Consider the following 53,363-nt stretch of genomic DNA (forward strand, 5'->3'; position numbering starts at 1 on the left):
CGCTGAGCTGGCGGTCAAATCGGCGGGCTTGCGCCCCGGCATGGGCAAGATCCAGGCGCGCGGCACGGGCCTGATCCACGAGGCGCTGCGCGCGCTGACCGGCGCCAGCACCGAAGCGGAGGTGCGCGCGCTGCGCCACAAGCTGGGCGTGCGGCCGGTGTTCAAGCGGATCGACACCTGCGCCGCCGAATTCGCCGCCAAGACGCCGTATATGTACTCGACCTACGAGGCGCCGAGCTTTGGCGCGCCCGAGGATGAAAGCGAGCCGAGCGACCGCAAGAAGATCGTCATTCTGGGCGGCGGGCCGAACCGGATCGGGCAGGGGATCGAGTTCGACTATTGCTGCGTCCACGCCTGCTACGCGCTGAGCGAGAAGCACGGCGGTCCCTCCGCGAAGGATGGGGGCGGCTTCGAGACCATCATGGTCAACTGCAACCCCGAGACCGTCTCTACCGACTACGACACGAGCGACCGTCTTTACTTTGAGCCCTTGACGCTTGAAGATGTGCTGGAAATCGTCGACAAGGAAAAGCCTTTGGGCGTGATTGTTCAATATGGCGGTCAGACGCCTTTGAAGCTGGCGCTGGATCTGGAGAAAAACGGCGTTCCCATCATCGGCACCTCGCCCGACATGATTGACGCAGCGGAAGACCGTGAGCGTTTCCAGAAGCTGTTGCATGAGTTGAAACTTCGTCAGCCACCCAATGCGACTGCGCGGACCGAACCTGAAGCGCTGGAAAAAGCGGCAGCCCTCGGTTATCCCTTGGTGGTGCGCCCCAGCTACGTGCTAGGCGGCCGAGCCATGGAGATCGTGCACGAACAGCGCGACCTTGAGCGCTACATGCGTGAAGCGGTCAAGGTCAGCCATGATTCACCGGTGCTGCTGGACCGCTTTCTCAATGACGCGATCGAATGCGACGTCGACTGCATCCGTGATTCCTCGGGAGTTACCTTCATCGGTGGTGTCATGGAGCACATTGAGCAAGCGGGCGTGCACAGTGGTGACTCTGCCTGTTCGCTGCCGCCGTACTCTTTGGGAGCGGAAACAGTGACGGAGATCAAGCGCCAGACAGCGGCCATGGCCAAAGCGCTAAACGTGGTGGGACTGATGAACGTGCAGTTTGCCATTCAGCACGTGGATGGCAAGGACGTCATCTATGTGCTGGAGGTTAATCCGCGCGCGTCCCGCACCGTGCCATTTGTGAGCAAGGCTACGGGTATCCAGCTGGCCAAAGTTGCGGCGCGCTGCATGGTGGGCCAGACCCTGGCCTCTCAAGGCGTCACGCAAGAAGTCACGCCTCCGTATTTCAGTGTCAAGGAAGCCGTGTTTCCTTTCGTCAAATTCCCGGGCGTGGACACGATTCTCGGCCCCGAGATGAAATCCACTGGTGAGGTGATGGGTGTCGGCAAAACCTTTGGCGAAGCGTTCGTCAAGTCGCAACTGGGTGCAGGCACCAAGCTGCCAACGTCAGGCAAGGTATTCCTGACCGTCAAGAACAATGACAAATTGCGGGCGGTTGAAGTGGCTCGCGCCTTGATAGCGCTCAAGTTTGAGCTGGTCGCCACCAAGGGCACTGCTGCGGCCATCACGGGCGCGGGCATTGCCTGCGGCGTGGTCAACAAGGTCACCGAGGGCCGGCCTCACGTTGTGGACATGATCAAGAACAATGAGATTGCGCTTGTCATCAACACGGTTGAAGAGCGCCGCAACGCGATCGCAGATTCTCGCCAGATACGCACCTCGGCGTTACTAGCCCGGGTTACTACGTTCACCACCATCGCAGGGGCAGAAGCAGCAGTGGAGGGGATGAAATACCTCGACAACCTGAGCGTTTACTCGATTCAGGAGCTGCACGCCCAGCTGGCCTGAATCCGGACAAGTACCGGGTTGATGGTTGAGCATTTGCATTAAACTTGAACCAGCATAAATACGCCGCCGCCAGGTGACTGGTGGCGGTTTCGCTTTTGGAGCACAGAAACCATGGCAACACTTCCCATTACCAAAAAGGGCGCAGAAAAGCTCAAGGCTGAACTGCACCAGCTCAAGACTGTTGATCGCCCCTGGGTCATCAATTCGATCTCCGAGGCGCGTGCTCAGGGCGACCTTAGCGAGAACGCGGAGTACGACGCCGCCAAAGATCGTCAGGGTTTTATTGAGGGACGTATCCAGGAGATTGAAGGCAAGCTTTCGGCTGCGCAAATTATTGATCCGACCGAGGTGGATGCCGGTGGCAAGGTGGTGTTTGGCTCGACCATTGAACTTGAAGACGAGGACACCGGTGACAAGGTGACTTATCAGATCGTGGGCGAGGACGAGGCCGACATCAAGCTGGGCAGGGTCAACATCAGTTCACCGATTGCGCGCGCGCTGATAGGTAAATCCGAAGGTGACACGGCCGAGGTGCAGGCTCCGGGCGGGATCAAGCGCTACGAAATCATTGCGGTGATGTATATCTAAATCTGCTGCATGAAGCCACGTCTGAGCCTTCTGCTGGCCGCCCTGTGGTGGGGCAGCCTGACAAGTCTGGGATTTCTGGTTGTGCCACTTCTGTTCACTCATATGAGTGGCCCTGCGGCGGCTGGCGCAATCGCCGCCAAACTGTTTACTGGCCAAACCTGGTTGAGCGTGGGCTGCACCATGCTTCTGCTGATGGCTTTGAATCAAAAAGAGTCATCCGCCACTTCTTTACAAGCGCAGACTGCTATCAAATTCATAGTGGCTGGACTTTTTCTCGCCGTGTTGGTGGAGTTTGGCGTTGCGGCGCGCATTGTCAATGCGCGCGCTGAGGGAGGCAATCTCAAACTTTGGCACGGCATCGGCAGTGCCATGTACTTGCTTCAGTGGGTGTGCGCCGGGATGGCCTTGTGGCGTCTGTCTGGCGATACGCGCACACCCTGATTCTGTTGCGAACCTGCAGGCGGGTGACGGGTTGCTGACGGGACATACCCGCTGCGGGAATCCCCCCTTATCGCATTTCCTCTGACATCCTAAGCTAGGGATACTCAGGAGAACATGCATGTCGATTCGCATCAAATTTCAGCGGGTTTCTTCCGCCAGGCCCACCATCAAATCCCTTTTAGCCGCGGCCCTCTTTACAGGCGCAACGGCGGTATGGGCGCAGGGCGCGGCAGTCCCCGCGAGCAACCCGCTCAGGATTGGCGTGATTGGCCCCTTGACGGGGGCATCTGCCGATTTCGGAGTGCCGATGTTTAACGGGGTTCAACAGGCCGTCGACGAAATCAACGCCGTGGGCGGGTATCTGGGTCGCAAGATCGAGCTTGTAAAAAAGGACGACCAGGCCAATCCCGACGTGGGGCTGAAGATGTCGCAGGAGCTCGTCGCAGAGAAGGTTTCGGCCACGATTGGCTTTTGTAACACCGGCGTGGCCGCAAAGTCGCTTGATGTGTTTCAGGGCAATCAAATGCCCCTCATCATTCCCTGCGCAACCGGGTCCCCGCTCACGGCTAAGTTTCCGGGGCCCGACAGTTATGTTTTTCGCACCTCGGCCAAGGACGCCATTCAGGCGCCATTCGTGGTGGAGGATATCGTCAAGCGCGGCTGGAACAAGGTGGCTGTTTTCGCAGACACCACCGGATACGGTGACGCCGGGCTCAAGGACGTCGAAAGCGCCCTGACTGCCAAGAAGCTGCAGCCCGTTTACGTTACTCGCTTCAAGCTGGGCGTGACCGATCTGACGGAGGAATTAAAAGCCGCGCGGGCCGCGGGTGCCAATGTTGTATTCAGCTACACCGTGGGCCCTGAAAACGCAGTCATTGCACGCGGCCGGCAGGCCCTCGGCTGGAAAGTGCCGCAGGTCGGCGCCTGGCCTTTGTCGTTCCCGTCATTTGTTGAGGGCGGCAAAGAGGCGGCAGACGGCGCGCTGATGGCGCAGACATTCATTGCCGAGCCCAGCAACGAGCGCAGGGCTTCATTTCTGACCGGTTACGCTCGTAAATTCAATGTGAAAAAAATTCCGGTACCAATGGCTGCAGCGCAGGGCTATGACGCCATGTACATCCTGGTGTATGCGCTGCTGGGCATCCGTGACGGCAACCTCAGCGGACCAGCCATCAAGAGCGCTTTAGAAAATAAAAACCGGACTTACTACGGCGTTGTGGCAACTTACGATCAACCCTTCAGCAAACAAGACAAAGACGCCATCTCCGCCAACATGCTGGTGATGGGGCAGGTCAAGAATGGCGCTGTGACCTTTGCCTATCCGGAAGACGCCAAACGCAACCTGTTCGTGCAGCGTAAACAGTAGAGGGGCAACGGCGGGCTCGCTCGGGATTGGTGGCGGGCCGGGACTTCGAGCCTGTTCCGCTCCCTTGGGCCGTCATACGATCCTGCTCATAAAACATGTAAGCCGGATCGCGATGGCGGAGAGGAGCGTCTCAGTCAGTGCTCGTCAAAGCACTTCACTCGCAAAATCCGCCAACCGCGACCGCTCACCACGCGCCAGCGTGATGTGTCCGCCGTGTGGCCAGCCTTTGAAGCGGTCTACCGCGTAGGTCATGCCGGATGAGCCTTCGGTGAGGTAGGGTGTGTCGATCTGTGCAAGGTTGCCCATGCAGATGATCTTGGTGCCGGGGCCGGCGCGGGTGATCAGTGTTTTCATCTGTTTGGGCGTCAGGTTTTGCGCTTCGTCGATGATCACGTATTTGTTGAGGAAGGTGCGGCCGCGCATGAAGTTCATGCTTTTGACTTTGATGCGTGAGCGGATCAGCTCGTTGGTGGCGGCACGCCCCCACTCGCCGGAGCCGCTGTCGTTTTTGCCCAGCACTTCGAGGTTGTCGTCGAGTGCGCCCATCCAGGGGCCCATTTTTTCTTCTTCGGTGCCTGGCAAGAAGCCGATGTCTTCGCCTACGCTCACTGTCGCGCGGGTCATGATGATCTCGGTGTAGCGCCGGTCGTCCAGCACCTGGGTCAAACCGCTGGCCAATGCCATCAGTGTTTTGCCGGTACCTGCCGTGCCGGCCAGGGTGACAAAGTCGACCTCTGGATCCATGAGCAGATTCATCGCGAAATTTTGTTCGCGGTTGCGGGTGGTGATGCCCCACACCGCGTTTTTGAGATGGTTGTAGTCCTTCAGGGTTTTGAGGACTGCAGTTTTGGCGCGGATTTCTGTCACGCGTGCATACAGCGGTGGTTCGCCCGGTGCTTCAAAAAAGACAAACTGGTTGATCAGCAGGCTGCCGACAATGGGGCCGGTGATGCGGTAAAAGGTGGCGCTGCCTTGTTGCCAGCTTTCGATGGTTTTACTCTGGCGGGTCCAGAAGTCAAGCGGCAGGGCGAGCGAGCCGGAATAGAGCAGGTCGCCGTCTTCAAGTGTTTTGTCGTTTTGGTAGTCGTCAGTGGCCAGGCCCAGGGCACGCGCTTTGACGCGCATGTTGATGTCTTTGGACACCAGTACAACCTCACGCGGTGCATGCTCTTTGCGAAGTGCCTCAACCACGCCAAGGATCTGATTGTCTGCCTTGCCCTGTGGCAAGCTCATGGGCAGCGAATAATCGAGTACCTGGGTTTGGAAGAAGAGGCAGCCACCAGCCTCACGGTGACCCGTGGTGTCAAGCTTCAGGCCTTTTGCGATGTCCGTGGTGCCGGCCAGGGCGTCCAGTGTGCGGCTGGTCTGGCGGGCATTGCGCGCCACTTCGGTCATGCCCTTTTTGTGACCGTCCAGCTCTTCAAGCACGATCATCGGCAAAAATATGTCGTGTTCTTCAAAGCGGAAAAGACACATCGGGTCGTGCATCAACACATTGGTGTCCAGCACAAACAGCTTGGTCGGCCCGGTGTGTTTTGGCTTTTTGGGTTTGGGTGCTGCCTGTGGACGGGCAGTCTCCGAAACGCTACGCTTTTGATAGCTGTCCGCGTCCGATTTGCCTGGGCGGGAGGTCTCTTTGTCTACATAAGCCGAAGGGGCTTCTGTCTCGCCGCCGGTGCGGGTGTCAAACAGTTCCAGCGCGGGTGGGGTGCGGGCCTGCTCGGCTTGTTCCGTCTTTCGAGCAGCTTTGGAGTGCGATCGGGCCGGCGCATCGAAAGCGTCGGTGGAGAGCAAAGCAGCGCGTTTGGTCGGGGCGGGTGGCAGGGGCATAGTGCGTGGGGCTCACTTTGTAGAGGTTCAAAAAGCGAAAAAGCCGCCTGGAGGCCAGGGCGGCTTTTTCGGTGGGCGCAGTCGCTAGGGTCAACAGCATGAAGTCACTATACACGACTCCCATGAAGGCAAACCTGCTGCTAAAGAAGCTTTTTACACAGCCTTTTTCTGGGCTTTAACAGCCTTGAGTACGTCATCAACGTGGCCCGGAACTTTCAGGCCGCGCCACTCTTCCTTCAGGGTGCCGTCTGCGCCCACCAGGAAGGTGCTGCGCTCAATGCCCTTGACCTTTTTGCCGTACATGATCTTGTTTTTGACAACACCAAACATGTGGCACATTTTTTCTTCGGTATCGGCAATCAGCTCAAAAGGCAGCTCGAGCTTGGCCTTGAACTCGTCGTGGGACTTCATGTTGTCGCGCGAGACACCGAACACGGTGGCGCCGGCTTTGACAAAGTCTTTGTAGCGGTCGCGAAACTGCATGGCTTCTGTGGTGCAACCGGGGGTGTTGTCCTTGGGGTAGAAGTACAGAACGACGACGTGGCCAAGATGGGTTTGGTTGGAAACCTTGACGCCGCTGGTGGCGTTGGCTTCAAATTCGGGGAGAGGTTTGTTAACGACGACTGCCATACTGCTTGGACCCTGACGATAGTAGTTGTAATTAGCCGTTGGCTCTGGCGATGACATTCATGGGGTTTAAAACCCGAACGTCGTACCAAATGCAACCTTCGATTTTACCCTGAAAGCGTCACCCCGTCATTGGCGAGTCAGGTCCTCGTGCTCAATCAGCAGGGCGGCCATAACCTTTCTTCCCTCTCCGGCCAGGATGTTGTAGGTGCGGCAGGCGGCCAGTGTGTCCATGGTTTCGACGCCGATGCGTTGGGCCATCAAACTGCGCAGAAAAGCGGGCGGCGGGAAGCGCAGGCGCGCACCGCTGCCAAAAATCACCAATTCGGGTTTGGCCTCTGCCAGGCGGGCAAAGTGCTCCTCGGTAAGGTCCTCAAAACGCGGGCATTGCCAAGGGAATTTCTCGCCGCGGGAGCCAATCACGATGCTGTGAGAGATTTTTTCGGCCACGCCCTGACTTCCCAGACCTATCCAGCCCGGTCCATAGCCAAGAATGGATTGAACGTCAAAGTGGTCAGGCTGAAGTTTCATGCGGTGTCGGGGAGGGGAAAGGCGGCCGGCGGCCCGTGAAATCACGGGTTTATGTGGTCAAATTATAGATTCCGCTCAGGTTTTACGAGGTAAGCCGCGCTTACTTCTGGTTGCAAGTTCGTTGGTCAGCATCTGCTGCCCGGGGCTCTTGCCTAAATTTTTCAAAGTTTTATGAAACCTATTACCAAATCTGCGAAGTTGGCCAATGTGCTTTACGACATCCGTGGGCCGATCATGGATGCCGCCAAGCAGATGGAAGAAGAAGGGCAAAAGCTCATCAAGCTCAACCTTGGCAACCTGGCGGTGTTCGGTTTTGACGCGCCTGAGGAAGTGCAGCAGGACATGATCCGCAACCTGCCGAATTCGGCAGGTTATTCGGACAGCAAAGGCATTTTTGCCGCGCGCAAGGCGGTGATGCACGAGACCCAGAAGCAGGGCGTCAGGGGCGTCACTCTGGACGACATCTACCTGGGCAACGGCGCCAGCGAGCTGATCTCGATGGCCACCAACGCGCTACTGGACAACGGTGACGAGCTTCTGCTCCCGGCGCCTGACTACCCTTTATGGACGGCCAGCACCAGCCTGTCGGGCGGTACGCCGGTGCACTATTTGTGTGACGAAGAAAACGGCTGGATGCCGAACCTGGCCGATATTCGCGCACGGATCACGCCTAAAACCAAGGCCATCGTTGTCATCAACCCCAACAACCCGACCGGGGTACTGTATTCAGATGAGTTGCTGCTCGGCATCATTGCGATCGCGCGCGAGCATGGGCTGGTGATTCTGGCTGACGAGGTGTATGACAAGGTGCTGTATGACGGCGTTAAACACACCGCGCTTGCGAGCTTGTCGACCGATGTATTGACGCTGACCTTCAATTCGCTGTCCAAAAGTTATCGCTCATGCGGTTATCGCGCAGGCTGGCTGGTCGTGTCTGGGCCCAAGAAGCAGGCGCAAGACTACATCGAGGGCCTCAACATGCTGGCCAACATGAAGCTCTGCTCCAACGTGCCGGGCCAGTGGGCGATTCAGACCGCGTTAGGCGGTTACCAGAGCATTAATGACCTTACCTGTGAAGGCGGCCGCCTGCGCCGCCAGCGCGATCTGGCTTATGAGCTGATCACGGCCATCCCCGGTGTGAGCTGCGTCAAGCCTAGCGCTGCGCTGTACATGTTTCCCAAGCTGGACCCCGAGGTCTACCCCATCACCGACGACCGGCAGTTTTTCCTGGAGCTGCTCAAAGAAACCAAGGTGATGCTGGTGCAGGGCACGGGCTTTAACTGGGCCGCACCTGACCACTTTCGCATTGTGTTTTTGCCGCATGAGGAAGACTTGCGCGAAGCCATTGGCCGCATCGCAAAATTTTTGGAAACCCGAAGAAACCCGCTGAAAGAAGTAAGAAGAGCATGACATCGACGAATCTGAAACCCATCAAGGTAGGTCTTCTGGGTATAGGCACAGTGGGTAGCGGCACTTTCAAAGTGCTGGAGCGCAATCAGGAAGAAATTCGCCGCCGTGCTGGACGGGGTATCGAAATTTCCATGGTGGCAGCGCGCAATGTGGAGCGTGCCCGCAGCATTGCCGGTGCAGGCGTGACGGTGGTTGGTGACCCGTTTGCCGTGGTCAACGACCCCGACGTGGAAATTGTTGTTGAGGTCATGGGCGGAACAACCGTGGCCAAAGATCTGGTCATGCAGGCCATTGCCAATGGCAAACATGTGGTCACCGCTAACAAGGCGCTGCTGGCAACCTATGGCAACGAGGTCTTTGCCGCGGCGCAGGACAAGGGCGTAATGGTTGCCTTTGAGGGTGCGGTTGCCGTGAGCATCCCCATCATCAAGGCGCTGCGCGAAGGCCTTTCGGCCAACCGTATTGAATGGGTCGCCGGGATCATCAACGGCACTACCAACTTTATCCTGAGCGAAATGCGCGACAAAGGTCTGGACTTTGGCGTGGTGCTCAAGGAAGCGCAGCGGCTCGGTTACGCCGAGGCGGATCCGACGTTTGATATTGAAGGCGTAGACGCCGCTCACAAGGCCACTATTTTGTCGGCCATCGCCTTTGGCATACCCGTGCAGTTTGACAAGGCGTATGTCGAAGGTATTGTTCAGTTGGCAGCGGCTGACATCAGCTACGCCTTCCAGCTGGGCTACCGCATCAAGTTGCTGGGTATTACCAAGCGCACCCAAAACGGCATTGAGCTCCGCGTGCACCCGACCTTGATTCCCATCAAGCGCTTGCTGGCCAATGTTGAAGGGTCCATGAACGGCATCATGGTGAAAAGCGATGCGGCAGGGATCACGATGTATTACGGCGCCGGTGCTGGTTCAGAGCAAACTGCATCAGCCGTCATTGCCGACCTGGTTGACGTGACGCGCCTGCACACCGCCGATGCTGCGCAGCGTGTGCCGCACTTGGCCTTTCAACCCGACGCCATGAGCGACATGCCGGTGTTGCCCATGAGTGAGGTGGTCACCAGTTACTACCTTCGGCTCAATGTGGCTGATCAGGCAGGCGTGCTGGCCAAGGTCACGGGCATTTTGGCTGAGGCTGGCATCAGCATTGATGCGATGTTGCAGCGCGAAGCTGATGAAGTGGGCGGCGAGGGTTCCACCCACACCGACCTCATCATCCTGACGCACGACTGCGTGGAGGCCAAGATGAATGCGGCCATTGCGCAGATGCAGGCGCTACCCACCGTGCTGTCGCCGATCACACGCATACGCAAGGAAGAACTCGCCTGATGAATCGCCCCCACGTTCACTTCGTTCTCTGCCCCCCGAGGGGGCGTTCGTTTTCCTTCGGGCGGCCGGGCGGACACTCATGAAATATGTTTCCACCCGCGGCCACACCGACCGCAAGCACTTCTGCGAAATCCTCCTCGAAGGCCTGGCGCCCGATGGCGGCCTGTATTTGCCCGAGGTTTATCCGCAGGTGGATGCCGCCACGCTGGAAAGCTGGCGCGGTCTGCCCTACGCGGCGCTGGCGTTTGAAATCCTTTCGCTGTACATCGACGATATCCCGGCAGCGGATTTGAAAGCGATCTGCGAGAAGACCTACACCGAGGACGTTTTTGGCAGCAAGGAAATTGTTCCGCTGCGCATGCTGGAAGACGGCGTTTACCTTGAGGCCCTTTCCAACGGCCCAACGCTGGCCTTCAAGGACATGGCCATGCAACTGCTGGGCAATCTGTTCGAATACGAACTGGTGCGCCGTGGTGAAGAGCTCAACATCCTGGGCGCAACCAGTGGCGACACCGGCAGCGCAGCCGAGTACGCCATGCGCGGGAAAAAGGGTGTACGGGTTTTTATGACCTCGCCGCAAGGCCGCATGAGCCCGTTTCAGCAGGCGCAGATGTTCAGCCTGCAAGACGCCAATATCCACAACATTGCGATTGAGGGCGTGTTTGACGATTGCCAGGACATCGTGAAAGCCGTGTCCAACGACTTGGCTTTCAAGCGCAAGTACAAGATCGGTACGGTCAACTCCATCAATTGGGCTCGGCTTGTCGCCCAGGTTGTCTATTACTTCGCAGGCTACCTACAAGCGACCCAGGCTTCGACAGGCGCAGCCCTAACCGAGGTTCAAAAAGTCAGCTTCACCGTGCCCTCGGGCAACTTCGGCAACGTTTGCGCTGGCCATGTGGCGCGCATGATGGGCTTGCCGATTGACAAGCTGGTGGTGGCCACCAACGAGAACGATGTGCTGGATGAATTTTTCCGCATGGGCGTGTACCGCGTGCGGGGCAGTGCTGACACCCACGAAACCTCCAGCCCGTCGATGGATATTTCCAAGGCGTCCAACTTCGAGCGCTTTGTGTTTGATCTGGTTGGCCGCGATGCAAGCCGCCTGGCCGACCTGTTTGGGACACAGCTTGCCGCGCAAGGCCGGTTTGATTTGAGCGGGGATGCCGCTTTTCAGGCTGCGGCCCAGCGCTACGGGTTTGTCAGCGGCAAGAGTACCCATGCCGACCGGCTGCAGACCATCCGCGATACCTTTGCCCGCTTCGGCATGATGATAGATACCCACACCGCCGACGGCCTGAAGGTCGCTCGCGCGCATCTGCAAAGTGGTGTGCCCATGTTGGTGCTGGAGACAGCCTTGCCAATCAAGTTTGCCGCGACCATCGAAGAGGCTCTGGGCTGCATGCCGCCCCGGCCGGCAAGATTTGAAGGCATTGAAAACCTGCCCAAGCGCGTCACGCTTTTGGCGGCCGATGCGGAACTGGTCAAAAGCTTTATCCGCAGCCGTGTGAGCTGAGTTGTGAGTTAAATCGGCATTCTGCCCTTTGTTCGCGGTAATAATTTGCTATGCAATTTATAGCGATTCAGGATCGGTGAAAAGAAACTTATGAACGTGGTTGCATTTGCCGGCTATTCCGGTTCGGGTAAGACGACTCTGGTAGAGAGCCTGATTGCGGCGCTCAAGCTGCGCGGTTTGCGGGTGTCGGTGGTCAAGCACGCGCACCACAGCTTTGACATTGATTACGCGGGCAAAGACACTTACAGGCACCGTGAGGCCGGGGCCTTTGAGGTGGTGGCCGCGTCAGACAAGCGGCTTGCGCTGATCCGTGAGTTCGAGCTTCCCACCTCACTGTCCGTGCACCATCTGATCGCAGAGCTGTATGACGGCGTGGACTGGGTGCTGGTAGAGGGCTTCAAGGACAGTGACCTGCTCAAGATCGAGGTGTGGCGTGCGCCTTCGGCCGAATACGCCGGCAAACCTGCCCGCTACCCGGACGATGATTTTGTAGTCGCCATTGCAACCGATGCGCCGGACCAGTTGCCGCAAGCCACCCTGCGCCCAGTGCTGGATTTGAACGACCCTGACGCTATGGCCACCTGGTTGATTGAAAATCAGGAGCGGTTTGTTTACCGCTCCGAGCACTATGCATGAACACCCCTCCGGCCATCGCTGCAACGTCTGTTGCCCGTCCCCCGCTTAAGTCGCTGGACGACGCGCTGGCGCAGTTGCTGGCTCATGCCGCACCACTGGCGGGCGCGCAAACTGTTTCAACTTTTGATGCCGATGGCCGTGTGCTTGCAGAGTCCGTGGTCTCTGCGCTTCAGGTACCGCCCGAAGACAACAGCTCCATGGACGGTTATGCCGTGCGGTCTGCCGATGTGATGCAAGCGTGCGCAGAGCTCCGCGTGTCGCAGCGCATCGCGGCCGGCGCCGCCGGTGTTGCGCTGGAGCCGGGCACCGTAGCGCGCATCTTCACCGGCGCGCCGATTCCGGCACACGCTGATGCGGTGGTGATGCAGGAAGACTGCGAAATCCTCGAAAACAAACCCGGCTTTGTGCACATTGCAGCGCAACCTCGGCTCGGTCAGTGGATCCGCCGCGCGGGAGAGGATGTAATGCGTGGCAGCATGGTGCTCTCAAAAGGAGAGCGCCTCACGCCCGCAGCGATTGGGCTGGCGGCCAGTATTGGCATGAATCAGTTGCTGGTGGCCCGCAAGCCGCGGGTCGCGCTGTTTTCGACGGGTGACGAGCTGGTCATGCCGGGCGACGTGCCTCCCGCCGAGATGCGGCCTGGCGCCATTTACAACTCCAACCGTTTCTTTTTGCGAGCCATACTGCTGCGCATGGGTTGCGAGGTCAATGACTTTGGCATCGTGCCCGACCAGCGTGAGGCTACGCTGGAGGCGCTGCGCAGTGCGAGTGCCTCCAGCGATCTGATTTTGACGAGCGGCGGGGTTTCCGTTGGTGAGGAAGACCACATCAAGCCCGCGGTGCAGCAGCTGGGGTCGCTTGATCTCTGGCAAATCGCCATCAAGCCCGGCAAACCATTTGCGTATGGCAAGGTTGGGCAGGCGCACTTCATCGGCCTGCCGGGCAACCCGGTTTCCAGTTTTGTCACTTTTCTGGTGCTGGTGCGGCCTTTTCTGCTCAAGCTGCAGGGTGCCACTGATGTGACGCCGCGCCCGGTGGCCATGACGGCGCATTTTGACTGGCCCCGGGCCGACAAGCGCCGCGAGTTTTTGCGGGTACGGCGTAATGGGTCGGGTGGACTCGACCTGTTTGCCAACCAGAGCTCTGGCGTGCTGACGTCCGCCGTCTGGGGCGATGGGATCGTGGACAACCCCGCTGGCAAATCCATTCAGCGTGGAGATGTTGTGCAGTTCATCCCGTTTTCGGAAGTGATATGAAAGTCACCATCAAATATTTTGCATCCGTCCGAGAGGCCATAGGGCAGGGCAGCGAGTCGCTGGACACTACGGCTGCCACGCTTGGCGCCCTGCGTGACGAGCTGCTCGCCCGGGGACCCGCCTACGCAAGCGGCCTGGCCCGAGGCAAGGCCGTTCGGCTGGCACTTGATCAGGTCATGCGTGATGAGTCCGCACCTTTGACAGAAGGCTGCGAAGTGGCGTTTTTCCCGCCGGTGACGGGTGGCTGATATGACCGCTCGCGTCAGCATCCAGACCGGGGATTTCAACCTCGCGGATGAAATCAGTGCGCTACGAAAAGGCGATACGCGAGTCGGTGCGGTTTGCAGTTTTGTTGGCACTGTCAGGGACCGCAATGATGGCTCCGCCGTCAGTTCGATGGAGCTTGAGCACTATCCCGGGATGACCGAAAAAGCCATCGAAGCGATGATTGACGAAGCGCACAAGCGCTTTGACATTTTTGCGGCGCGTGTGATTCACCGCGTGGGCCTGCTGCAACCGCTGGACCAGATTGTTCTGGTGGCCGTGACATCTGCGCACCGCGGCCAGAGTTTTCAGGCTTGCGAGTTTTTGATGGATTACCTCAAGACCCAGGCACCGTTCTGGAAAAAGGAGCAAACGCCGGAGGGCGCGCGCTGGGTTGATGCACGGGTCAGCGACGACGCGGCGTTGGCCAAATGGGGTATTCAAGGCTCCAACGCCTAGGCCCCCGGCGCTGTGCGCTCAATTCAGGTATTTGGGCTTGGACAGCTCTGCAGCCAGTTCTGCGGCCTCGGTGTCCGGTGCTGCTTCAACGGCAGGGTCCACGTGGGTCATGGGCACCTGCAGCCAATGTGATGTCATCAGACTCTGGTGCAGCAGATGGAGCAGGCCGTTGCTCAGCTGTGCATCCATCGTCACCTGAAAATTACGAGTTTCGGCCTTGCCAGGCAGCTTTTCAAGCAACTGCAGATGAAGCTGGCCGCTGTTCATCAGGGTAACCTTTACCTCGGTCAGCAGCAGCGGTTCGGGCGTTACTTTGGCGGTGGTTTGCGCCGCATGAGGAGGCGGCTCCTGGTAGGGAGTATCGAAGTCCCCAGTCCTTAGGGCGGCTTCTTTTTGAAACGCGGTCAGCATCTGGAACCGCTGGTCTTCCAGACTGGTGGCCAAGGCGTCTGGACTGGCGATTTTTCTCATTTGCTCATTCGCGGTCTGGTGCAGGGCCGGCAGCAGGGCCAGCGCCAGCCGCCGCGTTAGCCAGGCGCGCAACTCATCTCCGTCCTTGCTGTTGATGCGGATCATCAGACGGTCCTGTTCCTGGACATAGCTGACGGAGACCTGATGAATGTTCATGGTGCCATTTTAGTCCGCCGCCTGTTTCCCGAGTGCTTGATTTCTATCAATCCGTAACGGGGCCAGGCTGTGCATAAAGGGAGGTGCTAGACAAGGACTATTGAAAAGGCCACGCTCCGGCCCCAGATCTTCAGCAATTAAATTCACCAGGGGACGCCATGCGCCAGGACAAACTCACCACCAAATTTCAGGAAGCGCTGAGCGACGCACAGTCGCTCGCGCTTGGCAACGATCACGCCTACATCGAGCCTGTGCACGTGTTGGCAGCAATGCTCGCCCAGGAAGACGGTCCCAAGGCCTTGCTGCAGCGGGCCGGAGTGAATGTGACCGCCCTGCAAACCGCCACGGAAGCCGCCGTGAAAAAAATGCCAACTGTGCAGGGCCAGGAGCAGGTTCAGGGCAGTGGCGATTTGGGAAAGCTGCTGCAGGCTACAGAAAAAGAGGCGCTCAAGCGAGGTGACCAATTCATAGCGGCAGAGCTCTTTTTGCTGGCGGTTACCGACAGCAAGGGCGAAGCCGGGCGGCTAGCCAAAGAAGCCGGATTGACCCGCAAGGCGCTCGAGGCAGCAATCGAGACCGTCCGCGGTGGCCAGGGTGTAGACAGCGCCGATGCCGAGGGCCAGCGCGAAGCACTCAAGAAATACTGTCTGGACCTGACCGAGCGCGCCCGCATGGGCAAACTGGACCCGGTGATCGGCCGCGACGATGAAATCCGCCGCGCCATTCAGGTGCTGCAGCGCCGCACAAAGAACAACCCGGTGCTGATTGGCGAGCCTGGCGTTGGTAAAACCGCGATTGTGGAAGGCCTGGCCCAGCGCATCGTGGCTGGCGAGGTGCCGGACTCTCTCAAGGGCAAACGGGTGTTGTCTCTTGACATGGCGGCACTGCTGGCCGGTGCCAAATTCCGCGGCGAGTTTGAAGAGCGACTGAAGACCGTGCTCAAGGAGCTGGCCAAGGACGAAGGCCAGACCATCGTTTTTATCGACGAGCTGCACACCATGGTGGGCGCCGGCAAGGCCGAGGGAGCCATGGATGCGGGCAACATGCTCAAGCCCGCTCTGGCGCGCGGCGAGTTGCACTGCGTAGGCGCCACCACGCTGGACGAGTACCGCAAATACATCGAAAAAGACGCTGCCCTGGAACGCCGCTTCCAGAAGATTCTGGTGGGCGAGCCTTCGGTGGAGGCCACCATCGCCATCCTGCGCGGACTGAAAGAAAAGTACGAGTTGCACCACGGCGTGCAGATCACCGACCCGGCCATCGTGGCCGCGGCAGAACTCAGCCACCGCTACATCACCGACCGCTTTTTGCCCGACAAGGCGATTGACCTGATTGACGAGGCCGCCAGCAAGATCAGCATTGAGCGTGACTCCAAGCCCGAAGTGATGGACAAGCTGGACCGCAGGCTGATCCAGCTGCAGATCGAGCGTGAAGCCGTGCGCCGAGAGAAGGACGAGTCTTCGCAAAAACGGTTCGGTCTGATCGAAGAAGAAATTGGCCGGCTGCAAAAAGAAATCTCTGACCTTGACGAAATCTGGCAGGCTGAAAAAGCCCAGGCGCTTGGCTCCAAAGACGTGATGGAAGAGATTGACCGTATCCGCTTCCAGATTGAAGAGTTCACGCGCAAGGGCGACTTCAACAAAGTGGCGGAGCTGCAATACGGCAAGCTGCCCGACCTCGAAAAACGCCTCAAAGAAGCGCAGGACAGCGAGGCCGCACCGCACGCCAATGCCGCACCCAAGTTGCTGCGCACGCAAGTGGGCGCTGAAGAAATCGCCGAAGTGGTCGCCCGGTCCACCGGCATCCCGGTGAGCAAACTGATGCAAGGCGAGCGCGATAAATTGCTGCTGATGGAGGGCAAGCTGCACGAGCGTGTGGTCGGCCAGGCTGAAGCCATAGGCGCGGTGGCCAACGCCATACGCCGCTCGCGCTCGGGTTTGAGCGACCCAAATCGGCCGACCGGGAGCTTCCTGTTCCTTGGCCCCACCGGCGTGGGCAAGACTGAACTCTGCAAGGCGCTGGCTGGATTCCTGTTCGACAGCGAAGACCATTTGATCCGCGTTGACATGAGTGAATTCATGGAAAAGCACTCGGTCGCCCGCCTGATTGGCGCGCCGCCCGGCTACGTGGGTTACGAGGAGGGCGGCTACCTGACCGAAGCCGTGCGCCGCAAGCCGTATAGCGTGCTGCTGCTGGATGAAGTTGAGAAGGCGCATCCGGATGTGTTCAACGTGTTGCTGCAGGTGCTGGATGATGGCCGCCTGACCGACGGCCAGGGCCGTACCGTGGACTTCAAGAACACCGTGATCGTGATGACCAGCAACATCGGCTCACCCATCATCCAGACCATGGTCGGCCAGCCGTATGAAGACGTCAAGGAAGCGGTTGAAGGCGAGCTCAAAAACTACTTCCGCCCTGAGTTCCTGAACCGCATCGACGAAACCGTGGTGTTCCATTCGCTCGACGCGAAAAATATCGAGTCGATTGCGCGCATCCAGCTGCGCACGCTGATCGAGCGTCTGCAGAAGATGGACCTGAACATGGAAGTGTCGGAAGCGGCGATTGCCGAACTGGCCAAAGTCGGCTTCGACCCGGTCTTCGGCGCCCGGCCGCTCAAACGTGCGATCCAGCAGCGGATTGAAAACCCGCTGTCCAAGCTGCTGCTCGAAGGGCGCTTCCTGCCTAAAAGCACGATCCCGGTCGATGTGGACCCGGTACGCGAACCCGGCGTGTTCAAGTTCGACCGCGCCACGCCCTGAGCCTGGGCTTTGGAGGCGGCGCGGGTTGCTATTGAATCAATGAAAAGGTTCAGGCCGCCCGCAATGCGGCATGAGTACGCAGCCAGTCCGCAAACTCGTCTTCAGTCAGATCACCTGTCGCCACGGCGAGCATGGCAATGGTCGCTTCAGTTTGGGTGGCGTTCAGGCGATAGCCGTTGAGGTACAGGAACAAACCCGTCGCCAGAAATGCGGCGCGTTTTTTGCCATCCACAAAAGGGTGATTTTTGGTCAAACCGACTGCGTAGCTCGCCGCAAGGGCAGCAAAATCAGGAGGTGCAGACGGATCGGCATAAGCCAGCAGATTCAAGGGCCTGCCCAGTGCCGAGTCAAGCAGTCCTTCGTCACGCAATCCCGCGCCGCCGCCATGTTCGGCAAGACTTTCACCATGCAGGAGCAGCAGAGCCGACCTGCTGATCCACCGCCAGTTCATTTAGCCAACTGGTGAAAGGTGTCGCGGAAATCGCGCATGAAGGCCCGGCCAGCTTTGATTTCTTCTTCGAGCGACGGGTCATACGGTGTGAGTGTGTAGCCGTCCGGCGTCTCAGTGAGAAAGACACTTTCCCCTTTGCCGAGTTTCAAGCGCGCAAGCGCTTCTTTAGGCAGAACAACGCCGACGGAGTTACCAATTTGGGTGAGTTTGAGCATGTGCACGGCGGCCTCCTGTTATTACACACGTAATACTAAACGGGCCAATGCCTTGGTGTCAATCTTGCGCCGGCATCGGGGGCGTGGGCCACGCTGCCGACACGTAGCGCGTTTGATGTAGAGGCGTGCTATCGAACCAATAGCTGCTTGCCCCCGACCTCATTGGGCGGGAGCCCGATTTGACACGACACTCGTGGCGGGGGCAACCAGAAATCAGGCCCTGCAATTGCCGCGCGTCCAATAGGCTGGCGTTTACAAAACAAATGCCTATTTGTAAAACGCCTCAACCTTGCCTTTAAGCTTGATCATCAGCGGATGGCCCTTGCGGTCCAGCGCTTTGCCTGCCGGTACCTTGACCCAGCGCTCGCTGATGCAGTATTCCTCAACATCATTGCGCTCTTTGTCATTGAGGCGGATGCCGACTTCATGTTCAAACACGGCGGCAATGTGATGCGGGCTGCGCGGGTCTACAGACAGGCGGTCGGGGAGAGCAGGGCGGTCGGCAGCTTGGGTGGGTGGGGTAGGCTCAGTGGTTTCGGTCATGGCAATTTTGAAGTTAACGCGATTTGGTTGTCATTGTCTTTGATCGGCCGTAGCCTTATCCTGAAAGCCCGGCGAACACATTCTGCACATCGTCATTGGCATCAATGGCGGCGAGGAAGGCTTCCACTTCTTCCAGCTCGGCAGCGCTGAGACTGGCAGGATCGATCGGGTTTTTGGCTTTGTAGCCGAGCTTGGCTGACAAGACCGTGAAGCCCTGCGCGGGGAGTGCACGGCTGACCAGATCCAGATCCGCAGCGTCGGTCAGAAAGGTGGTGGTGCCTTTTTCTTCACCGGATTCAAAATCCTGCGCACCGGCTTCGATGGCTGCCAGTTCCGGGTCTGCCCCCGCCGCCGTGGGTTCGGCTTCAATCATGCCCACGTGGTCAAAGTCCCAGGCAACTGAACCGGAAGTACCCAGTTGTCCCTTGCGGAACAAGACCCGCATTTCGGGGGCGGTGCGGTTGACGTTGTCGGTCAGGCATTCGACCATGAGTGGCACTCTGTGCGGGGCAAAGCCTTCGTAAATGACATGTTCGAAGTGGACTGCTTCGCCCGTGAGTCCCGCCCCTTTTTTGATGGCGCGCTCCAGCGTCTCTTTGGGCATGGAAACCTTGCGGGCCTGCTCAACCACGAGCCGCAGGCGTGCATTGGAAGCGGGGTCGGCGCCGCTGCGCGCAGCGACCATGATTTCCTTGGCGAGTTTGCCAAAAACCTTGCCTTTGGCATTTGCCGCGAGCTCTTTTCCCTTTGCTTTCCACTGTGCGCCCATGCTTGAATGTCCTTGTGTTACGGCGCTTCATGGCGCCAGAGAGTGGTGGTGATTGTGCGTTATGCGCTTGCCACACTCCGACACCATTTTCGCCCGGTTTTGACGCTGGTTTTAGCCTTGTTTGATGCAAGAATGGCAGCCTGCAAGGGGAGTCGCATGGGCAAAAACATTGTCATTTTTTCCGACGGGACCGGGCAGGCCGGGGGCCTGCGCCCTGACCAGAAGCTGAGCAATATCTACAAGCTGTACCGCGCCTGCCGCAGCGGCCCCGACAGTCCCATAGACCCGGCAGCGCAAACAGCTTTTTACGATGCGGGGCTGGGCACAGAAGCAAACGAAGGGAGCATTCCCCTGCGTGCGGTGAAGTTGCTCAACAAGCTGGCCAGCTCTGCAACCGGCCGGGGCATTAGCACCAACATCACCGATTGCTACGAAGCGATCCTCAAACACTACGAACCCGGGGACCGGATTTTTCTTTTTGGTTTCAGCCGCGGGGCGTATACGGTTCGCTGCGTAGGCGGTGTGCTGAATCTGTGCGGTGTCCCTACGTCGGGACCGGGCGGCACGCTTTTGCCCCGCTACGGGCGCGGGTTACGCATCCTCGCCGAAGAGGCGGTCTCCAGTGTGTACGAGCATGGCGCAGGGCGCGACCGTCTTGCCTTTGAACCCGAGCGACTCGAAAAGGCGCGACGTTTTCGCGCCCGTTATGGTTCAGACCTTGGTGGGCAGGCCAACGCAGTCCCCTATTTCATTGGTGTGTTTGACACCGTGGCGGCGCTGGGTGCCCGGGGGGTCAGGCGGGTGCTGGAGCTGGTGCTGCTGTTCGGCGCGGTCCTCCTGCCTTGTGCGGCACTTGCGGGCATTTTTCAGCTTGTAGTGGGCTATGGCTTCTGGCCGCTGTTCGTTGCGCTGGCATCTGCGTTGGGCCTGTGGACTGCCGTGCGGGCATTTATGTTCAGCCTGAAAGTCATCAAGGACTATCCGTCACCTGGCCAATCCTGTTGGCATCTGGCCGGGTGGCGCTCCGGTTTTTACGACCGGATGCTGAGCCCGCGCGTGCGTGCGGCGCGTCATGCGCTGGCCATCGATGAAACCCGCAGCGACTTTGCGCGGGTGCAGTGGGGGCATAAGGGCGAAAAGCCTGAGCGGCCTGCGGGCGAGCCGGAGTGGCTGCAGCAGCTCTGGTTCGCCGGGGTTCACTCGGACATCGGCGGCAGCTACGCGGAGGATGAATCGCGGCTGTCGGACATCTCACTCGGGTGGATGGTCGGGGAAGCCGCCAGCATGCCGCACGAACTGCTGGTTGCGCGTGACAAATTGCACCTCTTTCCAGATCCGGGCGGCATGCAGCATTCAGAGGTGGCGCGCGGGTTGGAGAAATGGCCTCGATGGTGGCCGCAGGTTTTGCGGATCACCTGGAAGGAGAGGCCGCGCGCCGAGGCTCTGGGCGCGACGTGGCACCCCAGTGTCGAGGAGCGTTTCAAGCTCCCGGCCGTGACGCAATACGCTGAGAAAAAACCCTATCGACCCGAAACACTGCGCTGCGACCCGCGCGTGGCCGGTCTTTACTGATACGGTCGGCGAGTCACGGTTTTTTGGGAATCAGAAGGCCCTTGGCCACTGCTGGCCGCGCCACAAACGCCTTTACGACGCGCTGCACGTCCGGAAAATTGTTCATGCCAACCAGGTCACCCGCTTCATAAAACCCGACCAGGTTGCGCACCCAGGGGAAGGTGGCAATGTCGGCGATGGTGTAGTCATCCCCCATGATCCAGTTGCGGCCTTGCAAGCGTTTGTCCAGCACGCCCAGCAGGCGTTTTGTCTCGGCCACATAGCGGTCGAGCGGGCGCTTGTCCTCGTACTCTTTGCCGGCAAACTTGTGGAAGAAGCCAAGCTGGCCAAACATGGGGCCGATGCCGCCCATCTGGAACATCAGCCACTGAATGGTCTCGTAGCGGGCTGCGGCGTCTTTGGGCAGCAGCATTCCGGTTTTCTCAGCCAGATAAATCAGGATCGCACCCGACTCAAACAGCGGCAGTGGTTTACCGCCAGGGCCGTGGGGGTCCAGAATGGCCGGGATCTTGTTGTTGACGCTGAGCGAAATAAATTCGGGCGTTAGCTGGTCGTTGGTGGCGAAGTCCACAAGATGCGGCTCGTAGGGCAGGCCGGTCTCTTCCAGCATGATCGAGACCTTGACGCCGTTGGGCGTGGGCAGCGAGTAGAGCTGGATACGCTCAGGGTGTTGTGCAGGCCATTTCTGGGTGATCGGGAAGGTGGAAAGATCGGTCATGGTGTCGGATTGTGTTGGCAGGTCATGGCAGGTGGGGCGCGTCTTGTTCAAGCCCGGAGGTGGGGCAGGGTTATTGAGGACGCGTCGGCGCGGCGGCGTCCAGAGTGCCTCCGGGATAATGGATACACACACGGAGGAGCATTCGATGAACGCCGCGCCACAAAATCCGCAAGATCACCACACCATCACCACACTTGATCAACTCACGGCCCTGTTTGGAGAGGTGGGCGAGGCTTCCATCAGAAAAGAGGTGGCGTATGTGCATCCGCATTACCGTGCCTTGATTGAGGCGTCACCGTTTGCGGTGCTGGCAACTTCGGGTCCTGGCGGGCTGGACGCTTCCCCGCGTGGCGACCCGGCGGGGTTTGTGCATGTAGAAAACGAGACCACGTTACTGTTGCCTGAGCGCAGGGGCAACCATCGTGTGGACAGCCTGCGCAACCTTCTGGCCGACCCCCGGTTAGCCCTGCTGTTTCTCATTCCCGGTGTTGGCGAGACGTTGCGTGTAAACGGGCAGGCCACCATCAGCGTGGCGCCGGAGATGCTGGCCCGCTTTGTGATGCAAGGCCAGTTGCCAAAGTGTGTGCTGGTCATCAAGGTGGAGGCGGTGTACTTTCAATGTGCGCGGGCTATCCAGCGCTCAGGTCTGTGGCAAACGCCAGCGCCTGATGCGCGGGCCAGTTTGCCCAGCCCCGGTGCGATTCTCTCGGCCCTGACCGATGCTGCAATTGACGGCGAGACCTATGACCGCGAACTGCCAGCCCGCCAGCGCGCCACGCTGTATTGAGGGGCTGGTCGCTGCGTCAAATGGTTGCTATCAAATACATAGCAATTAGCGCCCGTTATACCTGGGCAAAAGGCCTTTTTTGCTTAAACCTGGCTGGTGGGAGCGTTCAAAAGCACTTTTCGGTGTCTAAAAGGCCGGGTTGATGTGCGACTCGAAGGCCGCCCCCAGGGCCAGCAATTCCCTGTCGCGTCCACGCCTGCCCACCAGCATCAGCCCGACCGCAGGCTTGGCGCCTCGTGGCAGTGGCAAGGTCAATGCGGGAAGATCAAAAAAGTTAAAGACTGACGGATTGCGCAGCAACAAGGCATTGGTGCGAAGAAAGGCGTCTTCAGCCTGCACCTCGTCCATGCGTGGCGCCAAAATCGGCACTGTCGGCAGGAGCAAGGCATCGAGATCAGCCATGCGAGCGTCCAGCGCGGGGAGCAAGGCGGCGCGCGCTTGCAGAATACCCACGTAAGCGGCTGCGTCCAGCGTTTGCCCTCGACGAATCCGTCCCAGCACCATCGGGTCGTATTCGCTGGCCCGTGTGTCCATCCAGTCACGGTGAATCCACGCAGCTTCCGCCGCTACCAGCGTGCCGCGCTCTTGCAGGCGGAAGGGCTCGCCCAGCAGATCGTCAAGCGCCTCATTGCTTACTTTTGCGCCAGCGTCGGCCAGGCCCGACAAAGCCTGCTCCACGGCGGCCAGCACCTCATCATGAGCCTGACTGAACAGCAGGCCGCGCGGGACGCCAAGGCGCAAACCTCGCAATGCTCGCGCTGGCAGGGCTTCGTCTGCGATGTCCGCCAAAACGCTGTCAGTGGCTGCGGCGTCCGCCACGCTGCTGCACAGCGGACCTATAGCGTCGAGCGTGAACGAAAGCGGAAAAGCGCCGCCGCGCGGTACGCGCGCCTGTGATGGCTTGAATCCGACCAGGCCATTAAGTGCTGACGGAATGCGTACCGAGCCGCCGGTGTCCGAACCGATGGCGATTTCGGCCATGCCGCGCGCCACCGACACGCCAGCGCCCGATGACGAGCCGCCCGGAATGCAAGCGCCGTCGAGTGCATTGCCGGGCGTTCCGTAGTGCGGGTTGAGACCCACGCCCGAGTACGCGAACTCGGTCATATTGGTTTTTCCAATGATCACCGCTCCGGCAGCGCGCAGCCTGCCGACCGCGTCTGCATCCCGCGCTGCAGGTGCTGCGCTTCGCAGCAGGGCTGACCCGGCGGTGGTGGCTTCACCCGCCACATCGAACAAATCCTTGATGGAGACGAGGCGCCCATCCAGCGGCCCCAGCCGCTGCCCGGCCTCGGCACGCCTGTCTGCCGCCAGCGCCGCAGCTTGGGCCACATCGCGGTACAGCCGTGTGAAAATGCGTGAGCCATCGTCGCCCGCCGCGGTGATTGTTGCCAACGCCGCTTCCAGGCGCTGTGATGAAGTTGCTGGTGTCTTGGTCATGCGCATGAATCTACCTCAACGCGGTGCGCGTGGCCGGCCCTGGCGCTGTTCTGGCGGATTTATAAAAAGTTTTGAATCCTTTGTCCCCATACCGGGCTCTTTGTCTGTACCAACAACCTGCAAGGAGTACCTGATGATCTACATGAAACGAAACCTTCCCGGCTGGGAGCGTGTGTTGCGACTGGGCGGGGGCATGACGCTGGCCTGCGCGACGCTGTTGCTTTTGCCGATGGGCTGGCTTTTCTGGGCAGGGCTGGCCACGGCGCTGTCTTTGGGCCTGACAGGGCTGGTCGGGTTTTGCCCTGCCTGCGCAATGGTAGGGCGCAAACCGGTTGGAGCTTCATAAACATGAAGGCCAATGCCGAGCTGGTTGATGCAGCCCGCACTGGTAGTGCAGAAGCTATCGCGCAATTGCTGGAGGTGTGCCAGCCTGACCTGAAACGGTTTGCACGCAAAACCTGCTCCAACGCGGAAGACGCCGAAGATGCGGTGCAACTGGCGCTGTGGAAGCTGTACCGGAAAATTGGTGCTCTGCGCACGGCTGCAACCTTTGCCGTGTGGATGTTCCGCATTGTTGAGCGCGAGTGTTTTCGCCTTTTTCGCGGTGGTCGGCGTTCGGCAATGGACGGCGACCATGACGTCGGGGCACTGGCTGCCTTGGCGGTACCCGTGGACTTGCGGCTGGACCTGAGCCGAGCCATTGGCGCTCTGCCAGCGGCCTACCGTGAGGTCTTGATTCTGCGTGATGTGGATGAACTCACCGCTCCGGAAGTGGCGCAGCAGCTGGGTGTGAGTGTGGAGGCCGTCAAGAGCCGGCTGCACCGGGCACGCGGGATGGTGCGCACCACGCTGATGGCCAGCGGGTACTGGGCCGACGGGCAATTGCCATCACATACCCCTTCATCTGGAGATCAACATGTTTTGTAGCACCTCTGTGACACAGCATTTGCTGCGCGGTATAGCTGGTGCGGCTCTGCTTGTCCTTGCTGTTGCCTTGTTCAGCACGCATGTTGTCTGGGCGCTGCTTGCCGCAGGTGGCGCGCTGGTTTTGCTGCGCGGCTGCCCGATGTGCTGGCTGGCGGGACTGTTTGAGACCGTGGCGAATCGGCGTGCGACGCGCACGGCCCGGCTCAGGGGTCCAGAGTGATGTGCGGATAGGAAGGCCTCACAGTGCCCGTTGAGTTTCCCTACGCACTGCTTGCCGATATGGTGCTGCTTCTGCACGTCGCGGTGGTGGTGTTCGTGGTGGGCGGGGCACTGCTGATCGTCGTGGGCAATCTTCGCAAGTGGGGCTGGGTGAATGCGCTGATCTTCAGGCTCGCGCACCTCGCCGCCATTGCTTATGTGGTGGCGCAGGCCTGGCTGGGCATCGTGTGCCCGCTGACCACTTTGGAAATGTGGCTGCGTGCGAAAGCCGGGGTGTCGGTGTATGGCACCGGGTTTATCGAGCACTGGATGAGCCGCCTGCTGTACTACGACGCGCCTTCCTGGGTGTTCACGCTGGTGTACTCGTTGTTTGGGCTGCTGGTTGTTGCGACCTGGGTGTTTTTTCCGCCCAGGTTCGAAGGGCAGCCCAAAGATTCTGTCGATGGGCGACGCTCCTGATTTAATAGCAAACGTTTGCCGTCGGACGCGCGAGTGGAAGCAGGCGTGCAATTCGGCTCAGGGCTTGCTCTTCTTCACCATAGTTCCGACGATACGTCGGGCTAAAGGCGCCACGACCATGACGACCGGAAATGCGATGAGCCACGATGGCATCCAGGCGTTCATCCAGAGGGATGCAAAGGCCTCGACGAGACCGGCGTTTCGGAGGGTTGAGATGCCAGAGACAACCAGCGACATCATTCCGGACAATAAAAGCGCGATAAGCGCGGGTGCAAATTTGGCGGGCAACATCATCTTTCCTTTTCTGAGTTAGAGATCGAGCGCTACTGGCGGAAAGTCCACATCCGTCTGCGCTACGCTGTTGGTGTAGTTGGTAAACAGGTTAATTGCGACGTTGGCGATTACCTCCAGGATCAGTTCATCGTCCACTCCGGCGTGGCGGAGGGCTTCCAGGCTGATGTCGGACAGCTCCCCCCTGCTTTTAACCAAATCAAGGGCCAGGCTGGCAAGCGCTCGCTCGAGCGCGTCTGTGGAGTTGCCGCCACGCGCCTTCAAAATAGCTGAATCATCCAATCCGATGCGCTTGGAGATCGCTGTATGAGCAGCCAGGCAATACCCGCATTGGTTGACTTGGGCAACAACCAATGCGATCACCTCGCGCTGTCGCGCAGTTAGACGGCCTTTGTTCAGTGCTTCGGAAAATGCGAGATACCCGTCCAGCGCAGCTGGAGCCCGCGCCAGGGTGGCTAACATATTTGGGACCATGCCTCGCTTGGCCTTGACGGCGTGAAGTTGGGTTGCCACGCTGTCGGTGGCTTGATCGGGAGTTAGTTTTTGAATTCGGGTCATCAGCTTCTTTCAATAGGTTAGGAGTCAAGTTTTTCGTGAAAGCCCGGGGCGCCGTGCTTCCAGTAAGCCGCCACGCGAAGCGCGCTGCGGGGGTGTTTGTGATGATCCAGAAAGATGGATCGCGCCGCCTTCATGGTCTGTGCTTCGCCGGCACACCAGATGTGGCCTTCTCCCGCCGGAAGCGTCAGGGCTCTAAGCAGGGCTAGCCATTCGTCGGTCGAACGCACCCACGTGACTTGCGCATTCGCCCGCGTTGCCAGAGGTCGCTCGTCGCTGGGGTGATCAATCTGTGCAAGAACAGTCACCCGGACGTCGTCAGGTAACTGTCGCATGCGTCGGGTAATTGCTGGGAGGGCCGAGGCATCCCCGGCGAGTACCTCCCAGGGAAAGTCTTTGGGAAGCACCATCGAGCCCCGAGGTCCGAGGATCATGACCTCTGAGCCTGGCAACGCGCGGCGGGCCCAGTTGCTTGCAGGGCCATTCTCGTGAAGGGCGAAGTCGATCGTGAGTTGTGCTCGCGATGAGTCGAAGTCGAGTGGAGTAAAGTCTCGCAACTCGGTTCGTCCTTCTGTTAAGGGCAAGGCGATTTTGACGTGATCATCGAACGACAAGGATTGAAAATCAGCGAGGTCGCGACCTTCGAAGATAATGCGGGCGAAGTTCTCGCTGAGCCGTTCTACGAGGCTAACCGTGACAACGCGGCGCCTGGGCCCAAAGCGAACGCGCTGCACGCGGTGCGGGGTTTCATACAAACACATTAGCGTTTCCTTTTCATTGACAATATCTACGATTATGGCCAAAACAGTTGACATTATCAATGATAGGGGTAATCAAAGGGCGGTTGACATACTTGAAGCGGTCCAGGCCGTTTCGCACCTCGTGCGTTCGCGCCAGCTGCAGGTCCTCAGAGGCGGGCCGGAGGAACTGACCCCGCTGGAGACCAGAGTGCTTTTCTATTTTTCTCACCATCCCGGTGGCACTTTGGGCGGACTGACAGAGCACTCCGGCCGGGACAAGGGCCAGTTGGGGCGACTAATTGGCGGACTTCGGGAGCGCGGCTGGCTTTCCGCCGAAACGGATGAAAACGACCGACGCGTGACCCGGTTCGACCTGACAGAACAAGCCTTGCGGCGGCAAAAATCGATGACGAGCCAGCGCTCTGAATTGTCGACTTCAGCGATCCGGGGCTTGACCGGCGCCGAGCGGCAGCAGCTTTTGACACTGCTTGAGCGTGTCCGGGAAAACCTCGAGGCTATTACTCCCGAAAACTAGTGAGAGAGTGTCCAGCCAAGGAGTCCACAACTCTGGGCTGCAAGCATCTGCTCGCAAAAAGTGCGGCCACGATTACGCGATCCGTGACAACAACAAGCCCCAAGCCAAGGATTGTGCGCCCGGCATGCACGTCTGCTGGCCTCGCTCATATGCCCATATAGAAATCAATCGCTCGGCGGAATTCATCAATCTTCCGGCTCAAGGTCCGGATGAGCAGATCACGTCATTCGGGACACAGCAGGACTACCGCGGCTTTCCGAAGAGCTGCACCCAGTAAATGCCCAGCGTGCTTTGGTTGTTTACAGAAAACGCGACACCCATCTCGGCAAACTCGGGGCGCATGATGTTGGCGCAGTGGCCCGGGCTTTTGAGCCAACTCTGCATGGCTGCGTCGGCCTGCATCTGACCCGCCGCAATGTTTTCTCCCACCATGCGCCACCGATAACCCGCGCGAGTCGCTCGCTGGGCGGCACCACTGCCGTCGCGACCTGTGTGGCTGAAATAGCTGTGCCTGGCCATGTCCTGAGCATGTGCCAGCGCCGCGCGCTGCAACTCTGCGTCAGCTCGCAGCGGGCCGGCTGCGGCAAAGTACTCCTTGCCGCAGCGACGCGGCGTGGCGCGGGCCATATTGACCAGTGCCAGCACATGCTCCTCCACGTCATCGGCTTGCCCGGCGCCGGGTGGCAAAAAGGGTGCGGCCACCACGATCCATGTTTGTGTTCCCTGCTGGTAAAAACCGGCATCGGAGAGATCGCCACGCATGAAAACATCGCAAAAATTGCCGACGGCTCCCCGCGCCTGGCCGGCCGCATCCTTATAGCCCTTGACCATGATTTGCGCCGCCTTGACGGCACGGTAATCAGAGGCCTTTAACGCGTCCTCAATGCTGCTGCCGTCCGCAATGCGTGCGGCCGCCTCGGAAAGACGGGCATTGTGATGCAGCACGGTGCGCGGGCCGGTCTGGCCATTGCAGCCTTGCTGGCGGGTGTTGTTCAGTGCGCGCAGCAGTGGCTGATGATCGGCGGCGCCCGCTTGTGCCAACACGAATGCTGAGTACGTCAATGAGGCCAGGGCGGCAAACGCCGCGATAGATGCAGCCAAAGCGCCAAGGCCTTTTGCCGGGAGAAATGACAATTGCATGGCGCCATGATAGCGGCGCAGTGCCGTCATGTGCATGGCTGGCACGGCCGGCGCAGCGCTGTGGCGTATGCCTCTCGGCTCAATACCTGCCGGGCTCATGGTGCTTTTCGATTCAGAAAGTAGCTGGGAGACTGACCCATTGCGGCCTTGAACATGGCGGAAAAAGCGCTGTCACTGGCATAGCCGCTTGCTGCCGCTACCTGGCTGACCGACTGTCCACGCGAGAGCAAGGGCAGGGCGTGGGCCAGCACAGCCTGCTGGCGCCACTGTTGATAGCTCAGGCCCAACTCATCGCGAAACAGCCGGGCCATCGTCCGTTCGCTCGCTCCCATGTCCGCCGCCCACTCGGCCAGTGTGCCGCGCTCTGATGGCGACAGCAGCACCGCCTCACACAGTGCGCGCAGGCGTTTGTCACCATGCTGCGGGTGCGGCATTGGCACACCCAGCGCCTGCGTATCGGCCTGGGTAATTTCCTCCAGAACCAGCTGGCTCAGCAGTTGTTCGCGAGCAGATGGCAAGGGCTTGCCAACCGGGGACTCCAGTGCGTGAATGCATTCGCGCAGCAGGGGTGAAACCACCATCACCCGGCAGCGCTGCCAGCCTTGCGGCGTTGTACTGGCATGCAGGTACAGCGTGCGAAACTCTGCCGCCTCCAGCACGGTGACATGGTGGCGCGCCCCCGGCGCAATCCAGACGGCACGGGAGGGTGGCACGATGTAGGTGATCTCATCACCCATTCCCGGGTTTTGCTCTGCAGTGACCTGCACCACACCGGTTGCGCAATACGCCAGTTGGGCCCACCCGTGGGCGTGCGGCTCGAAATGGGCATCCATCTGCATACTGCGCGCGCGCACCCGCACCGGACGTTTTCGGTTTGGCGTGAAAGCGTCGGTATCACCGATCGGGACCAGTTTAAGTTTGGTGTGTTTAGCCATGCGGGCGGGGGCAAATCAACTTGTCCTGAATTCACTAAAAGTTGGCTATCTGTCGCTTTTCGGCAGGTGCGGTCAATACTACGATAGCGCCATGAATTCTTCAAGCACGCTCCATGCTGGCACGCCAGTACCGCTAAAGGCTGACGCCGGCATCATCGGTCTGGTGGGCATCGCGCATCTGGCCAGCCACTTCAGCCAACTGTTGCTGGCGCCGCTGTTTCCCTGGCTCAAAGATGAGTTCAGCGTCAGCTACGCCGAGCTCGGGTTGCTGATGACCATCTTTTTTGTGGTGTCATGCGCCGTACAGGCGCTGTCTGGTTTTGTGGTTGACCGCATGGGGCCGCGTCCGGTTTTGTTTGCGGGTCTGGCGCTGCTGGGGGTAGCGGCTCTGGGTTACTCGGTAAGTACCAGTTACTGGATGCTTGCGTGTTTTTCCGCGCTTGCGGGCGTGGGCAACGGCGTGTTTCACCCGGTGGACTACACACTTCTCAATCGCAAGGTGAGTGCCCCTCGCCTTGGTCATGCGTACAGCGTACATGGCATCACTGGCAGCCTGGGCTGGGCGTTGGCACCGGCGATGGTTGTTTCGCTCACACTGGCTTTTTCGTGGCGCGTGGCCCTGGGTGCCGCTGGTGCGCTCGTGTTCGTGGTGCTGGCGATTTTGCTGGTTTACCGCGACAAGCTCAGCCTCAAGGCCATTCAGCCGGTGGCGGGCGCAGTGGTTGAAAGCTCGCTGACCTTCCTCAAAATTCCCGCTGTCTGGATGTGTTTTGCCTTCTTCTTCTGGTACGCCATTGTGCTCAGTGTGGTGCAGGCCTTTGCACCCGAGGCCGCGCGCCAGTTGCATGGCGTGCCGCTAGCGATGGCGGCCATGTGCCTCACGATTTACATGGTGTGCAGCGCAGGCGGCATGGTGCTGGGCGGCTTTCTGGCATCCGACCCGGCGCGTTGCGAACGGATCGTGGGGACAGGGTTTGGCATCGCCGCAGTGATGGCCTTGCTGCTTGCCCTGGGCAGTTATCCGGGCTGGATGGTGCTGGTGCTGTTTGGCGCCATGGGTTTTGCGTCCGGCATTGCCGGGCCTTCGCGCGATCTGCTGGTCAAAAAATCGACGCCCGAAAACGCGTCGGGCCGCGTGTATGGCGCTGTGTATGCAGGGCTGGATATCGGCCAGGCTGTGTCACCCCTGATTTTTGGCCTGATGATGGACCATGGGCAGTACCGCGGCGTGTTGCTCGGGCTGGCACTCATGCAGGGCGTGCTGATTGCCAGCGCATTCAATGTGCGGCGGGTGCGCAGAACGGCAACCGTACTTGCCGCCCCGGTCGCTTGAGCTGGCGCTGGACTAACGGGACGCCGCCTGCGATATGGTTCCAGCAGCGGGGGAAAGAAAGCGGCGGCCGTTCAGCAGCACCCCCACCGCCGTGCCGCGCACGGAGAGTTGGTAGCTGGCAAGGCACACCAGGGTGGTGGCAGTGATGTTGAGCGCCATCTTGGCTGCGACCGGCCAGTCCAGCCCATACAGCAGCGCGCCAAAACCCACTGTCAGCGGCATGTGAACCAGGTAAACCCAGTATGAGCTTTGTGCCAGGTAGGTCAGCAGCGCCTGTTGTTGCGGCAAGTAGCGCAGGAAGGCACCAATCAGCGCAAAACACCAGAGCCAGGTCGCGCAGTTGTAGACAAAGGCAATGGCCAGTGGCAAGACCGAGCCTGACTTCGGTAGCGGACCCAGTTGCTCAACCAGCGCACCGGTGGCAACGAAAAACAGCAAACCCAGGACCGCATACGCAAGGAAACGCCGCATGAACGCCCCAAGCAGTTCTTGCTGACGGGCATACAGGCAGTAGCCGAATACATAAAAAAGCCCGTTGTGCAGCCACTCTGTCAAGGGTGGGATAAACCTGCCGCTCGGGGTGACTACGCCGTTCCAGTAGAACGAGCCCACCAGCGCAAGGGGCAGGGCCAGGGCAGCAAAGCCCCACCAGGCGGTGCCCAAGCGATGGAACAGCGAGGCGACGACACGCGGCAGCGCTGGCGGAAGCCGGGCGATGACCGAGTGGACGCCTGCCGTCAGAACACTGAACCACAGCAGCATCCACAGGAACCACAGGTGCATGGTGCTGGTGCCGCTGGGCACGGTGGAGTGCTCGGGCATCAAGGTCGGGTCTAGCCCCCAGGTGCCACGCGCCATCCGATGCACAAACAGCAGGACAAACACCATCGTCAACAAGAAAACAGGCAGCCAGAAGATGGCAAACGGCAGGCCCAGCCGTTGCAGACGGTTTTTCAGCATGGCTCGCATACCGCGCTTTTGCACCAGCAGGGCGACAAAAAACCCGGCCAAAATGAAGAACGTCGGCATGCGAAAGGTGTGGATGAAGATCGTCAGCAGATCGGCCCAGGCTGCCGTTTTGTTGTCGCGCCAAGGCAAAATCGCCACGGTGGTCATGTGGATCGCGGCTACGTGCAGCACGATGCCGAGCCACATCATCAGCCCGCGCAAGTTGTCGAGCGCATGCAAGCGCCCATGGGATGTAAAAGTCATGGGCGAACTTTAGACCCTCACGTCACGTGAGGGTCAAGGCGTTCCGCAAAAAATCCGCCACTTCACGGTCAAGCACGGCCGCCGCCTGCAGCAGCGGCTCATGGGTATGGGCGGCGACCAGCTTGCTGCGAATGGCGTTGTCATGGTCGCACAGCCTGTCAACCAGGCCCCTCCATTGGTGGGCAAGTGCCTGCACCTGCGGGCTCTGGGCTGACGCGCCTTCCTCCAGCAGGCGCCGGCCTTTGGCGGTAATTTCCTGCCATTCCTCGTCAGACACCTTGCCCAGGCGTTTCATGTCCTCCGGACCCAAGTGCCTGTCCAGTGCGGCCAGGCGCAGTTGAATGGGCGTGCTGATGTATTCGATCATGTCCTGGCCGGGTCCCTCCTGCTGTTGGGCTACGGGCTCACGGTGGTACATGTGGCCCCAGCGCTCAAGCAGGTCGAAGTCGCCGTCCATCCAGTGCAGCATCAGGTTCATCCAGCGGTGCGCCAGCGGCTGAAGCTCCAGGCTGTCTGTCGGCACGCTTCGGTCCATGGCGCTGCGCACCGCAGCGAGCAGGGGCGGCCATTTGTCAGCGATTTGATCCCAGTTGCCAAAGATGGTTTTTTGCTCGGCGGGACTGAAGTATTTGCCGTAGGTGGTCATCAGCGCCAGCGTACCCAGCCAGTCGCCAATTTCTGGCTGGCTGCCAGACGACAGACGAGTCTCCAAAAGCTGCAGACTGGCGCGCAGCTCGGCAGCCTTGGCCACCTCCTGGTCCAGAACTTGTATTTGCCGCGTGATGATCGCCGGCAGGGCTGCGCCATCACCATCAATCATGTTGCCAATCTCGTTCAGGGGCAGGCCCAAGTGGCGCAAGGCCTGAATACCATGCAACCGCGCCACGTCGGTGCGGCTGTAAAGGCGATAACCCGCATCGGTGCGCGCCGAAGGCCGCAGCAGGCCAATGGTGTCGTAGTGGTGCAGGGTGCGCACGGTCAAGCCGGTTCGCGCGGCAAGCTCTCCTACTTTCAGCAACATCGAAATTTCCTGTCAGGGGGCGGCCCGCTGCACATGCGTGTGGCCACCCGGTCGCTTTGCCATGGGCAAGCTGCAAAATGAAGCTGAGTCTATACGTGCCCCGGTGCCGGGCAACGCAGGACTCTGCATTTTGGAGATCAAATATGCGCCTTGCCCATACCAATCGCACCTGAATAGCTATCAAATTTGTAGCGAAAGTGCATCCAGCCCGGAAGCGCGCTTTCACACTTTTTCAAGACCAGCTTCCACCCGCTGTTTGCCCTTGGGTTTAAGGTTTAGCGAAACGGCCTGCTGAGAAAGCGCGAGCCTTCCAGGCCAAAGCGCCAGGGTTGGTCCATCGCTTTTGAAATGCCTATGCGTGGCCCGCTGATGACTTTGACTTTTGCGGGGGCAGGCAGCAGCTTGAAGGGCGGCACACTGGTGGCCATGGCGTTGTGCGCAGAGCTAATGCCCAGCGCCTGAGCCACGCGGCCCGGCCCGGCGCACAGCAGGCGGATTTCCTCCAGTCCACGCCGCTCGCGCATCAGATCCATCCCTTCAAGGGGTTCGATGGCGCGAATCAGCACACCCGCGCCATGCCCTTCTTCCCGACACACCAGGTTCAGACACCAGTGGATGCCGTACGAGCGGTACACATAGGTGTGGGCTGGCGGGCCAAACATGGCTGCATTGCGCAAGGTGGGCCCCGAAAAGCTGTGGGAAGCCGGGTCTTCCCGGTCGTAGGCCTCGGTTTCAACAATGCGCCCGCCCACGCCGTGCACCAGCAGGGTGGCGCCTATCAATCGGCGGGTCACTTCGGGCGCCGATGCCAGAAAATCGAGCGAAGTTTTGGGCACGCCTTTGCTCACCCGGGTGGAACCGTCAGCGCTGGCCTGCGCCGCTTTTCGTTGATCAGCACAAACAGTCCGGAGCCAATCAGCAGCGCGATACCGAACCAGGCCAGCGCATTGGGAATTTCGCCCCAGACGCCGTAACCAAGCAGCAATGCAAACAGCAGCCCACTGTAGCGAAAGGGCGCAATCAGCGTCATCTCGCCCTGGCGCATGCTGTTGATGATGAGGTAGTAGCCGCCAGTGAGGAAAACGGAGGCCAGGGCAAGCAGGCCGAGCTCTGCAAGGCCGAAGGGCTTCCAGCCCTGTATCAGCGTTCCCGCACCGGACACCAGTGTGACTGCAACGGCAGTGGACAGTGTGATCAGGATCGACGGTATGCCCGCGTCGATGCGACGAGTCATGAGGTCGCGTGCAGCATGAAACAGCGTACCGAACAAGCAAACCAGTGCGTACGGGTTGAACCCGTCGGCCCGCGGCTGGATAACCATCAACACGCCTGCAAAACCGACCACCACGGCCAGCCAACGGGCACCGCGCACCCGCTCGGCCATGAAAAGCGCCGCAAACAGGGTCATGAACAAGGGGGCGGCCAGATTGATGGCTGTGGCATTGCCTATGGGCAGGTTGAACAGCGATCCCAGATACAGCATGGTGGCGATGGCATCCACCACGGCGCGGCCCGCAACCCAGCCCCGCGCGGCTTCACGCATGCGCGAGGTGACCCCCATTGCATGTGCCACCACCAGAACGAGCACGACCGACATCAGTCCACGGATAAAAATAAGCTGCGCGGCGGGCATGGACTGACTGACAAATTTGACCAGCGCGTCGTTGGTGACAAAAAAGGCCATGGCACCCACCATGCAAAGAATGCCGCGGCGGTTTGCGGCGGCCAAAACGCTCAGGGTCATGGTGAAAACTTCATTACAGCAGTCTACCCGTAGCAATGGAGGCGCTGCGCCGCTTTCCGTTCCCAACTGACCTTCTGAAATGCGAGTGGGCTTACACCGCGCTGCGGTGCCGGGCGATGCAAATTTCCAGCACTTCAGCAGCATCGCGCTGCCACCAGTTGCCGGCAGAAAAAATCTCGACCTCGCTGTAGCCCGCAAAGCCAGCGTTCTCAACCCAGCCGCGAATTTTGGGTATGTCAATCACGCCGTCACCCATCATGCCTCTATCGTTGAGCAGGTCGGTGGTGGGTGTCAGCCAATCGCAGACGTGGAAGGCCATAAGCCGCTTTTGCCCTGCGCGATTGATTTGCTGTTCAAGCTTGGGGTCCCACCAGACGTGGTAGACATCGACCGCCACACCCAGAGCGCCACTCTTTTCGGGGTCCAGTGCATCACACAGGTCCAATGCCTGCTCCATTGTGTTGATACAGGCCCGGTCTGCGGCATACATCGGGTGCAGTGGCTCTATGGCGAGAGGCATACGGTTGAGCTTGGCGTACTCCAGAAGCTCAGCAACGCCGTCATGCACCTGGCTACGGGAAAGCGCCAGGTCTTTGTGCGCGGCCTGGCCGGCCAGCGCGCCCGGAAGGCCGCCCACTACCAACACGAGGCAGGCGGCGTTGAGCTCGCAGGCCTCATTCACGGCGCGACGGTTGTCGTCGCGCGCCGCTTGCCGGCCTGCGGCGTTAACTGCGGGGAACATGCCGCCGCGGCAGTAGCCTGAGAGTTCTAGCCCATGCGTTTTCACCAGTTTCGAAATCACCGGAAGGCCGGCAGCGGCCACCTGGTCGCGCCAGGGCGAAATGGCCCGGATGCCGCGCTCGGCGCAAGTTTCGATGATGGTGGTCAGTGGCTGCTCAATGCCACGGCTTTTACGCACAGTTGCGGTGTTGATGGAGAGCCAGCGGTGGTCGGTGGAAAAGTCGCGCATTGGGTTCCTGATGTTTGTCATTCCGGGCTTGACCCGGAATCCATCGGGGCGCCGCCATGGATGCCGGATCAAGTCCGGCATGACAGGTTAGGGTTTAGCTTTCGACGCCATGGATGGATAGCAGCGTTTTCATACGCTGCACGGCGAGTTCCGGCTGCTCCAGTAGATTCGCGGCGTCGGCCAATCGGAAGAGTTCGGCAAAGTGCTGCAGCGAGCGAGTGCTTTGCTGGCCGCCGACCATGGTGAAGTGGCTTTGATGGCCATTGAGCCATGCCATGAACACCACGCCGGTTTTGTAGAAACGTGTGGGCGCGGCAAAGATGTGGCGCGACAGCGGTACGGTGGGGCCGAGGATGGCGTGGAACTTCTCGACATTGCCCTGGGCCAGTTCGCCCAGTGCGGCGCTGGCCGCAGGTGCGATCGCGTCGAAGATGCCCAGCAGCGCATCACTCTGGCCGTGGAACAGATCGCTGCCCTGGCCATCACCCGCGATCAGTTCGGCGTAGTTGAAATCGTCACCGGTGTACATGCGCACGCCTGCGGGCAAGCGTCTGCGCATCGCAATCTCTTTTTCTTTGTCGAGCAATGAAATTTTGATGCCGTCGACCTTGTCGGGGTGCGCATTGATGATTCCCAAGGCCGTGTCCATGGCTTTTTCGACGTTGCTGCTGCCCCAGTATCCAGCAAGCGCCGGGTCGAACATCTCGCCCAACCAGTGCAGCACCACGGGCTGTTTCGCCTGGCTCAAGATGCGGTCGTAAACACGTTCATAGTCGGCTGGCGACTTAGCTACGCGCGCCAGCGCGCGGCTGGCCATGACGATGAGTTTGCCGCCGAGTTTTTCAATCGCAGCCATTTGGTCTTCGTAGCCCGCAATCACCTCGTCAACCGTTTTGACTTCATCCAGCACCAGATGGTCAGTGCCGCACCCGGAAGCGACCAGCGCCCCGGGAAAGTCCCTGGCCGCGTCCAATGAACGTCGTATCAGCTCCAGCGAGGTGGGCCAGTCCAGGCCCATGCCGCGTTGCGCGGTGTCCATGGCCTCTGCCACGCCCAGCCCCAGTGACCACAGGTGACGGCGGTAGGCAATGGTGCTGTCCCAGTCGATGGCGCAACCCACCCAAGGATCGATCACGGCCAGCGGGTCGGCCACCACGTGCGCCGCCGAATAGGCGATGCGGTTGAACTTTACACTTGGCGGAGGACGCACAGGGGTTGAGCCGCTCAGTGTGTAAGTCTGCAGACCTCGCGCGGCAACGGGCAATTGGAGGGTCAAAGCCATGGATCTACCTTTTCATATGAAAATATGCCTCTAGCCCTTATTTGGCGGGCGCAAGCAGCTATCAAACTTGTAGCGAAGGAACATCCACCCAGCGGCGTTCTTTCCAGCTTTCGAGTGCCGCTTCAACCAGTTGCACGCCCTTGGCACCTTCAGGCAGCGTCCATTTGTAGGGTTCGTTTTCAACCACGTGGCGGATGAAATGCTCCCACTGGATCTTGAAGCCGTTGTCGTAGACCTGGGTGTCCGGCACTTCCTGCCACTGGTCGGAGAAGTTCATGGTCTGCTTTTCGTCCGGGTTCCACACCGGGCGGGGTGTGTTGACGCGCGATTGGGCCTTGCAGGAGGACAGGCCTGCGACGGCCGAGCCGTGCGTGCCGTCGACGTGGAAGGTGACCAGGTCCTCGCGGTTTACGCGGGTGGCCCAGGACATGTTCATCTGCGCAATCACCGGCTCGCCGTTGTGGCCCGTGAGCTCGGCGGTGGCATAGGCCGCGTCGTCGGCGGTGGCCTTGTAGGGCTTGCCGGCTTCGTCCCAGCGTTCGGCGATATGGGTAGCGCCTATGCAGGAGACGGACTTGACCTCGCCGAACAGGTTGTCCAGCACATAGCGCCAGTGACACATCATGTCCAGAATCATGCCGCCACCGTCTTCGGTGCGGTAGTTCCAGCTTGGACGCTGGATCGGCTGCAGGTCGCCTTCAAACACCCAGTAGCCAAACTCCAGGCGCACCGACAGCATCTTGCCGAAGAAGCCGGCGCGGCGCAGCATGTCGAGCTTGCGCAGGCCGGGCAGGAAAAGTTTGTCCTGCACCGCACCGTGTTTCAGACCGGATTTTTCGGCCAAGCGGGCGATTTCAACTGCCTCATTGAGGTTGGTGGCAATCGGCTTTTCGCAATAGACATGTTTGCCAGCGCGTATGGCTTTGGCCAGCAGGGTGGGGCGCATCTGCGTGGTGCCTGCATCGAAGAAGATGGTGTCGGCCGGGTTGGCCAGCGCCTTGTCGAGGTCGGTGCCCCAGCGCGCGATATTCCAGGTTTTTGCCAGCGCTTCCATCTTCTCGGCGTTGCGGCCGATCAGGATGGGGTCGGGCATGACTTTGTCGCCGTTGGAGAGGGTGACACCACCCTGTTTGCGGATCGCGACGATGGAGCGGATCAAATGCTGATTCATGCCCATGCGTCCTGTGACACCGTGCATGATGATGCCGAGTTGTTGTGTAGCCATGGGATCCTTCTCTCTTTAAGTTGGGTAATGCGGCGGCCACAACCCTGACCTTTTCAGGGTTGTTGTGGGCACGAACGTTTTTTGGCGGGACTTGCTGGCGTGTTACTCGGGCCGCAGCCCGGCGTTTTTGACCAGCGTGGCGTTGACGTCGATTTCTTGCTTCAGATAGGTATCGAACTGCTCCGGCTTCATGACCCAGGCCTCGGCCCCGAGGCGTGTAAACCGCTCTTTCACATCGGGCGAAGCCAGCGCTTTTTCAACTTCAGATTGCAGCCGGGTGACGATGTCGCGCGGCGTTTTGGCCGGCACCATCATGCCAATCCAGAAGTTGAACTCGGAGCCAGGTACGCCAGCCTCTGACGTGGTGGGCACGTTGGGCAAGGCGGCGGAGCGCCTGGCAGAGCCGACCGCAATGGCCAGCAACTGCCCATTGCTGATTTGTGGCAGTACAGGCGCAATCGGCGAGAAGTAGTAGTCCACGCTGCCTACCATCACATCGGTCACTGCCTCGGCAGAGCCGCGATAAGGGATGTGCACCGCAAAGAACTTCCCTTGCATCTTGAATTTTTCCGCATTGAGGTGCGTGGCGCTGCCGTCGCCGGCGGAGGCGTAGTTGAGCTTGCCAGGGTTGGCGCGTGCATAACGCAGCAGGCCCTGCATATCCTTGAAATCCTTTTTGGGAGAGATGACCAGTACATTGGGCAGTTGCGCGATAGGCGTCACACCCGCAAAATCCTTCAGCGTGTCGTACGGCAGCTTGGCGTAGGTAGATGGGCTGACCGTGTGCGAGGAAGAGTGAACCAGGATGGTGTACCCATCCGGTGCAGAACGGGCTACCGCAGCGGCGCCCACCGTACCGCCGGCACCCGCGCGGTTGTCAACAATGACGGGCTGGCCCAGGCTGACGCCGATTTTGTCGGTGATGGCGCGCGCAATGATGTCTGTGGTGCTTCCCGCCGAGAACGGCACGATCACGCGGATCGGCTTGTTCGGGTAGGCCGTCTGGGCGTTGACCGCCAGGGGCGATAAGGCCGCAAGACAGGTAAGGGAGGTCAGAGTGGCGAGGCGCATGAAATTCATGAGATGTCTCCTGGCATGGTTGGCAACAAGGGTGCACAACAACTGCTGGACGATGCGGCTAGTTGCTGCGATGGAGCTATCTTACACGTAATTCACTAAAAGGTGAATTAAAAGTGTAAAGAAGGGATTTGCTGCGCGACGGAGCCTGCGCTGAATTCAGTTTCTAAGGACGTAACCCAGAATGACGTCGCACATGTGCGAGAGTCGCTCGTGCCGCGCTTTCGGCGTCATCAAGTCACGCCCGAAGATGGCCGACAGGGTGTGGTTGTTGGATAGGTAGAAGTAGGACATGCCGGCGATGGACACGTAGAGTTGCACCGGATCGATGCCCCCGCGAAACAATCCATCAGCTCGCCCGCGTTCGAGTATTTCCGCCAGCGTCTGCACCAGCGGCGAGTTCATTTCCTGGACGCGGCTGGACATTGCCAGGTGGCGGCCCAGGTGCAGGTTTTCACTGTTGAGAAGGGTCAAAAACTCGGGGTGGTCGATGTAGTATTCCCACGTGAACTCGGTGAGCCGACGGATAGCCAGGGCCGGTTCCATGTTGCGCAACTGCAGCTTGGTTTCCGCGGCGCGGATGTCGGCGTAGGCCTGCTCAAGCACTGCCAGAAACAGGTCGTCTTTGCTTTTGAAGTAGTAGTAAATCAGACGCTTGTTGAGGTCGGCGCGCTCGGCGATGCGGTCGACCCGCGCGCCACCCAGTCCATGTTGCGCAAACTCGTCACGCGCTGCCAGCAAGATCGACAGCTGAGACCGGTCGGCGTCTCGGGAGCGGGGTTCGGCGGGGTTTGGCTTTGAGCTGGGCATGAAGGTAAGTTAACCAATTGGTGAATTAAAACAGGGCGCGCATGCGTTGAAATTATCAGCCACCTGCGAGGTCAAACATTCATAATCAATCAGGCTCAGGTGATTCGCGCCTGGAACAACCAACATATCACCCAAGGAGATGCCATGAGCAATTCGAACATACCCAAAGATGGTGACTTTGCCCACTGGGTAGAGGAAAAGTCGGAAGCCCTCAAGCATGAGCTGGGTGAGAAATTTCCTGTGCCACCAACCGAGTTGCACTCTCCATCCGTGCATGTAGAGACCGGCCGGCAAAAGCTTGAAGAGGTGCTGCTGGAGCATGAGGAGCCCACTGAAGAGTTTCTGGAGGAGTTGCGGGTCCTGGAAGGCGCGCCCCCGCTGAGTGACGCGGAGCTTGACCGGCAGGCCCTGGAAGCGGGCGGCGCAGATGGCGACAACACCACCCCAGAGTAGCTGTTCGAAAACCATGGGGGCTATTCCCTTCAAGCAGGGGCCGCGGATCTGGCTTTGCCAGTCCGCAGGCGCAGCGGCACCCTAGGGGGGCAGGGAGCTACGCGAAGCGAGCGACCGTGGGGGCACAATATCTGGATGACCCCACAACTCGCCGGCCACCTTTTAGTTGATTGCCTTTTGGCCCAAGGCGTTACCCATGTGTTTGGTGTGCCGGGTGAAAGTTATCTCGCAGTGCTGGACGGCCTGCATGCGCGCCAGGACAAAATCACCTTTATCACCTGTAGGCAAGAGGGCGGCGCCGCCTTCATGGCTGAGGCCCACGGCAAGCTGACGGGGCGGCCGGGCATTTGTTTTGTGACCCGGGGGCCGGGTGCCACCAACGCGTCGATCGGCGTGCACACGGCGTTTCAGGACTCTACCCCCATGATCCTGTTTGTTGGCGATGTGGCCAGCGACACGCGTGACCGCGAGGCCTTTCAGGAGGTCGATTACAGCAGCTTCTTCGGCCCATCGACCCGCGGCATGGCCAAGCGGGTAGAGCGCATTGACGACGCGCGCCGCATCCCTGAATACATAGCGCGTGCCTTTGCCATGGCCATGAACGGCCGGCCCGGACCGGTGGTGCTGGTTCTGCCGGAAGACATGCTGACCCAGGTGGTGGATGCAGAGCCTTTGCCGCGTGTGGAAGCGGTGGAAGCCTGGAGCGACCCCGGCTCGCTGCGGAAACTACGCGAAATGCTGCTGAAGTCGCAGCGCCCGATGGTGCTTGCCGGCGGCGGCGGCTGGACACCGCAGGCCGCGCAGGCCCTGCAGCGGTTTGCAGAAAACTGGTCTTTGCCAGTGGGCAACGCGTTTCGGTTCCAAGATACCTTTGACAACTTTCACCCGCTGTATGCCGGTGACGTCGGCATTGGTCTGAACCCCAAGCTGGCGGCGCGCATCAAGGAGGCTGACTTGATTATTGCCATCGGGCCGCGTCTTGGCGAGATGACCACAGGTGGCTACACACTCATTGAAGCGCCGAGGCCCAAACAAATGCTGGTTCACATCCATGCCGGGGCTGAAGAACTCAATCGCGTCTATCAGGCCGATCTGGCGATCAACGCGACCATGAATGCGGCAGCCCGCTCGCTGGAAGTGCTGACCGCGCCGGTGTCTGTACCGTGGCAGGCTTGGGCAGAATCCGCCAACGCGGACTATCAGGCTAATGTTGATCCGGCCAACGGCGGACGGGTGTTGCCCGGCACGATTGACATGCCTGCCATTGTTGCCACGCTGCAAAAACTGCTGCCACCAGACGCCGTGCTGACCAACGGTGCCGGCAACTTTGCCAGCTGGGTGCATCGCTTTTTTAAACATCACGGTCTGGTCAAGGGTTTAAAGACCCAACTGGCGCCCACAGTTGGCGCGATGGGTTACGGCGTCCCTGCCGGCATCGCGGCAGGCATCGTTTCGGGTCGCACGGCTTTCACGATCGCGGGGGACGGCGACTTCTTGATGAATGGTCAGGAGCTGGCAACCGCGGTGCAGCACGGCGCAAAAAGTATTGTTCTGCTGCTCAACAATGGCATGTACGGGACGATACGCATGCACCAGGAGCGTGAGTACCCGCGCCATGTCAGTGGATCCAGCCTGCACAACCCGGATTTTTGCGCGCTGGCGCGAGCCTATGGCTACACCGCGACCCGCATCACCCGCACTGAAGAGTTTGAGTCGGTCATGCGTCAGGCGCTTGAGGGCAAAGAGGGTGCGCTCATAGAAATCATGCTGGACCCCGAGGTGATCAGCACGCGCGGGACCTTGTCGAAAATCACGAACACCGCGCTACAGAAACAGTAGGAGGCCGTGGGGAGAACGCGCTTCAGCGTTGCTTCGAAAAGGAATAAAAAAAGGGCCACTTGCGTGGCCCTTTTGCTGCGTGGGCCCCTGGCCCTGCGCTTCGACGCTTTACTTGACGTGCTTGCCGATCAGGCCAGCCATCTCAAACATCGACACCTGCGCCTTGCCGAAAACGGCGCGCAGTTTTTCGTCAGCGTTCACCATGCGCTTGTTGACTTTGTCCTGCAGGCCTTTGGCTTTGATGTAAATCCAGAGCTTGCGAACGATCTCGGTGCGTGGCAGCGCGGCTGCGCCAACCACGGCTGACAAAGCGGGGCTCAGTGTCAGTGCTTTCATGAACGCTGCGTTGGGCGTACGCTTTTTGGCGGGCGCTTTTTTCGCAGGGGCTTTTTTCGCCACTACTTTTTTAGCCGGTGCTTTTTTCGCAACGACTTTTTTCGCAGGGGCTTTCTTCGCCGCTACTTTTTTAGCCGGTGCTTTTTTCGCAGCGACTTTCTTTGCCGGAGCAGCCTTTTTTGCAGGTGCTTTTTTTGCCGGTGCTTTTTTTGCAGTTGCCATGATTGATTTTTCCTTCTAGAAGTTGATAAATCACCAGCGAAGCTAACTACTCTCCACTGGCACTGCGGATGCTACTGGAGAAAAGCACTGTTTCATAGGGAAAATCGATTATTTTTGGTCTTTTATGTTGCGGGTTTCCCTCTGAAAATCAAAAAGACACCAGCAAGAATCACGATGCATGCCGCCCATTCACCGCCAGTGACCTGTTCCCCGGCGAAAAAAGCACCCAGAAATATCGCGATCAAGGGGTTCACAAAGGCATAACTGGTGGCCACCGCAGGTGATGCATGCGCCAGTAAATACATGTAAGCGCTGAAGGCGATGAGTGATCCAAACGTCACCAGATAGACCCAGGCCAACACCGCCTGAGGCTGCCACGGCCAGTTGCTCACGACCTGTTGCGGTTCGCCCAGTGCAAGAGATAAGACCACTAACACCGCGCCACCACACAGCATTTCGCTTGCAAAGCCTGCTGGCCCATCGGCCAGAGGGAGCCGTTCGGTAGAGAGCACCGAGCCCAGCGACCAGAGGATGGTCGACCCGGCAATGCACGCCAGGCCGATGGGTGCAGCCGCAAAGCTGGCTCCCTGAACGAGCATCAGGACGCCTCCAAGACCGACGACCATGCCCAAAGCTTCAAGGCGTGTCGGCCGCTGACCCAGCAGGAATCCCCAGGCCGAGACCATGATGGGTACCACCGCAATGAAGGCGGCGATGAGGCCCGAGCCGATGTGGACCTCGGCGCTGGCAACCAGCCCCAGGCCGCCCCCCAGCATCAAACTGCCAACAATGAAGGCGTTGCGCCATGCGCGCAGCGTCGGGAGCTTGTGTTTTCTCACCACTACCCAGGTCATCAGCAGCGCGCCCGCTAGCAGAAAACGCGTTCCCATCTGGAAAAATGGTGGAAAACTAACCAGCGCAAAGCGGATGGCGAGGTAGGTTGATCCCCACACAAGGTAGCAAGCGAGCAGCGCCGGGATCAGCAAGGGTGCGGCCTTGGCCGGCCGGGAGAGGTGGGATAGGGCAAAGGTCATGCAGCCATGGTAGGTTGCCAACGGTGCAAATGACATGCAGAATTAAAGGCAGATGACCTGATCGACCTTTGAATTAAACGGTGAAATACACAATGACAGAAAGTTCAGAATTCGACACGTATGACGGCCGCATCCTGGCCGAGCTGCAAAAAGACGCCCGTATCACCATGGCCGAGTTGGGGCGGCGCGTGCACCTGAGCCAGCCGGCCGTGACGGAGCGGGTGCGCAAGATGGAGCTCAATGGTGTTATCAAGGGCTACCGCGCTGAGGTGGATTTAACGCGTCTGGGATACGGAATCCGCGCAATTGTCAGGGTTGGACGGGCCGAATATGCCCGGGTGGTCAAGTTGATCGAGCAAACACCTGAAGTGATGAATGCCTACAACGTCACCGGCGACGACAGCTGGGTGCTGGAGATTGCCGTGATTGACGTCTCGCACCTCGATGCCGTGGTCACCAAGTTTTGTATCCTCACAGAGACTGCAACGTGTATCGTCCTCAATGCGCCGCGCGAAAACGCGGTGGTGCTGCCGGCCCGCCGCGAGAACATCAAACCCACCATCAAAAAGGTCACCGGAAAATGACAAACCCTGACGCTTCCAGCTTCGCCACCTGTGATTTGTGTGATGCCAACAAGGGCGACACCACGGGTACTTTCCGCGTGTTGCCCCCGGTGTTTCTGGATTTTGGAGGTGTTGCCAAGTTCTGCGGTCCGGTGGTTACGGTTAAATGTTTCGAGGACAACTCGCTGGTCAAAGCCGCGGTAGACCGCAGCGGGATCATTGAAACCTCAACAGGTGGCGTGCCCGGGGTACTGGTTGTTGATGGCGGTGGGTCACTGCGCCGCGCTTTGCTGGGTGGCAACCTCGGCGCCGCCGCCGCGAAGAACGGCTGGGCAGGTGTGGTCGTCAATGGCTGTGTGCGTGATGTGGCCGAGCTCAGGCAGTGTGACGTTGGCATCCGCGCGCTGGCCACCATGCCATTACCCACCGACAAGCGCGGGGAGGGTCAGTCGGGCGTGCCCGTCCAAATCCAGGGGGTGTGGGTCTATCCGGTCGACTGGCTCTATGCTGACGAAGATGGCATTGTTGTGATGCCCGGGAAGGCTTCGCCTTAGACCGGAAGTTTGATGCCCAGGCGCTTGAAGTGGGCAGCACCTTCCGCGCTGACCAACACCAGGCGCGAGTGCTTTTTACGCGTTATCCAGCCTTGCTGCGTGAAATGGTCGGCCAATGCTGCGCCTAACGCGCCCCCCAGATGGTCTTGCCGCTCTGACCAGTCCAGACAGGTGCAGGCGAACTGACGGCGCCTGCCGCGCAGTTCTTCAAGGTCAAGGTTAAAGGCGCGCAGCGATTTTTCTCCCGCAGGGGTGACCAGCAGCTGTCCGGTTCCGGCGCTGTCGGGCGTCAACCATTTTTTGCGCAGCAGCGTGGCCAACAGGCCGGTGCCGAGAGAACCCGCAAGGTGGTCATAACAAAACCGTGCTCGCCGTATCGGATCATCCTGCGTTGCTTTTGGCAGGCTTTTGCGTTTGGGTGCTACACGCATCAGCGTCTCCACCAGCTGCGCGACCTGTTCGGACGCAAAACGAAAATACTTGTGCCGTCCCTGTGATGTTGATTCAAGCAGGCCGTCGTCCACAAGTCGCCTGAGGTGAGAGGTCGCTGTGCCTGGCTCGATGCCAGCGCCCAGAGCAAGCTCCTTGGCTGTCAGCGCCCGGCCTTCCATCAGCAACACCAGCATGCGTAAGCGGCTGGCGTCACCGATGGTGGCCGCAATGCGCGCGATGTCGGGTTCAATCGGCATGAGTCGTTTTCCGCTGGCTTGGGATTGGTGCCGGTGCAATCATGCTTTGATGATAGCCAAACTGTTGGCGCTGGACAAACCGTCGCCTGCTTGGGACACTGCTTTTCATGCAAGCACCCAGCAGCGCCATTGCGGCGGTCACCCATCCCGACCCTTATCCGTACTACCGCAGTCTGCGCGAAGTGCGGCCTCTTTTTTTCGATTCCGGTCTGGGTGTGTGGGTCGCCAGCGGCCAGGCTGCAGTCAGCGCGGCGTTGCGCCATCCTTCGTTGCGGGTGCGGCCACTGGCTGAGCCGGTGCCAATGGTTTTGCTGGGTACAGCCACGGGTGAGGTGTTTGCGCATCTGGTCCGCATGACAGATGGCACTTTTCATGCTGAGCACAAGCCCGAAGTCGAACGGACCGCACGCCGTTGGCAACTGGCCGATGTGGCGCGGGCGGCAGAAGATGCAGCGGCGAGCCTGGCGCCAGAGCTGTCAGCCAACGATGTGCTGACGGCATTGCCCTTGGAAACCATGGCGCGACTTTTGGGCGTTCCGGAGAGCGAGCGTGACAACACCTGTCGATGGGCGCTTCACTTCGCGCGGGGTATTGCCCCGGGCGCCAACGCCGCAACACTGGCACAGGCCCATGAAGCCGCTGAAGCCCTGATGGCGCAGGGCCGGGCCCTGGGCTTGAACCTTGCCCAGTCGGCCAACCGCATTGCGTTCATGCAGCAAGCCATTGATGCGACTGGTGGCCTGCTGGGACATACGGCTTTGCAACTGATGCAGCGCCCCCCGCTTTCCGCGCTGGCCGATGAATCGCTTGATGCGATGCGCGTATTTGTACGCGAGGTCGAGCGCTACGCCGCGCCGATTCAGAACACCCGACGTTTTGCTGCAGGACCTCTCCTGCTGCTGGATCAGCCCATCGAGGAAGGGCAGGCGGTGTTGCTTGTGTTGGCCAGCGCCAACCGCGATGAGGCGATGAATCCGCAGCCTGAAAGCTTTGACCCGCGCCGCGAGTCAGTCCGAAGCATTGGTTTTGGTGAGGGGCCTCATGCTTGCCCCGGTGCGCAAATTGCTATTGAAATAGTAGCAAATGGCGCCCGTGAAATAAGGGCCCGAGGCCGATTTGATGCCTTGTTTTCTCGCAGCAACGGGTTTCGACCGCTTACCAACGCACGTGTGCCGGTTTTTGAAGATTAGAAAGAATTCAGGAAAGGGAACTCCATGGTCTCCGTTATTTTTGAAGTCTGGCCGGATCCGGCTCACCGCGAGGGCTACCTGAACTGGGCAGCTGAGCTGAAAGCCGAGCTGCTCAAGATGGATGGATTCATTTCCATCGAGCGCTTTCAGAGCCTGAGCGAGCCCAACAAACTGCTGTCATTGCAGTTCTGGCGTGATGAGTCCTGCCTGCAGGCCTGGCGCAACCTGGAAGCGCACCGCGCGGCGCAGGCTGCGGGAAGGTCCACCATGTTCAAGGACTACCGGCTGCGGATCGCCGAGGTGATTCGCGACTACGGGCTGAAGGAGCGAGAGGAAGCTCCCGCGGACTCGCGCGCGGCGCACGGCTGACGCTAGAGGCTGCTCAGCCCCTTGTAGAGCATGTACGCAGCCAGCACGTAGAGAATGCTGGCAAAAACGCGTTTGAGTTTGCTGACTGGCAGGTTGTGTGCGGCTTTGGCACCCAGCGGCGCGGTCAGGAAACTGGCGACAGCGATGACGACAAGTCCCGGCAGCCAGATATAGCCTACCGAGCCGACAGGCAGGTCCTGCACACCCTGGCCGCTGATGACATAGCCCACCACATTGGCAACCGCAATCGGAAAGCCGAGCGCCGCAGAAGTTGCGACTGCGTTGTGGATGGCGACGTTGCACCAGGTCATGAAGGGCACGCTGATAAAGCCGCCGCCTGCGCCCACCAGGCCCGACAGAAACCCGATGACGCTGCCAGCGGCAAACTGTCCGGCGCTGCCTGGCATCTGGCGTGTGGGCTTGGGTTTTTTGTCCAGAAACATTTGCGTGGCCGAGAAGCTGACAAACAGGCCAAAGAAGATGGCCAGGTGGGAGCCCTTGAGCAGCGCAAACACACCCAGGCTGCCGATGATGCTGCCCAACACGATGCCGGGTGCCAAGCGTTTGACGATGTCCCAGCGCACTGCACCGCGTTTGTGGTGCGCCTGCACGCTGGATATCGAGGTAAAGATGATGGTGGCCATGGACGTGGCGATTGCCATCTTCACCGCCAGATCGGGCGCAACGCCCCGGTTCGCCAGAATGATGGTGATGAACGGCACCATCAGCATGCCGCCACCAATGCCTAGAAGACCCGCCAGAAAGCCGGTGCCGATGCCAAGCAGTGCGAGCTGAATGACGAGGAGCGGTTCGAAAGTCATGGGCGATGGGAGTGTGGGTTCGGAGCGGGCCCGAGAGGGCGGCAAAAAGAAAGAGAGGGTGTCTGCAAGTGCCACCGGACCGTCATCCTGAACCAGGGTTCAGGTGGGCGAGGGCAGTCAGGTTTCGGGTTCGTCTAACGCGAGACGATCACGCCTGCCTGACAATTTACCAAGCCCGTGCTCTAAGAGCATTGGTTCAAGGAAATATAAAGCCCGGTGCGCACCGCAGACAGCGCAATTGTAGGCGTTTGTCGCCTGTTACGCGATGTGCTTTAAAGTAGCCGGCCGTCGCTGCCCAGGGCGTGGTCCAGGCGCTGCAGCAGGGCTGCAAGCTGGGGCTCTGAAGTCCCGTCTTGCTGCTGCGCATGGCCCGACGGCTCGCGCTGGCTTGCTGCCGCCTCTGGGCTTGCAGGATTGTTGCGGGAGGCGATCAGTGCGTTGGTTTCCATTTCGGACAACTCAAACGCCAGGTTCAGCGCGGCCAGCACAGCGATGCGGTCCCGCGCCTTGATTTTTCCGGCGTCGCGGATCTTGCACATGGCCGCATCAACCTTGCCAACGGCGTCCAGCAGGCGCGACTCGCCCCCCTCGGGGCAACCCAGCAAATAGCTCTGCCCCATGATTTGCACGTCAAGCTGTTTCATGAGTCGCTTCCTGCGGATGTTCTTGCGTCGGCCATGGCGGCGGGCGCGATGGATGAAGAGTCGGGAAGCCGTTCAAGCAATGCGTCTACCCGTGCGCGTGCTGCACTCAAACGTGAGCGCAATGAGTCGCGCTCCTGTGTCAACAGATTGACCTGCTCACTCAACAAGACGTTGGTGCGCTGTAATTCCTCGTGACGCAGCAAGAGCCGCTCGACGCGCTCGGCAATCTGGTCGATTTGGGTTTGGTTCGACATGACAGCCAATTGTAGGGTTTACAGGGGTTTTGACGCGTAGAATCTTGCCTGTTGGTGCTCGCGGTGTGGTTCACACGCCGCAGTTCAACGGGAAGCAGGAGGGAGTCGGGGCCAAGTTTGCCGGTCTGTAAGGCAGGCACCACGCCACGATTTTTAACCTGCGCTGCCCCCGCAACGGTAAACGGACGAATACTGCTCCCCTGATTCAAGCCTGGGGACGTATTCAGCTTTCATCACTAGCCACTGAGCGTTCTGAACACGCGCTTGGGAAGGCGATGAAGGCGGTTCCGTCAGCCCGGATACCGGCCAACAAGGTGGTTGCACGTCTGCATGGCAGATAGCAACCGTATCGCTCATGCACTGGCGGGGAAGCCGGTGAGAGCTCTTGTTGATTGTTTCCCTTCATGAAAACCTGTGTTTCCCGTGCACGCCTTGCCGTGCTGCCGCTGGCTTTGGCTGCTGCCTTTCCCGCTTATTCCCAAACCGATGCCACGCCGCAACTTAAAGAGATGGTCGTCACTGCGTCGCGCGTCGCTACGCCGGTGACCGATGTGATTGCCGACGTTTCCATCATTGACCGTGAGGAGCTGGAGCGGGCGGGTCAATCGTCGCTGCGCGACATTCTGGCGCAGCAGCCGGGCGTTCAGATGGGGACCAATGGCGGTTACCGCTCCAACTCAAGCATCTTTCTGCGCGGCGCCAGCAATTCGCAAACCATTGTGTTGATCGATGGCGTGCGTGTGGGCTCCGCCACTTCGGGTGGCGCATCGTTCGAAAACCTCCCTCTCTCGCGGATTGAACGTATCGAAATTCTGCGGGGCGCGGCCTCGGCTCTTTACGGACCCGACGCGGTGGGTGGCGTGATCCAGATCTTTACGCGCGAACCCACCGACGGGCTGGAGCTAAGCGCCACCGTAGGGGCGGGTTCAGCCGGACAACGGCAGACAGACGCATCCATACGCGGCACCTCGGGCGCCATCGGTTACAGCCTGGGTGTGTCACGGGAAAAAGCACGTGGCATCAGTTCGCGCTCTGACCCCGCATCGACAAGTTACAACGCTGATGCCGACGGTTTTACCTCGAGCAGCGTCGATGCCAAGTTGACAGCCAAGGTCAACCGCGATCACCGCCTTACCTTGAGCCTGCTCCAGAGTGACACGGAGTACCGGTTCGATGGCGTGCCATCCCCCAATCCCCTGGGCTTGACCAAGCTGACCTCCGACGCGAGAGCCAAGCCCAGGATTCACAATGCCACCGCCCGGTGGGATGCGCAATGGTTGCCCAACTGGAAATCCAGCCTCATCGCCGCCCGCAGTGACGAAAATTCGGTTTCCGAGTACTACCGTTTCTCGGATGGAAGATTTGGTGGCAATGACAGGTTCAACAGCAAGCGGGATCAGCTGACCTGGCAGAACGATTTCACGCTGGGAAAAGACGTGTTTTCCGTGATGTTTGAAGAGCGTTCCGAAGCCGTGGACAGCTCTACCAACTATTCGGTCAAACAGCGTGATGTGAGAAGTTCCCTGGTGTCTTATGCCTTCAATCGTGAGCGCTGGAACGCTCTGGCCGTGGTGCGCAATGACAAAAATTCGCAGTTTGGCAGTTTTAACAACTGGGCACTCTCGGGAGGCTACCGTCTGGTGGAAGGGCTTCGTGCGGTTGCCAGCGTGGGTACCAGCTTCCAGGCGCCCACGTTCAATCAGCTTTACTTCCCCGCCTTTGGCAACCCTGCCTTGACGCCGCAACAAAACCGCGCCACGGAGGTAGGCCTCAAGTACCAGAAGAAAAACCTCGCATTGGGCGCGGTGGTGTACCACAACGATATCCAGGGATTCATCATTCCTTCCACCAATGTGCAAAGCTCGGCGGCAGTGCTTCGGGGCGTAACGCTCACTGCTGACTGGCAGGAGCGCGCGACCAACTATGCACTGTCGTATGACTATGCAGACCCGCGGTCGTACTCGACGATTGCCGCGCAGAATGATCTTCGCCTGGTACGCATAGCCCAGCACGTCTTGAACGCGCGTATCAGTCACCGCATGGGTGACGTCACGCTTTTCGGCGAGCTTCGAATGTCGAGCAGCCGGGAAGATGCCAAGGTGGTCGGTGCCGGGCGCGACTCACTCAAGAGTTATGAGGTCTTTAACGTGGGTCTGAACTGGAAACTCCAGAAAAACCTCTCATTGCTCGCCCGCATCAACAACCTGACCGACACGCAGTACATGCTGGCCAATGGATTTTCCGTTCCGGGCCGCAACACCTTTGTGGCCTTGTCGTGGGCCATGTGACGTGGGGCTCACCGCGCTCGCCCTTGCCGAGGGTCAGCCATGACTGACAAAGCCGCTGACTGGCAAGTGCTGGCATCAAGCCAGGGCACCGCCTTGTACGGCCCGCAGCGCATTGTTTGCCTGACCGAAGAACCGACCGAGTGGCTCTATTTGCTGGGCGAGGAACGGCGCATCGTGGGTATTTCGGGCTACACCGTACGGCCGCCGCGAGCCCGGGAGGAAAAACCCAAAGTCAGCGCCTTTCTCAGCGCCAAGATCGACAAGATCGTGGAGCTCAGGCCCGACTGCGTGATTGGTTTTTCTGACTTGCAGGCCGACATTGCCTCGCAGCTGGTCAAAAAGGGAATACAGGTCACCATCTTCAACCAGCGCAGCGTGGCGGAAATTTTTTCCATGATGTATCAGCTTGCTGCCATGGTGGGTCAGGAGGCGCGTGGCCTGGCGTTGATCCGGGGTATGCAGCAACGCCTGCTTGAGATTGAGGCAACTGCGGCAACCCTCAAACGCCGACCGCGTGTGTTTTTTGAAGAGTGGTACGACCCGCACATCAGTGCGATTGCCTGGGTCTCCGAGCTGATGGGTATTGCCGGGGGTGACGATTGTTTTCCCGAACTGGCTTCGCAGCCCATGGGCAAGGACCGCATCATTGCCGACGGCAGCGAGATCGTGCGGCGCAACCCGGACATCATTTTTGGCTCCTGGTGCGGCCGGAAATTTCGACCTGACCATGTGCTGGCGCGTTCTGGTTGGGAAAACGTCAACGCCGTCAAAAACAAGCAGCTGTTTGAAATCAAGTCGGCAGAAATCCTTCAGCCCGGCCCCGCCGCCCTCACCGAGGGTGTCGAGCAGATACACCGCCTGGTAGTGCAATGGAGCAAAACCCATGCTTGAAATTGCGCGCAGCGAGCTCATCCTCGGCGGCCAGCGCAGCGGCAAGTCGCGCCGGGCGGAAATGCTGGCGCGCCAGTGGATGGCGCAATCGCCCGACCATCGCGCGGTACTCATCGCCACCGGCCAGCCCTGGGACGAAGAGATGCGTGAGCGTATCCTGCGCCACCAGCAAGACCGCGCGGAAAGGGTGCCGGGCATGACGACGGTTGAGGAACCCCTGCACCTGGCGCAGGCCATCCGGCAGGTCAGCGCGCCGCAGACGCTGGTGGTGGTGGACTGTCTGACCTTGTGGCTGACGAACCTGCTGATGCCCGTCGATGCCACGTCAAATCAGCCGTTGGCCCCTGATTCACGGGCGCAAGCAGCTATGCTTTTAATAGCAATTGAAGCGGCACCGGGGCCGCTGGTTTTTGTAGGGAATGAAATCGGGCTCGGCGTGATTCCCATGGGCCGCGAGACGCGCGACTTTGTGGATGCGCTGGGGCGGCTCAATCAGGAGGTGGCGCAGGCGTGCGCGCGCGTGACTTTTATGGCGGCCGGCCTGCCACTCACCCTGAAAGGCGGAGCATGAAAAAGATACTGTGCGCGAGCTGGTTGGGAGTGATGCTGCTGACGCCGGTGCAGGCCTTGCAGGTCACCGATGACCGCGGCGTCACCGTCACGTTGGCGCAAAGTCCGCAACGCATCGTCAGTTTGCTGCCGTCTCTGACCGAGACCGTTTGCGAGCTGGGC

The 53,363-nt window shown here is 59.8% G+C and carries 61 protein-coding genes, 1 other RNA gene, 1 pseudogene and 1 riboswitch (1 of these 64 running past the window's edge); of the genes and pseudogenes, 31 read left to right on the forward strand and 32 right to left on the reverse strand.

The genetic code is table 11. The annotated features are described in order from the left end of the window. The 4 genes from carB to VE934_RS00265 all read left to right on the forward strand — a co-directional run. The coding region (carB, locus tag VE934_RS00250) for a carbamoyl-phosphate synthase large subunit (RefSeq protein WP_324883131.1) at positions 1–1,870 on the forward strand (1,870 nt) is incomplete at its 5' end. Between the two features lie 111 nt (positions 1,871–1,981). Next, positions 1,982–2,458: a transcription elongation factor GreA gene (greA, locus tag VE934_RS00255; protein WP_324883133.1), complete on the forward strand. Its 477-nt coding sequence runs from the start codon at positions 1,982–1,984 to the stop codon at positions 2,456–2,458. A 9-nt stretch (positions 2,459–2,467) separates the two neighbouring features. Then, positions 2,468–2,899, forward strand: a complete 432-nt coding sequence (locus tag VE934_RS00260; RefSeq protein WP_324883135.1) for a DUF4149 domain-containing protein — start codon at positions 2,468–2,470, stop codon at positions 2,897–2,899. A 118-nt stretch (positions 2,900–3,017) separates the two neighbouring features. After that, the gene (locus VE934_RS00265) at positions 3,018–4,265 is read left to right on the forward strand and encodes an ABC transporter substrate-binding protein (protein WP_324883137.1); all 1,248 of its coding nucleotides are present in this window, start codon (positions 3,018–3,020) and stop codon (positions 4,263–4,265) included. A gap of 144 nt (positions 4,266–4,409) precedes the next feature. Here the strand turns inward: VE934_RS00265 and VE934_RS00270 are convergent, their stop codons facing one another. The 3 genes from VE934_RS00270 to VE934_RS00280 all read right to left on the reverse strand — a co-directional run bounded on the left by VE934_RS00270 (position 4,410) and on the right by VE934_RS00280 (position 7,253). Beyond that, positions 4,410–6,095 carry a PhoH family protein gene (locus tag VE934_RS00270; RefSeq protein WP_324883139.1) on the reverse strand — a complete coding sequence of 562 codons (1,686 nt, stop codon included), beginning with the start codon at positions 6,093–6,095 and terminating at the stop codon, positions 4,410–4,412. A 153-nt stretch (positions 6,096–6,248) separates the two neighbouring features. Continuing rightward, on the reverse strand, positions 6,249–6,725 hold the full coding sequence (locus VE934_RS00275) for a peroxiredoxin (RefSeq protein WP_324883141.1): 477 nt from the start codon (positions 6,723–6,725) through the stop codon (positions 6,249–6,251). A gap of 126 nt (positions 6,726–6,851) precedes the next feature. Continuing rightward, on the reverse strand, positions 6,852–7,253 hold the full coding sequence (locus VE934_RS00280) for an Mth938-like domain-containing protein (RefSeq protein ID WP_324883143.1): 402 nt from the start codon (positions 7,251–7,253) through the stop codon (positions 6,852–6,854). A gap of 171 nt (positions 7,254–7,424) precedes the next feature. Here VE934_RS00280 and VE934_RS00285 point away from each other — a divergent pair, with 171 nt between their 5' ends. From VE934_RS00285 to moaE, 7 genes are all read left to right on the forward strand, one after another. Next, on the forward strand, positions 7,425–8,663 hold the full coding sequence (locus VE934_RS00285) for a pyridoxal phosphate-dependent aminotransferase (RefSeq protein WP_324883145.1): 1,239 nt from the start codon (positions 7,425–7,427) through the stop codon (positions 8,661–8,663). A gap of 11 nt (positions 8,664–8,674) precedes the next feature. Further along, positions 8,675–9,997 carry a homoserine dehydrogenase gene (locus VE934_RS00290; RefSeq protein WP_324883331.1) on the forward strand — a complete coding sequence of 441 codons (1,323 nt, stop codon included), beginning with the start codon at positions 8,675–8,677 and terminating at the stop codon, positions 9,995–9,997. A 79-nt stretch (positions 9,998–10,076) separates the two neighbouring features. Beyond that, entirely contained in the window at positions 10,077–11,513 is a 1,437-nt protein-coding gene (gene thrC, locus VE934_RS00295) for a threonine synthase (RefSeq protein WP_324883147.1), read from the forward strand. Positions 11,514–11,603: 90 nt separating this feature from the next. Continuing rightward, complete coding sequence (gene mobB, locus VE934_RS00300) at positions 11,604–12,149, forward strand: molybdopterin-guanine dinucleotide biosynthesis protein B (protein WP_324883149.1); 546 nt, start codon at positions 11,604–11,606, stop codon at positions 12,147–12,149. Beyond that, positions 12,146–13,405: a gephyrin-like molybdotransferase Glp gene (glp, locus tag VE934_RS00305; RefSeq protein ID WP_324883151.1), complete on the forward strand. Its 1,260-nt coding sequence runs from the start codon at positions 12,146–12,148 to the stop codon at positions 13,403–13,405. The genes mobB and glp overlap by 4 nt, the downstream gene beginning before the upstream one ends. Continuing rightward, entirely contained in the window at positions 13,402–13,653 is a 252-nt protein-coding gene (gene moaD, locus VE934_RS00310) for a molybdopterin converting factor subunit 1 (protein ID WP_324883153.1), read from the forward strand. Before glp ends, moaD begins: the two co-directional genes overlap by 4 nt. Before the next feature lies 1 nt (position 13,654). Next, positions 13,655–14,128: a molybdopterin synthase catalytic subunit MoaE gene (gene moaE / locus VE934_RS00315; RefSeq protein ID WP_324883155.1), complete on the forward strand. Its 474-nt coding sequence runs from the start codon at positions 13,655–13,657 to the stop codon at positions 14,126–14,128. Positions 14,129–14,146: 18 nt separating this feature from the next. On the opposite strand, the gene VE934_RS00320 is transcribed toward moaE, so the two are convergent. After that, a complete protein-coding gene (locus VE934_RS00320; RefSeq protein ID WP_324883157.1) occupies positions 14,147–14,755 on the reverse strand; it encodes a hypothetical protein in 609 nt (202 codons plus the stop codon). A 158-nt stretch (positions 14,756–14,913) separates the two neighbouring features. Between VE934_RS00320 and clpB the strand changes: the two genes are divergently transcribed. Further along, on the forward strand, positions 14,914–17,514 hold the full coding sequence (clpB, locus tag VE934_RS00325; RefSeq protein WP_324883159.1) for an ATP-dependent chaperone ClpB: 2,601 nt from the start codon (positions 14,914–14,916) through the stop codon (positions 17,512–17,514). A 49-nt stretch (positions 17,515–17,563) separates the two neighbouring features. Here clpB and VE934_RS00330 read toward each other — a convergent pair whose 3' ends face one another. From VE934_RS00330 to VE934_RS00345, 4 genes are all read right to left on the reverse strand, one after another. After that, positions 17,564–17,965: a type II toxin-antitoxin system death-on-curing family toxin gene (locus tag VE934_RS00330; protein ID WP_324883161.1), complete on the reverse strand. Its 402-nt coding sequence runs from the start codon at positions 17,963–17,965 to the stop codon at positions 17,564–17,566. Then, entirely contained in the window at positions 17,962–18,186 is a 225-nt protein-coding gene (locus VE934_RS00335; protein WP_324883163.1) for an AbrB/MazE/SpoVT family DNA-binding domain-containing protein, read from the reverse strand. The genes VE934_RS00330 and VE934_RS00335 overlap by 4 nt, the downstream gene beginning before the upstream one ends. Before the next feature lie 261 nt (positions 18,187–18,447). After that, a complete protein-coding gene (locus VE934_RS00340; protein ID WP_324883165.1) occupies positions 18,448–18,723 on the reverse strand; it encodes a DUF3297 family protein in 276 nt (91 codons plus the stop codon). A 55-nt stretch (positions 18,724–18,778) separates the two neighbouring features. Further along, the gene (locus VE934_RS00345; protein ID WP_324883167.1) at positions 18,779–19,492 is read right to left on the reverse strand and encodes a YebC/PmpR family DNA-binding transcriptional regulator; all 714 of its coding nucleotides are present in this window, start codon (positions 19,490–19,492) and stop codon (positions 18,779–18,781) included. Positions 19,493–19,648: 156 nt separating this feature from the next. Between VE934_RS00345 and VE934_RS00350 the strand changes: the two genes are divergently transcribed. Next, a complete protein-coding gene (locus tag VE934_RS00350; protein WP_324883169.1) occupies positions 19,649–21,064 on the forward strand; it encodes a DUF2235 domain-containing protein in 1,416 nt (471 codons plus the stop codon). Positions 21,065–21,077: 13 nt separating this feature from the next. On the opposite strand, the gene VE934_RS00355 is transcribed toward VE934_RS00350, so the two are convergent. Further along, positions 21,078–21,782 (reverse strand): glutathione binding-like protein, encoded by a 705-nt coding sequence (locus VE934_RS00355; protein ID WP_324883171.1) that lies wholly within the window; start codon positions 21,780–21,782, stop codon positions 21,078–21,080. Positions 21,783–21,927: 145 nt separating this feature from the next. Between VE934_RS00355 and VE934_RS00360 the strand changes: the two genes are divergently transcribed. Beyond that, positions 21,928–22,569, forward strand: coding sequence for a pyridoxamine 5'-phosphate oxidase family protein (locus tag VE934_RS00360; RefSeq protein ID WP_324883173.1), 642 nt, complete (start codon positions 21,928–21,930; stop codon positions 22,567–22,569). 126 nt (positions 22,570–22,695) lie between these two features. On the opposite strand, the gene VE934_RS00365 is transcribed toward VE934_RS00360, so the two are convergent. Continuing rightward, on the reverse strand, positions 22,696–24,015 hold the full coding sequence (locus VE934_RS00365; RefSeq protein ID WP_324883175.1) for an amidase: 1,320 nt from the start codon (positions 24,013–24,015) through the stop codon (positions 22,696–22,698). A 127-nt stretch (positions 24,016–24,142) separates the two neighbouring features. Between VE934_RS00365 and VE934_RS00370 the strand changes: the two genes are divergently transcribed. The 4 genes from VE934_RS00370 to VE934_RS00385 are packed head-to-tail and all read left to right on the forward strand — an operon-like array spanning position 24,143 to position 25,614. Continuing rightward, complete coding sequence (locus VE934_RS00370; protein WP_324883177.1) at positions 24,143–24,355, forward strand: DUF2892 domain-containing protein; 213 nt, start codon at positions 24,143–24,145, stop codon at positions 24,353–24,355. Positions 24,356–24,357: 2 nt separating this feature from the next. Next, positions 24,358–24,936, forward strand: coding sequence for a sigma-70 family RNA polymerase sigma factor (locus tag VE934_RS00375; RefSeq protein WP_324883179.1), 579 nt, complete (start codon positions 24,358–24,360; stop codon positions 24,934–24,936). After that, complete coding sequence (locus VE934_RS00380) at positions 24,926–25,156, forward strand: hypothetical protein (RefSeq protein ID WP_324883181.1); 231 nt, start codon at positions 24,926–24,928, stop codon at positions 25,154–25,156. The genes VE934_RS00375 and VE934_RS00380 overlap by 11 nt, the downstream gene beginning before the upstream one ends. 23 nt (positions 25,157–25,179) lie before the next feature. After that, the gene (locus VE934_RS00385) at positions 25,180–25,614 is read left to right on the forward strand and encodes a DUF2784 domain-containing protein (protein ID WP_324883183.1); all 435 of its coding nucleotides are present in this window, start codon (positions 25,180–25,182) and stop codon (positions 25,612–25,614) included. Between the two features lie 57 nt (positions 25,615–25,671). Here VE934_RS00385 and VE934_RS00390 read toward each other — a convergent pair whose 3' ends face one another. The 4 genes and pseudogenes from VE934_RS00390 to VE934_RS00405 form a co-directional block, all read right to left on the reverse strand. Then, complete coding sequence (locus VE934_RS00390; protein ID WP_324883185.1) at positions 25,672–25,905, reverse strand: DUF2798 domain-containing protein; 234 nt, start codon at positions 25,903–25,905, stop codon at positions 25,672–25,674. An 18-nt stretch (positions 25,906–25,923) separates the two neighbouring features. Further along, positions 25,924–26,463 carry a peroxidase-related enzyme gene (locus VE934_RS00395; protein ID WP_324883187.1) on the reverse strand — a complete coding sequence of 180 codons (540 nt, stop codon included), beginning with the start codon at positions 26,461–26,463 and terminating at the stop codon, positions 25,924–25,926. Positions 26,464–26,480: 17 nt separating this feature from the next. Then, positions 26,481–26,894 (reverse strand): siderophore-interacting protein, encoded by a 414-nt coding sequence (locus VE934_RS00400; RefSeq protein WP_324883333.1) that lies wholly within the window; start codon positions 26,892–26,894, stop codon positions 26,481–26,483. A 36-nt stretch (positions 26,895–26,930) separates the two neighbouring features. Continuing rightward, positions 26,931–27,113, reverse strand: a pseudogene (locus VE934_RS00405) (siderophore-interacting protein); the annotation flags it as partial. Here VE934_RS00405 and VE934_RS00410 point away from each other — a divergent pair. Together VE934_RS00410 and VE934_RS00415 are read left to right on the forward strand one after the other, a co-directional pair. Then, the gene (locus VE934_RS00410; RefSeq protein WP_324883345.1) at positions 27,057–27,224 is read left to right on the forward strand and encodes a hypothetical protein; all 168 of its coding nucleotides are present in this window, start codon (positions 27,057–27,059) and stop codon (positions 27,222–27,224) included. The pseudogene VE934_RS00405 and the gene VE934_RS00410 sit on opposite strands and share 57 nt — an antisense overlap. 31 nt (positions 27,225–27,255) lie before the next feature. After that, the gene (locus VE934_RS00415) at positions 27,256–27,735 is read left to right on the forward strand and encodes a MarR family winged helix-turn-helix transcriptional regulator (protein WP_324883189.1); all 480 of its coding nucleotides are present in this window, start codon (positions 27,256–27,258) and stop codon (positions 27,733–27,735) included. Positions 27,736–27,978: 243 nt separating this feature from the next. Here VE934_RS00415 and VE934_RS00420 read toward each other — a convergent pair whose 3' ends face one another. Beyond that, the gene (locus VE934_RS00420) at positions 27,979–28,974 is read right to left on the reverse strand and encodes a CAP domain-containing protein (RefSeq protein WP_324883191.1); all 996 of its coding nucleotides are present in this window, start codon (positions 28,972–28,974) and stop codon (positions 27,979–27,981) included. Continuing rightward, complete coding sequence (locus VE934_RS00425) at positions 28,971–29,810, reverse strand: helix-turn-helix transcriptional regulator (protein WP_324883193.1); 840 nt, start codon at positions 29,808–29,810, stop codon at positions 28,971–28,973. The genes VE934_RS00420 and VE934_RS00425 overlap by 4 nt, the downstream gene beginning before the upstream one ends. Positions 29,811–29,901: 91 nt before the next feature. Between VE934_RS00425 and VE934_RS00430 the strand changes: the two genes are divergently transcribed. Then, entirely contained in the window at positions 29,902–31,143 is a 1,242-nt protein-coding gene (locus VE934_RS00430) for an MFS transporter (RefSeq protein WP_324883195.1), read from the forward strand. Between the two features lie 12 nt (positions 31,144–31,155). Here the strand turns inward: VE934_RS00430 and VE934_RS00435 are convergent, their stop codons facing one another. The 9 genes from VE934_RS00435 to VE934_RS00475 form a co-directional block, all read right to left on the reverse strand. Further along, the gene (locus VE934_RS00435) at positions 31,156–32,355 is read right to left on the reverse strand and encodes an acyltransferase family protein (RefSeq protein ID WP_324883197.1); all 1,200 of its coding nucleotides are present in this window, start codon (positions 32,353–32,355) and stop codon (positions 31,156–31,158) included. Between the two features lie 22 nt (positions 32,356–32,377). Then, positions 32,378–33,376: a MerR family transcriptional regulator gene (locus VE934_RS00440; protein ID WP_324883199.1), complete on the reverse strand. Its 999-nt coding sequence runs from the start codon at positions 33,374–33,376 to the stop codon at positions 32,378–32,380. Between the two features lie 275 nt (positions 33,377–33,651). Beyond that, a complete protein-coding gene (locus VE934_RS00445; RefSeq protein ID WP_324883201.1) occupies positions 33,652–34,212 on the reverse strand; it encodes a DNA-3-methyladenine glycosylase in 561 nt (186 codons plus the stop codon). A gap of 8 nt (positions 34,213–34,220) precedes the next feature. Further along, the gene (locus VE934_RS00450) at positions 34,221–35,120 is read right to left on the reverse strand and encodes a DMT family transporter (RefSeq protein WP_324883203.1); all 900 of its coding nucleotides are present in this window, start codon (positions 35,118–35,120) and stop codon (positions 34,221–34,223) included. Between the two features lie 91 nt (positions 35,121–35,211). Next, positions 35,212–36,090: a sugar phosphate isomerase/epimerase family protein gene (locus tag VE934_RS00455; protein ID WP_324883205.1), complete on the reverse strand. Its 879-nt coding sequence runs from the start codon at positions 36,088–36,090 to the stop codon at positions 35,212–35,214. A 94-nt stretch (positions 36,091–36,184) separates the two neighbouring features. Next, positions 36,185–37,372, reverse strand: a complete 1,188-nt coding sequence (locus VE934_RS00460; protein ID WP_324883207.1) for a dihydrodipicolinate synthase family protein — start codon at positions 37,370–37,372, stop codon at positions 36,185–36,187. A gap of 61 nt (positions 37,373–37,433) precedes the next feature. Then, entirely contained in the window at positions 37,434–38,597 is a 1,164-nt protein-coding gene (locus tag VE934_RS00465; protein WP_324883209.1) for a Gfo/Idh/MocA family oxidoreductase, read from the reverse strand. A gap of 102 nt (positions 38,598–38,699) precedes the next feature. Continuing rightward, complete coding sequence (locus VE934_RS00470) at positions 38,700–39,677, reverse strand: tripartite tricarboxylate transporter substrate binding protein (RefSeq protein WP_324883212.1); 978 nt, start codon at positions 39,675–39,677, stop codon at positions 38,700–38,702. A gap of 156 nt (positions 39,678–39,833) precedes the next feature. Next, entirely contained in the window at positions 39,834–40,484 is a 651-nt protein-coding gene (locus VE934_RS00475; RefSeq protein WP_324883214.1) for a TetR/AcrR family transcriptional regulator, read from the reverse strand. A gap of 144 nt (positions 40,485–40,628) precedes the next feature. On the opposite strand from VE934_RS00475, the gene VE934_RS00480 reads away from it, so the two are divergent. Together VE934_RS00480 and VE934_RS00485 are read left to right on the forward strand one after the other, a co-directional pair. Continuing rightward, positions 40,629–40,937: a hypothetical protein gene (locus VE934_RS00480; RefSeq protein WP_324883216.1), complete on the forward strand. Its 309-nt coding sequence runs from the start codon at positions 40,629–40,631 to the stop codon at positions 40,935–40,937. Positions 40,938–41,072: 135 nt separating this feature from the next. Continuing rightward, positions 41,073–42,776 carry a thiamine pyrophosphate-binding protein gene (locus VE934_RS00485; RefSeq protein WP_324883218.1) on the forward strand — a complete coding sequence of 568 codons (1,704 nt, stop codon included), beginning with the start codon at positions 41,073–41,075 and terminating at the stop codon, positions 42,774–42,776. Between the two features lie 108 nt (positions 42,777–42,884). On the opposite strand, the gene VE934_RS00490 is transcribed toward VE934_RS00485, so the two are convergent. Both VE934_RS00490 and yedA read right to left on the reverse strand, forming a co-directional pair. Beyond that, a complete protein-coding gene (locus VE934_RS00490; RefSeq protein WP_324883220.1) occupies positions 42,885–43,334 on the reverse strand; it encodes an SWIB/MDM2 domain-containing protein in 450 nt (149 codons plus the stop codon). A 122-nt stretch (positions 43,335–43,456) separates the two neighbouring features. Then, complete coding sequence (yedA, locus tag VE934_RS00495) at positions 43,457–44,368, reverse strand: drug/metabolite exporter YedA (protein ID WP_324883221.1); 912 nt, start codon at positions 44,366–44,368, stop codon at positions 43,457–43,459. 92 nt (positions 44,369–44,460) lie between these two features. On the opposite strand from yedA, the gene VE934_RS00500 reads away from it, so the two are divergent. After that, the gene (locus tag VE934_RS00500) at positions 44,461–44,952 is read left to right on the forward strand and encodes an Lrp/AsnC family transcriptional regulator (protein WP_324883223.1); all 492 of its coding nucleotides are present in this window, start codon (positions 44,461–44,463) and stop codon (positions 44,950–44,952) included. Beyond that, entirely contained in the window at positions 44,949–45,485 is a 537-nt protein-coding gene (gene rraA / locus VE934_RS00505; protein ID WP_324883225.1) for a ribonuclease E activity regulator RraA, read from the forward strand. Before VE934_RS00500 ends, rraA begins: the two co-directional genes overlap by 4 nt. Here rraA and VE934_RS00510 read toward each other — a convergent pair. Continuing rightward, on the reverse strand, positions 45,482–46,174 hold the full coding sequence (locus VE934_RS00510; RefSeq protein ID WP_324883227.1) for a winged helix-turn-helix domain-containing protein: 693 nt from the start codon (positions 46,172–46,174) through the stop codon (positions 45,482–45,484). The two genes, rraA and VE934_RS00510, sit on opposite strands and share 4 nt — an antisense overlap. Before the next feature lie 107 nt (positions 46,175–46,281). Between VE934_RS00510 and VE934_RS00515 the strand changes: the two genes are divergently transcribed. Next, positions 46,282–47,364 (forward strand): cytochrome P450, encoded by a 1,083-nt coding sequence (locus tag VE934_RS00515; RefSeq protein WP_324883229.1) that lies wholly within the window; start codon positions 46,282–46,284, stop codon positions 47,362–47,364. Positions 47,365–47,388: 24 nt separating this feature from the next. Beyond that, on the forward strand, positions 47,389–47,733 hold the full coding sequence (locus VE934_RS00520) for an antibiotic biosynthesis monooxygenase (RefSeq protein ID WP_324883231.1): 345 nt from the start codon (positions 47,389–47,391) through the stop codon (positions 47,731–47,733). A 2-nt stretch (positions 47,734–47,735) separates the two neighbouring features. Here VE934_RS00520 and VE934_RS00525 read toward each other — a convergent pair whose 3' ends face one another. From VE934_RS00525 to VE934_RS00540, 4 genes are all read right to left on the reverse strand, one after another. Then, positions 47,736–48,554 (reverse strand): sulfite exporter TauE/SafE family protein, encoded by an 819-nt coding sequence (locus tag VE934_RS00525; RefSeq protein WP_324883233.1) that lies wholly within the window; start codon positions 48,552–48,554, stop codon positions 47,736–47,738. A gap of 55 nt (positions 48,555–48,609) precedes the next feature. Next, positions 48,610–48,789, reverse strand: a non-coding RNA gene (gene ssrS / locus VE934_RS00530) — 6S RNA. Positions 48,790–48,826: 37 nt separating this feature from the next. After that, complete coding sequence (locus VE934_RS00535) at positions 48,827–49,198, reverse strand: cell division protein ZapA (RefSeq protein WP_324883235.1); 372 nt, start codon at positions 49,196–49,198, stop codon at positions 48,827–48,829. After that, entirely contained in the window at positions 49,195–49,452 is a 258-nt protein-coding gene (locus VE934_RS00540) for a DUF904 domain-containing protein (protein WP_324883237.1), read from the reverse strand. The genes VE934_RS00535 and VE934_RS00540 overlap by 4 nt, the downstream gene beginning before the upstream one ends. Before the next feature lie 35 nt (positions 49,453–49,487). Then, positions 49,488–49,777: riboswitch (cobalamin riboswitch) on the forward strand. 79 nt (positions 49,778–49,856) lie between these two features. On the opposite strand from VE934_RS00540, the gene VE934_RS00545 reads away from it, so the two are divergent. The 4 genes in view from VE934_RS00545 to VE934_RS00560 are tightly spaced (at most 39 nt apart) and all read left to right on the forward strand, a layout consistent with a single transcriptional unit that may run on beyond the window. After that, entirely contained in the window at positions 49,857–51,740 is a 1,884-nt protein-coding gene (locus VE934_RS00545) for a TonB-dependent receptor domain-containing protein (RefSeq protein WP_324883239.1), read from the forward strand. 39 nt (positions 51,741–51,779) lie between these two features. After that, on the forward strand, positions 51,780–52,631 hold the full coding sequence (locus VE934_RS00550; protein WP_324883241.1) for a cobalamin-binding protein: 852 nt from the start codon (positions 51,780–51,782) through the stop codon (positions 52,629–52,631). Then, the gene (gene cobU, locus VE934_RS00555; protein WP_324883243.1) at positions 52,624–53,202 is read left to right on the forward strand and encodes a bifunctional adenosylcobinamide kinase/adenosylcobinamide-phosphate guanylyltransferase; all 579 of its coding nucleotides are present in this window, start codon (positions 52,624–52,626) and stop codon (positions 53,200–53,202) included. Before VE934_RS00550 ends, cobU begins: the two co-directional genes overlap by 8 nt. Then, positions 53,199–53,363: the 5' end (the start) of a helical backbone metal receptor gene (locus VE934_RS00560; protein WP_324883245.1), read on the forward strand. It continues 714 nt past the right edge of the window; only the first 165 of its 879 coding nucleotides appear in the window; the start codon lies at positions 53,199–53,201; its stop codon lies beyond the right edge, outside the window. Before cobU ends, VE934_RS00560 begins: the two co-directional genes overlap by 4 nt.

Origin of the sequence: Polaromonas sp., from assembly GCF_035638815.1 — a bacterium.
Lineage (GTDB): Bacteria > Pseudomonadota > Gammaproteobacteria > Burkholderiales > Burkholderiaceae_C > Polaromonas.

What these genes read in the sequence shown, in the direction of transcription:
- greA (WP_324883133.1), top strand. Translation starts at nt 1,982, where the DNA reads ATGGCAACACTTCCCATTACCAAAAAGGGCGCAGAAAAGCTCAAGGCT.
- VE934_RS00260 (WP_324883135.1), top strand. Translation starts at nt 2,468, where the DNA reads ATGAAGCCACGTCTGAGCCTTCTGCTGGCCGCCCTGTGGTGGGGCAGC.
- VE934_RS00265 (WP_324883137.1), top strand. Translation starts at nt 3,018, where the DNA reads ATGTCGATTCGCATCAAATTTCAGCGGGTTTCTTCCGCCAGGCCCACC.
- VE934_RS00270 (WP_324883139.1), bottom strand. Translation starts at nt 6,095, where the DNA reads ATGCCCCTGCCACCCGCCCCGACCAAACGCGCTGCTTTGCTCTCCACC.
- VE934_RS00275 (WP_324883141.1), bottom strand. Translation starts at nt 6,725, where the DNA reads ATGGCAGTCGTCGTTAACAAACCTCTCCCCGAATTTGAAGCCAACGCC.
- VE934_RS00280 (WP_324883143.1), bottom strand. Translation starts at nt 7,253, where the DNA reads ATGAAACTTCAGCCTGACCACTTTGACGTTCAATCCATTCTTGGCTAT.
- VE934_RS00285 (WP_324883145.1), top strand. Translation starts at nt 7,425, where the DNA reads ATGAAACCTATTACCAAATCTGCGAAGTTGGCCAATGTGCTTTACGAC.
- thrC (WP_324883147.1), top strand. Translation starts at nt 10,077, where the DNA reads ATGAAATATGTTTCCACCCGCGGCCACACCGACCGCAAGCACTTCTGC.
- mobB (WP_324883149.1), top strand. Translation starts at nt 11,604, where the DNA reads ATGAACGTGGTTGCATTTGCCGGCTATTCCGGTTCGGGTAAGACGACT.
- glp (WP_324883151.1), top strand. Translation starts at nt 12,146, where the DNA reads ATGAACACCCCTCCGGCCATCGCTGCAACGTCTGTTGCCCGTCCCCCG.
- moaD (WP_324883153.1), top strand. Translation starts at nt 13,402, where the DNA reads ATGAAAGTCACCATCAAATATTTTGCATCCGTCCGAGAGGCCATAGGG.
- moaE (WP_324883155.1), top strand. Translation starts at nt 13,655, where the DNA reads ATGACCGCTCGCGTCAGCATCCAGACCGGGGATTTCAACCTCGCGGAT.
- VE934_RS00320 (WP_324883157.1), bottom strand. Translation starts at nt 14,755, where the DNA reads ATGAACATTCATCAGGTCTCCGTCAGCTATGTCCAGGAACAGGACCGT.
- clpB (WP_324883159.1), top strand. Translation starts at nt 14,914, where the DNA reads ATGCGCCAGGACAAACTCACCACCAAATTTCAGGAAGCGCTGAGCGAC.
- VE934_RS00330 (WP_324883161.1), bottom strand. Translation starts at nt 17,965, where the DNA reads ATGAACTGGCGGTGGATCAGCAGGTCGGCTCTGCTGCTCCTGCATGGT.
- VE934_RS00340 (WP_324883165.1), bottom strand. Translation starts at nt 18,723, where the DNA reads ATGACCGAAACCACTGAGCCTACCCCACCCACCCAAGCTGCCGACCGC.
- VE934_RS00345 (WP_324883167.1), bottom strand. Translation starts at nt 19,492, where the DNA reads ATGGGCGCACAGTGGAAAGCAAAGGGAAAAGAGCTCGCGGCAAATGCC.
- VE934_RS00350 (WP_324883169.1), top strand. Translation starts at nt 19,649, where the DNA reads ATGGGCAAAAACATTGTCATTTTTTCCGACGGGACCGGGCAGGCCGGG.
- VE934_RS00355 (WP_324883171.1), bottom strand. Translation starts at nt 21,782, where the DNA reads ATGACCGATCTTTCCACCTTCCCGATCACCCAGAAATGGCCTGCACAA.
- VE934_RS00360 (WP_324883173.1), top strand. Translation starts at nt 21,928, where the DNA reads ATGAACGCCGCGCCACAAAATCCGCAAGATCACCACACCATCACCACA.
- VE934_RS00365 (WP_324883175.1), bottom strand. Translation starts at nt 24,015, where the DNA reads ATGCGCATGACCAAGACACCAGCAACTTCATCACAGCGCCTGGAAGCG.
- VE934_RS00370 (WP_324883177.1), top strand. Translation starts at nt 24,143, where the DNA reads ATGATCTACATGAAACGAAACCTTCCCGGCTGGGAGCGTGTGTTGCGA.
- VE934_RS00375 (WP_324883179.1), top strand. Translation starts at nt 24,358, where the DNA reads ATGAAGGCCAATGCCGAGCTGGTTGATGCAGCCCGCACTGGTAGTGCA.
- VE934_RS00380 (WP_324883181.1), top strand. Translation starts at nt 24,926, where the DNA reads ATGTTTTGTAGCACCTCTGTGACACAGCATTTGCTGCGCGGTATAGCT.
- VE934_RS00390 (WP_324883185.1), bottom strand. Translation starts at nt 25,905, where the DNA reads ATGTTGCCCGCCAAATTTGCACCCGCGCTTATCGCGCTTTTATTGTCC.
- VE934_RS00395 (WP_324883187.1), bottom strand. Translation starts at nt 26,463, where the DNA reads ATGACCCGAATTCAAAAACTAACTCCCGATCAAGCCACCGACAGCGTG.
- VE934_RS00400 (WP_324883333.1), bottom strand. Translation starts at nt 26,894, where the DNA reads ATGATCCTCGGACCTCGGGGCTCGATGGTGCTTCCCAAAGACTTTCCC.
- VE934_RS00415 (WP_324883189.1), top strand. Translation starts at nt 27,256, where the DNA reads ATGGCCAAAACAGTTGACATTATCAATGATAGGGGTAATCAAAGGGCG.
- VE934_RS00420 (WP_324883191.1), bottom strand. Translation starts at nt 28,974, where the DNA reads ATGAGCCCGGCAGGTATTGAGCCGAGAGGCATACGCCACAGCGCTGCG.
- VE934_RS00425 (WP_324883193.1), bottom strand. Translation starts at nt 29,810, where the DNA reads ATGGCTAAACACACCAAACTTAAACTGGTCCCGATCGGTGATACCGAC.
- VE934_RS00430 (WP_324883195.1), top strand. Translation starts at nt 29,902, where the DNA reads ATGAATTCTTCAAGCACGCTCCATGCTGGCACGCCAGTACCGCTAAAG.
- VE934_RS00435 (WP_324883197.1), bottom strand. Translation starts at nt 32,355, where the DNA reads ATGACTTTTACATCCCATGGGCGCTTGCATGCGCTCGACAACTTGCGC.
- VE934_RS00440 (WP_324883199.1), bottom strand. Translation starts at nt 33,376, where the DNA reads ATGTTGCTGAAAGTAGGAGAGCTTGCCGCGCGAACCGGCTTGACCGTG.
- VE934_RS00450 (WP_324883203.1), bottom strand. Translation starts at nt 35,120, where the DNA reads ATGACCCTGAGCGTTTTGGCCGCCGCAAACCGCCGCGGCATTCTTTGC.
- VE934_RS00455 (WP_324883205.1), bottom strand. Translation starts at nt 36,090, where the DNA reads ATGCGCGACTTTTCCACCGACCACCGCTGGCTCTCCATCAACACCGCA.
- VE934_RS00460 (WP_324883207.1), bottom strand. Translation starts at nt 37,372, where the DNA reads ATGGCTTTGACCCTCCAATTGCCCGTTGCCGCGCGAGGTCTGCAGACT.
- VE934_RS00465 (WP_324883209.1), bottom strand. Translation starts at nt 38,597, where the DNA reads ATGGCTACACAACAACTCGGCATCATCATGCACGGTGTCACAGGACGC.
- VE934_RS00470 (WP_324883212.1), bottom strand. Translation starts at nt 39,677, where the DNA reads ATGAATTTCATGCGCCTCGCCACTCTGACCTCCCTTACCTGTCTTGCG.
- VE934_RS00475 (WP_324883214.1), bottom strand. Translation starts at nt 40,484, where the DNA reads ATGCCCAGCTCAAAGCCAAACCCCGCCGAACCCCGCTCCCGAGACGCC.
- VE934_RS00480 (WP_324883216.1), top strand. Translation starts at nt 40,629, where the DNA reads ATGAGCAATTCGAACATACCCAAAGATGGTGACTTTGCCCACTGGGTA.
- VE934_RS00485 (WP_324883218.1), top strand. Translation starts at nt 41,073, where the DNA reads ATGACCCCACAACTCGCCGGCCACCTTTTAGTTGATTGCCTTTTGGCC.
- VE934_RS00490 (WP_324883220.1), bottom strand. Translation starts at nt 43,334, where the DNA reads ATGGCAACTGCAAAAAAAGCACCGGCAAAAAAAGCACCTGCAAAAAAG.
- yedA (WP_324883221.1), bottom strand. Translation starts at nt 44,368, where the DNA reads ATGACCTTTGCCCTATCCCACCTCTCCCGGCCGGCCAAGGCCGCACCC.
- VE934_RS00500 (WP_324883223.1), top strand. Translation starts at nt 44,461, where the DNA reads ATGACAGAAAGTTCAGAATTCGACACGTATGACGGCCGCATCCTGGCC.
- rraA (WP_324883225.1), top strand. Translation starts at nt 44,949, where the DNA reads ATGACAAACCCTGACGCTTCCAGCTTCGCCACCTGTGATTTGTGTGAT.
- VE934_RS00510 (WP_324883227.1), bottom strand. Translation starts at nt 46,174, where the DNA reads ATGCCGATTGAACCCGACATCGCGCGCATTGCGGCCACCATCGGTGAC.
- VE934_RS00515 (WP_324883229.1), top strand. Translation starts at nt 46,282, where the DNA reads ATGCAAGCACCCAGCAGCGCCATTGCGGCGGTCACCCATCCCGACCCT.
- VE934_RS00520 (WP_324883231.1), top strand. Translation starts at nt 47,389, where the DNA reads ATGGTCTCCGTTATTTTTGAAGTCTGGCCGGATCCGGCTCACCGCGAG.
- VE934_RS00525 (WP_324883233.1), bottom strand. Translation starts at nt 48,554, where the DNA reads ATGACTTTCGAACCGCTCCTCGTCATTCAGCTCGCACTGCTTGGCATC.
- VE934_RS00535 (WP_324883235.1), bottom strand. Translation starts at nt 49,198, where the DNA reads ATGAAACAGCTTGACGTGCAAATCATGGGGCAGAGCTATTTGCTGGGT.
- VE934_RS00540 (WP_324883237.1), bottom strand. Translation starts at nt 49,452, where the DNA reads ATGTCGAACCAAACCCAAATCGACCAGATTGCCGAGCGCGTCGAGCGG.
- VE934_RS00545 (WP_324883239.1), top strand. Translation starts at nt 49,857, where the DNA reads ATGAAAACCTGTGTTTCCCGTGCACGCCTTGCCGTGCTGCCGCTGGCT.
- VE934_RS00550 (WP_324883241.1), top strand. Translation starts at nt 51,780, where the DNA reads ATGACTGACAAAGCCGCTGACTGGCAAGTGCTGGCATCAAGCCAGGGC.
- cobU (WP_324883243.1), top strand. Translation starts at nt 52,624, where the DNA reads ATGCTTGAAATTGCGCGCAGCGAGCTCATCCTCGGCGGCCAGCGCAGC.